The following is a 57494-nucleotide window of genomic DNA, read 5'->3' as shown; positions in this document are numbered from 1 at the left end:
AGTGCAGGGCGGTGGCCAGGCTGTTGTCTCATCCGGTGGCACTATGGATAACAGTGTGTTGTCCCTGGGCGGACAGGCACGGATTCAGTCTGGCGGCACGGCATCACAGCTGACAGCCATAGGTAATGGCTGGTGGGGTACTGGCGCTGGTGCCGTTTTGGTAGGGTCTGGTGGCACTGCGCTCAACACTGTCTTGTCGGGTGCCTATCAGGCGGTTCAGGGGCAGGGCGCCTATACGGAGAATACGCTGGTCACGAATAGTGGCTGGCAGGATGTCGGCCTCAATTCATTTGATGGATTGTATGGCGGAGGTATCGCCTCAGGCTCTGTCCTTGTGAGCGGAGGTAAGCAGTTTGTCAGTGGCGGTACGGCCCTGACAACCATGATCTCTGCAGGTGGCACCCAGACGGTCATGTATGGTGGTGTTGTGTCAGGTTCTGTCGTGGCCTCAGCAGGCTTCATGACAGTTCTCTCAGGAGGGACTGGTTACAACGCTAGTGCGCTTTCGGGTGGGCGTGTGGTTGTAGCGAGTGGGGGCACTCTTTCTGGCGGTATCATAGCATCGGGAGCAACTCTGAGCGGCTCCGCAGGTGCTCTTTGGGGAGGTAATCTCAGGGTTGGCGGATCTATCTCCGGAGGCAGCATTGTCTCAAAGGGGGTCGTAGAAATCTCGTCGGGGGGAACAGCGCGTGATTTGTTCGTTGCGTCCGGTGGATCGCTTCAGGTCGACGCCGGGGGGACGCTGACTGGTCTCGCCAATCTTGCCGCCGGTGGGATTGCAACACTCGACGCGAGTGCTGGGGGAACAGTCAATCTTGGCGGAAACGGATTCAGTCGTCTCACACTGACTGGAACGACTAGCCCGTCTTCGATTATTTCGGGCTTCAACGGTACGTCGCCCGGCTCTTCGGACCAGATCGTACTACGCGATGTGCCCAAGTCGGATATACTCGGGGTAACGTATCCTGACGCCGATCATGTCAAATTTCTCCTGACGGGTAATCGCTCCCTTGTCCTGAATATTCCAGGCGTGAAAAGTTTTGGGTTCGATCTCTCAGAAGGAACCGGAAATTCGACTGTTTTTTCCGTATGCTTCCTGTCTGGCACGATGATTCGTACCCCTGATGGAGAACGCGCGATTGAGACGTTGTCCGCAGGTGATGCCGTTCACGTTTATCATAGAGGCTGCGTCGAAACCCAGAACGTCATTTGGGTGGGGTATCGTTCGATCACGGAAGAAGATAGCGCCAGCTACGACATTACGGACTACCCGGTGCGTATTGAGGCTGAAGCGTTTGGGGGCGGGATGCCTTACAAGGACCTGCTGGTAACCCCAGAGCATTGCGTTTTCCTAGCTGGCAACCTTGTTCCGGTTCGTATGCTCGTGAACGGCCGGAGCATACGTCACGATACGAGCCTGAAATCTTATAGTTATTATCACATCGAAACAGACTGCCATTCAGTAGTCATGGCTGATGGGCTGCTCTGTGAAAGTTATCTGGACTCGGGAAACCGGCATGATCTCGCAGCTCGATCATGGGTGGAGGCGCCGCTGCCCGTCGTTTCCGGCATGTCGGGAAAACATCGGATGGCTGCACCGCTCTGCGTATCACGAGCCTTCGTCGAGCCGATCTGGAAAGGGCTGGCTCGTCGCGCCGGACAAGTCTGCGACAGGAGAGACATAAGGCACATCGATCCGATGTTCCATCTGTCTACGGAAGATGGTCATATCATGGAGCCTCTCCGTGTGGCTGGTGATCGTTATATCTTCCAGATTCCAGGGCATTATGGAGCTGTTTATCTTTGCTCTCGAGCTGCGCGTCCGAGTGATGCGGTCGGACCCTATATTGATGATCGTCGGCAGCTAGGCGTCCTGATTGGGGCAGTAACGCTCTACGATCCCTCCTCGACCCAAGAAATCGACGTCCGTGATTTCCTTCATGCAGCGCGGGGGTGGCATGCCGCGGAAAACGGTCAGTTAAGATGGACGAGCGGCAGGGCGTTTTTGCCGCTGGACACGCTCAAGGATGCGGGGATGCGTATCCTGGCTGTACAGATCGTTGCGGGTGGTCCTTACCATTCTGCCACTCACTGAGAAGCGCCATCTCAGGATCGCGGAAAGCTGAAACGGCCTCAGCTTTTGCATTCTGGCTGAGGTCTGCTGCTGGACCGGCAGTATTTCTCTCGGACTGCGCATTCATGCTTGGCGCATGCATTTGGAATGATGCCGCTTTGGCGAGTGGCTTGGCGCCGTGTTGCGCGCGGCAGCCAGAAAGATGCTACGCGACCCAATCGGTAAATATGCACCTGATATATTAATTATAATTTCGTTGGATCGACCTCGTTATGAAGCATGATCGTTGCCAAAACCAAATCAGGCTACGGGCGTCAAAGAGGGTCGACATGAATATAGAAGGTTTTGACATCGAGCCGCATAGTGCGATGAAAAACATGAAGTTGAGATACTTCCGTGTTATTGAAGAGATATTCAATGCTCAGTCTCTTGTTGGCGCTTCATCGAAACTGAATCTTACACCTACGGCTGTCTCAAAAGCTTGTCTGGAAGTGGAGAATATACTGGGTGTAAAGCTTTTTACGCGTTCCAATTCAGGCATGATGCCGACTGAAATCTGCCAATCAATCGTTGAAACCAGTCGTATTATAAAGGCCGAACTTGAGAAGCTCGCCCACAAGGTCAATGAATTCAAAGAGATCAGGACTGGGACCGTGAATATTGGTTTCCAGGCTCCGGCTTTGGAGAAGCGCATAATGAGTGGGATTGCGCAACTCAAGACAAAAGATGCGGCACTCAAGATACGGATTGTCTATCGTGAAAGACCCTATCTTCTGGATATGTTGGAAAGCGGTGAGCTTGATTTTGCTTTTGTTGATTTTTTTCAGCTCAATCAGAATAAAAGCTTGGATATGAGTGTTATGCATCGCGATAACTGCTTTGCAGCATCACGTGAATCTTCAATGTCTATCCCCGAATTGCTTGAGGGCTGGGAAGAAAACAGGAAAAAACTCTGGATACTGCCAGTAAGAGGTGTGGCTTTGAGAGAGCGTTTTGATGCGACCCTATCCGCCCGCGATCTGCAGCCGCCCAATAATATTATCGAATATAATTCATCTGTCGGATTGGAGGATTTATTTGTTTGCACGAACGGATGGGGTATTTTGCCTCTTTATGCCGTACCAGTAATAGAAAAATACATAATATTGAATGATCATTACGATATGTTGGAAGAAATGAGGCTGGAGAGTGGTCTTGTGTGGATGAAAAACCATACGCGCACGCCTCACATCGAAGAGGCAATTGGAATGTTTCTGAATGACCATCCGGATCAGTAGATGCATTGTCATGATAACAATGATCTAGTCTTCTTACCTCAAACAGACTCTTTTTTTTCTCGGCAAAAATCAGAGCAGTAACGCACATTTCCCCAGTCTCGCTCCCATTTTTTTCGCCAGGAAAAGGGTCGTCTACAGACCGGGCATATCTTCGACGGAAGGTTGGCCTTGTCCGGCCTTGACGGCACTGGTCCCTTGCCTCGACTCATCATGTGTCCTTTCGGTGCTGCAGTTTTCCTGACAACGCAACACGCCGGTCGTGTTTCATTCCCTCATGCAGAAGGAACCCCGCTTCGCTTCACGCGCTTGCCAAAGGATTTCTGATCCGGTCACGCAATCGCGAGGAATGCGCCATGCCCCATATTACCGCCAGCGACGGAACGAAGCTCTATTACGAGGAAAAGGGGCAGGGTCGCCCGTTAGTCATGATCCATGGCTGGACTTTTTCGGGGCGGTTCTTCCATCGCAACGTGCCGGTTCTGGCCGAAAAGGCTCGTGTCATCACGCTCGATCTGCGCGGGCATGGAGAGTCTGGCAAGCCCGATCATTCCTATCGCATCCCGCGTCTGGCCGCAGATCTGCGTGACCTGATGGAGGCGCTCTCGCTTGAGGATGTGACCGTGCTCGGCTGGTCGATCGGCTGCCCGATCATCTGGTCCTATCTCGAACTTTTCGGCAAGACGCGGCTGCGTAATGCCATTTTCGTCCAGCAGACGCCCAGACAGTATTTCTCATCAGAATGGAAATATGGCCATGCGGCCTGTTACGATCAGGCCGGGCTGGCAGAAACCATCCAGAAGCTGACCCTGACTCCTGAGGCATTCGACGAGCAGAACCTGACTGATTGCGTTGCGACTGAGCTTGGGGATGATGAGCGCAGCATGCTGCTTGCTGAAATGGCGAAGAGCCCGGCCCATGCCCGTGCAGCCATGATGTCTGATCATACTGTGCATGACTGGCGCGACGTGCTGCCTCATTTCGATCTGCCCGCTCTGATGATGATTGCCGAAAAAGACGCCGTGCTGGTGCCTGAAGGGCCGTCTTGGGTGGCCGAGCACATGCCGCATTGCGATGCCGTGCGCTTCACCCAAAGCTCGCACATGCTGTTCATCGACGAGGCCGAGAAGTTCAATCAGGCAGTCCTGGAGTTTCTCGCAAGATGACCGATTTCCCGTTCCGCTTTGGCGTCAATCAGTTCACGACCCAGCCCTGGTCTTTCAAAGAGGATGTGGCGCGTTATGCAGCCCTCGAGGTTGACGCCATAGAAATATGCGAGGCCAAGCTCGACCCGGCTCACGCAGGGCAGCAGATGCTGGCTGCCAGGGAGGCCGGGCTGTCGATCAGCGCCGTTCAGCCCAAAATCAGAACGTTTTTCGGCAGCAAGATGGCCCCGCAGCCCGAGAGCGTCGAAGAGCGTGTCGCGGCCTTCGCCCAAAGTCTGAAAACGCTGGCGCCTCACGCAGAAGGTGCGTCTTTTGTCATGAATACGGGCGCGCCTCCCGATGGCAACATGCAGCGTTGTCTTGATGAAACGGTGCATCATCTACGCCGTCTCGCGCCGCTTGCGGCCGATCTGGGCGTCACGATTGCCATGGAACCGCTCAACCCGACCTCGATCAATGTCGAGACAGCAATCTGGACAGTCGATCAGGCCCTCGATCTGCTTGACGCAGTAGGACATGCGTCCTGCGGTCTGTGCCTGGATTACTGGAATATCTGGCAACAGCCTGATTGTGCCGCTTCTATCCGCCGTGCGGGCGAGCGTATTTTCGTATTGCAGGCCAGTGACTGGCGCACACCCTGTTCCGGCATGGATCGCCTCGTTCCCGGGTCGGGGTCCATTCCGCTTGGGGCCTTGCTTCACGCAACCTATGACGCTGGCTATCGCGGTGTCTGTACGCTGGAGATCTTCTCATCAGGCGTGCCTGACAGTCTCTACGATCAGGATCTGTCAGAGGTCGTGCATCACGGGCGTCTGGGGTTGATGCGTGCCTGGAGCGGATACGGGAAACAGCGCTGACCCTTCTTAGGAGGGTTTGCTGCGCAGAGACGTGTGGCGCTATCAGGCGCCACCATGATGTCAGGGGCGGTATATTACTCCGCCCCTGACGTTTATCGGCCAATCAGCCGTTGATGATCGTGCCGCCATTGACGTGCAACGTCTGCCCCGTCACGAAAGACCCGTCTTCGCTGGCCAGATAGACATAGGCCGGGCCGAGTTCGGCAGGGTCGCCGCAGCGATCCATCGGCACGGAATTGGCGAGTTCCGAAACCTGTTCCGGGTCGATCGGCCCCCAGCTGGCAGGCTGCAAAGGTGTCCAGACCGGCCCAGGGGCGACAGCATTGACGCGAATACCCTTCGAAACCAGCTCGAGTGCCAGAGCGCGGGTGAACCCCATCTCAGCGGCTTTGGTTGTCGAATAGGCCAGCAGCCCCGCACTGCCCCGATACGCGTTGATCGAAGAGGTATTGATAATCGCGCTGCCTTTGCCGAGATGCGCGAGCGCTGCACGGGTCAGGTAGAAATAGCCATTGATATTCGTGTCCATATGACGCTGCCATTCGTCATCGGTAATGGTGGCGCTGTCCTGATTGACCACCTGCCAGCCAGCATTATTGACCAGAATATCGAGGCCACCAAAGGCTTCGACCACCTCGGCAGCGGCCTTGTTGCAGAACGCGCTTGATCGTACGTCGCCAGCAATGGCCAGCGCCTTGCGCCCCTCTTTTTCGATCAGACGCACCGTTTCCTGAGCGTCTTCATGTTCTTCCAAGTAAAGAATGGCGACATCGGCGCCTTCACGGGCGAAATGCAGGGCCGCTGCCCGACCGATACCGCTATCGGCGCCGGTGATGAGCGCCTTGCGCCCTTCAAGCTTGCCGCTTCCGCGATAGCTCTCGCGAATATGGATCGCGGCGGGGCGCATCGGCGCCTCGACACCCGGCTGATGGGATTGCGACTGGGGAGGAATCTGGTCGGGCATGAATGACGCTCCTGCTGTGCTGCCCGTCAGGGGCAGCTTTCACGGATATGTGAGAAAGCCCTCCCAGCCACGTATGTTCCGGTCTGATATAATGCTCAAGGTTTTGTGAACGATGGCGTGCTGCCCGGCGCGGTCACAGCTGGGCGTGTGAGCACTCTTCCACAAGCCCTTGATCAGTCTTTTTCTGAAGCTGTTCCCCGCAGGGCCGGGCGTGGTTTTTTCAGCTGTGCCCTGCGCCGGGCGCGTCTCTTGCGGTCCCAGATCAGCACTCCGGTAACGGATAGAAGGGCAGTCACAACACCGCTTGCACAGACAAGAATACGCCCCGTCATCCCTGCAAGGCGCCCGCTATGGAAAGGGTCCTGAAGTTGCAGGATCAGATCGCCCAGTTTTCCCTCAGGCGGTACGCTGGCCTGCACCGTTGCGCCGGTGTCGAGGGCGATTGTGATGAGGGGGCTGCCAAAACCGGCCGGTATCTGCCCTGTATCGCTGAAGAGATAGAAAAGCGCGCGTTCCGGCGTGTGGGTCAGCATCACGGCGGCGGGCCGCGCCTGCCAGCCCCGCTCCTGTGCGTCTCGTCCGGCCAGGGCTTCGGCCTCGTCCGGTTTCAATATGTGAGGGCCACCTGGAAGGGGAATTTCTGACGCGGGCGGCGCAACCGGGAAAAGCGTGCGTACAACCGGCTGAAAGATCTGCGGACCCAACGCCAGTGCAACACCGCTGATCGCCATGCCAAGCAGCAGGATCCAGAGCCATAGCCCGAAAGCCCGGTGCAGATCGAAAAACAGACGCAGGGCGTTTTTGGGGGAAGCAATCTGCCAGGCAGGTTCCCAGCCGCGCCAGAAACCCTTGCGCCAGGGAGGTGTGACGGGCGGCAGCGTCAACAGCAGCCCGTTGAGGCAATCGAGTGTCCAGATCAGGGCCGTGATGCCGACAATCCACAAGCCCGTGGTGCCAGCAGCGAGTGAGAAATGCAGCCTGTAGATGAAGGGTATCAGGACGCGCCGGTTAAGGCAGCATCCTTCGGCGACACGACCGCCCAGCTCATGGGCATCGCCGGGGTCGAGAAAGATCTCGTCAGGTCTGGACTGACCTGAGGGCGTGAGTGCGGGAGTGAGATAGGCATGAAGCGTGCCACCGGGGGCAGGCCGGTATTCGAGCGCGATCAGGGGCTGATCGGGATGGGCTTTCGCGATGGCTGCGGTCAGGACCGAAAGCGGCAGATGCCGGTTCGGACTTTGCGTGGTCCAGAGATCCGGGTTGAGCATCCGGTCGAGTTCGGTGCGAAAAACGCTGATGCTGCCCGTCAGCCCGATGACCACCAGAAGGGGCGCCAGAACCAGACCGATATAGCGATGTAACGCCACCATCGCGCCACGCGACTGACGCAGCGGCCAGAAGGGACTCCCCCCTTTCGGGCCGGATTTCGGGCGCGGCACGGCGCGTTCTGATCTGTTGAGGATTGGCGCACTCCATCGACGCAAGCCTGTGCTCCGACCCCATGGGATCGGCACTCGCTCTAAAGACCGCGCAACTGAGAGTCAATCGCAACCTTTGGTTGTGACGGGGGGAGCGGGGGCCATGCCTGGCTGGAGGTGGGTGTCGAAAGGGAAGGCGCTTTTGCGCGCTCTAAAACAAAAACCCCGCCAAGAGAGGCGGGGTTCTGTCGATCTTCCCTCAGGCGCATGGCGCCTTTGAGGGGTGATGAGGCGACGTATCAGACGTCAAAGCCATTGGGCAGCAACACCAGATCGCGCACCACCGTGCCCTTGCGGCGCGTGAGCATGAAGATCAGTGCTTCGGCCACGTCGGAAGGCTGCATCATGCCGCCGCCTTCGAGAGCAGCCTTGCGGCGCTCGGGATCCCAGTCATTGATCAGCGGCGTGACAACCGGGCCGGGCTGGATCGCACCGACGCGAACGCCATGCGGTGCCAGCTGGCGGCGGCAGGTATGGGTGAAAGCCTGCACAGCGTATTTGGAGCCAGTGTAGATCGGCTCGGCCACGATCGGCACAACGCCTGCCACAGAGCTGGTGATGATGATATCGCCGCTGCCCTGCTTGATCATGGGCACCATGGCGACGCGCGCCGAATGGAAAGCCGCATTGATGTTGAGGTTCAGCATGCGATCCCACACATCCGGGTCGCCTTCCCAGGCGTTGCCACCGACATAGGAGCCAGCGTTGGCAAACATGATGTCGAGGCGGCCCTGCTCGGCCAGAACCGTATCTACGGCCTGCTGGATGCTGGCATGACGGAAGAGATCGACCTCGACGCCGTGCAGCTTGTCGCCAAGCTCCTCACGGGCCTTTTCCATCGCCGCCTTGTCACGGTCGAGGATATAGACAATGGCGCCAGCCTTGATGAGGTGACGAACGCATTCCAGACCGATGCCGGAAGCTCCGCCCGTTACGGCGGCGATCTTGTCCTGAAGCGGAAGCGACATGCTTGCATACCTTCTTGTGTATAGGCGCCGCCCATAAGGAGGGCACCGGAGGCCCGCCATTCAGGTCGTGCCTCACTATACGGGTATAGTCGCATGAACCTTGTCAGGGTCTAAATAACGATGTTGTCAATAAGACGCACAGATTCGAGAGCCGCCGCGACCAGTAATCGCAGTCCGACATTGTCATGTTTTGTCGTGAATACAGTCGTCACGGGTGTCAGACTCTCTGCCTCGCAGCAGGCGAGATAGTCGATCGGGCCGAAACCCGCGGCCACAAGCGCGGCTCTTCCTTTATCGAGCGCCTCTGCGATGGGGTGGCCCTGCCTGATGGCCGTGGCTGTCTGCTGCAGAATGGCATGCAGGGCTGGCGCGCTCTTTCTGCCCTCCGGTGACAGACGTCTGTTGCGCGAGGAAAGCGCCAGACCGTCGGATTCGCGCAGCGTAGGGCAGGCCATGATGTCGATCGGCAGATTGAGGTCCTGCACGAAGCGTCGGACGATCTGCAATTGCTGCCAGTCTTTCTCGCCGAAAAACGCGCTATCGGCTTCGGTCAGAGAGAAGAGCTTCGTGACGACGGTCGCCATGCCGTCGAAATGACCCGGCCTGTGTGCGCCCTCAAGTATCCCGGCCATCGCGCTGACCCTGACCGTGCTGCTGAACCCTGCGGGATACATGGTTTCGGCAGCCGGAATGAAGATGGCGTCCACGTGGCCCAGAAGCGCGATATCCTGGGCTTCGGTACGCGGGTAGGTGGCGAGATCGGTCGGGTTATTGAACTGGGTCGGGTTGACGAAAATCGATACGATAACGCGTTGTGCCTGGGCACGCGCCTGTGTGACGAGGCTGAGATGGCCCTCGTGAAGCGCCCCCATGGTCGGGACGAATCCGATCGTTTCGCCCGCCTGTTTCCAGCCTCTGATTGTCTGCTTCAGTGTCGCGATATCACGGATGATCATGTCCGCTCTCCAAAGCTGTGTTCGGGGCCGGGAAAGGCGCGACTGCGGACATCCTGTGCATAGGATGCAAGCGCCTGTTCGGCCTGTTCGGCGAGATTGGCGTAACGCTTGACGAATTTCGGTCTGAAATCGGCAAAAAGCCCGAGCATGTCGTCAATCACGAGAATCTGCCCGTCGCATTCCGGTCCGGCACCGATGCCGATGGTCGGAATGCCAAGCCGGTTCGTGATGTCAGCACCAAGGCTGCGCGGCAGTTTTTCCAGCACGATCGCGAAGGCACCGGCCTCTTCGACCGCACGGGCGTCGGCTAGCACGCGCTGGGCGTCTTCATTGCGCCCCTGCACCTTGTAGCCACCAAGCACATTCACCGCCTGCGGGGTCAGTCCGATATGGCCCATCACAGGCACGCCGCGTGCGACCAGAAAGGCGATGGTCTCTTTCATGGAAACGCCGCCTTCGAGCTTCACCGCTGCCGCACCTGTCTCGGCCAGCAGGCGCGACGCGTTGCGAAAGGCCTGTGCAGGGCTTTCCTCATAGCTGCCGAACGGCATGTCCACCACGCAAAGCGCCTTGCCTATGCCACGCATCACCGCATTGCCGTGCAGAATCATCATGTCCATCGTCACGCCCAGCGTCGATGGCAGGCCATGCAGCACCATGCCCACACTGTCTCCCACCAGCACGACATCGCAGGCTGCATCGGCGAGCCGGGCGATCGGGGTGGTGTAGGCCGTCAGACAGACGATGGGTTCCTTGCCCTTGCGAGCCTGTATGGCCATGGGTGTCAGGGTCTGGATGGGGGTCGATGCGCTCATGAAGGCCCTCTCAAATCTTTCTGTCCGCCGCGTGATCGCAGAGCTTCAGGTCTTCGCCAAGGCACTCGCTTATCGAAAAAACCTGCCATCACGATGCAGTCAGGCACTGGGCGCGTTCTTCTCTCTCCCTTTCAAAGGGTGTCAAGATGCAGCGAACGGGATAGAGTGCCGTCACAATTGACCAGAAGATGGAACAGACCATGGTTTCCGAAAGCGCTGCGCTGCAATTCACCATCGAGCCCACGAGCAACCCGACCCCTGCGGATCATCGTGCCGAGCTTATCGCCAACCCCGCTTTCGGCCGCGTATTCACCGATCATATGGCCATCGTGAAATACAGCGAGAGCCGTGGCTGGCACGACGCGAAAATCACCGCGCGCAAGCCGATCTCGCTCGATCCGGCAGCCTCCGTCCTGCATTACGCGCAGGAGATTTTCGAGGGCATGAAGGCCTATCGTACCGAAAGCGGTGGTATCGCTGCCTTTCGTCCGGAAGAGAACGCCAGACGTTTTCGTGCTTCTGCCGACCGTATGGCCATGGCCGATCTGCCGCAGGAAATCTTCATGCAGGCCGTCGACGAACTGGTGAAGATCGATCGCGACTGGGTGCCGGAAGGCGAGGGCAAGAGCCTCTATCTGCGCCCCTTCATGATTGCGACCGAGGTTTTCCTCGGTGTGAAGCCCGCTTCCGAATATCTCTTCATGGTCATTGCCTGCCCTGTCGGTGCCTATTTCGGCTCTGGCTGCGTGTCGGTCTGGGTGTCTGAGGATTATACGCGCGCAGCCCCCGGTGGCACGGGCGCGGCCAAGTGTGGTGGCAATTACGCGGCAAGCCTTGTGGCGCAGCGCGATTCCAAGTCGCATGGCTGCGATCAGGTCCTGTTCCTCGATAGCCGCGAACAGCGCTTTGTCGAGGAAATGGGCGGCATGAATGTCATGTTCCTGCGTGATGACAACACGCTGGTCACCCCGCCTCTGACGGGCACCATCCTGCCCGGTATCACGCGTGACGCCATTCTTCAGCTTGCCAGGGATCGCGGTCTGAAAATCGAGCAGGCCCCGCTCGAAATCGACGAGATCTTCGCGGGCGCCGCGTCAGGTCGTTACAAGGAGGCCTTCGCCTGTGGCACGGCCGCGGTGATCAGCCCCATCGGCACGCTGCGTCGCACGGGTAGTGAAGCGGTCTTCGGCGACGGCAAGACGCCGGGCGAGGTATCGCTCGGGCTGAAAAAGGCGCTGACCGATATCCAGGCGGGCAAGACGAATGATGCCCATGGGTGGATTCACGCGATCGTCTGATCCGATGCCAGATGGCGGGTTCGCCGCGCACCCGCCATCAGCAATGAAAGCCCTTGCGCCGCTTCAGAAGTTCGAGCGCAGGGTCAGCATGTAGCTGCGCGGCTCGCCACCAACACTCCAGCCATTCCTGTGGGCGCCGCGATAAGGCTCAAAGCGATAATGGGTCCAGAGCTTCCAGAGATGGCGCGGTGAGTCGCTCGCATAGGTCAGCCCGGCCTGGGTCGCATTGCCGTTATTGACGATCCGGTTGTCATTGTAGGTGTAGCTCGCATTGATGTCCCAGCCTTGGGCGGGGCGTCCAATCAGTTCGGCCTCAGCGCCCTGACTTCTGGTCTTGCCCGCAGAGACATAGCAATCCGACACGCCACTCAGGCCGCACACAGCCTCTATGGCACCATGAAGGACGTCCGATAAACGGCGCGTCCCTGCATGGTCGAAATCTGCTTCCCGTCCCGCCTCATGTCAGAAACCGTCTGCGGCTTCCGTGGTATTCGGGCGGGGGCAGTGCCTTCAGTAGCTTTCGTCGATTGCCTCGGGTGGTGGGCCATGACGCTCTGGTGTCATCGTGCGGCTCATGGCCGCGACTTCCTCATCATTCGAAGCGGGCTGGGGCGTGAAGCCCGGGTGCTCGCTGCGTCGTTCAAGAAGTACGCTTTCGAGCGCCGAAGGATCGGCCGCTTCCGCCTGACGGAAAAGCTGTTCTGCCTTTTCCTGTTCGCCTTCCTCCTCGGCGCGGAACGCTGCCTCGGCAAGGGCGCGGGCGCTCTGGTGCTTGTTATCTTCACCGTCGAAAATGGGGGTGTCGAACTGGTCGTTGGCCATGATGCGTCTCCTTCTTGCCGGTTCAAACAGCCATGGACGGGCGCGGTTCGTTTTTCTGGACCTGCCTGCTCCCATACTTTAAGAGCGTGTTTCTCTCAGTCCCGACGTGAATGGATGTTATGGAAGCGGCCGGTCCCGCGGTGCAGAAGGCTCAGTGGCAGGGCAGGCGCGATGCGCTCGTCGCGGCGATACAGGGCGCGCATGGGGCCTACGCCCCTCTTGTCATGGGCATTGTCAACGCGACGCCCGACTCATTCTCCGATGGGGGGCGGCATGATGCGCCCTATCAGGCCATTGCCCATGCCCGCCATCTTGTCGCCGAAGGGGCGTCGCTGATCGATATCGGCGGAGAATCGACCCGGCCCGGTGCCGATTTCGTGCCTGCGTCCGAAGAAATTGCCCGTACGCGCCCGGTCATCGGCGCTCTGAGGGATGGCCCTGCCTTTCTCTCGATCGATACCTATAAAGCCAGTGTCGCGCGTGAGGCCGTGCGTGCGGGGGCGGTCATGATCAACGATGTCTGGGGGATGCAACGCGATCCTGCCATGGCGTCGGTGATGGCCGAAACGGGTGCGGTGGCCGTGCTGATGCATAATCGCGAGACGATCGATCCGGCCCTTGATCTGCATGATGAATTCCGGCGCTTTTTCGATGCCATTCTGGCTCAGGCCGGGCGGGCAGGTATCCGGCGCGAGCATATCGTGCTCGACCCCGGTGTGGGCTTTGGCAAGACAGATCCGCAAAACCTCGACAGTATCCGGCTGATCGGCTCCCTGCGCGAGGAATATGGCGTGCCGGTCCTGCTTGGCCTGTCGCGCAAATCGCTTTTTGGCCGTCTGCTTGGCCGCACGGTGGATGAGCGTCTGGCCGGAACACTGGCGGCCAATCTCTGCGGCCAGTTGCAGGGGGCTGCCATTTTGCGTGTTCATGACGTCGCACCCCATGTCGATGCCGTGCGCATCACTGGCCTGCTTGCCACGAAGGCGGTGCCAGCAACAGGGAGTTCGCGGTCATGACCCAGTCGATCATCCGCCTTGACGGGATTCATGTGTTCGGTCGGCATGGCGTCCTGCCGGAAGAGACACGGCTCGGGCAGAAATTCCTGATCGATCTGGTGGTCACGGTCGATACGGCCCGGGCCACGAGAGGCGACGATTATCTTTTTGCGGTCTGTTATGCGTCCCTGTGCGACAGGGTGGTGGCGCTTGCCGCAGGCGAGCCCGTGCGTCTGATCGAAACGCTGGCCGACCGGATAGCCGAAGACCTTCTGGCGCATTTTTCGACCATCACGCGCCTTACGGTGCGGGTCAGCAAGCCGGGCGCGCCCATCGCTCATCCATTCGGTATGGTCAGCGTCGAGACCACGAAAGAGCGCCATCTGCCGGTCGGTTTTTCGCTCGGGTGCAATATGGGCGATCGCAAAAGCGCTCTGGACCTTGCCGTGACCTGGCTCGGCCTGACGCCGGGCTTGGAGATCGACGCGGTCTCGAGCCTGTATCGCACCGCCCCATGGGGCGGGGTGGAACAGCCCGATTTCTACAATCTCTGTGTCACGGGGTGGACCAACCTCGATGCCATGGCGCTTTTGCGCGTGTGCAAGGAAATCGAGACCCGTCTCGGTCGCGTGCCTTCCGTACGCTGGGGGCAGAGGGCAATGGATGTCGATCTGCTTTATCTTGGCGCGCAGGAAATGAGCAATGCCGTGCTCACCTTGCCACATCCGGGCATTGCGCAGCGGGCTTTTGTGCTCGTTCCCCTTGCAGAAATCGCTCCCGAACAGAAAATCAGTGGACTTTCCGTTTCGGACATGTTGGACAGGCTCCCCCGCGAGGCTGATGACGTTGTCCCCTGCGCGGAAGACCCGTCTTGCATTGCCGAGGACCAGAAATGACCAAACCGACTGCCGATCTCGTGGCGCTGGATGCCGCTCGCCACAAGGGGCAGGGTGGGGAGCGCCCCATCGCACCGATCGCAAAACCCGAAGATGCCGAAACGCGCATTGCCGGTGCGGTGCGTGAAATCCTTCAGGCGCTGGGTGAAGACCCCGACCGCGAAGGGCTTTTCGAGACGCCGGGCCGCGTGGCACGTATGTATCTCGACGTGCTGGGCGGGCTGCATGAAGACCCGCGTGAGCATCTGCACAAGCAGTTTCTGGCTGACCAGCATGAAGGCGCCGTGATCGTGCGCGATATCGGCTTTCATTCGATGTGCGAACATCATCTGCTGCCGTTTTTCGGCAAGGCGCATGTGGCCTATCTGCCCGAGGGCGGCCGTCTGACCGGGCTGAGCAAGATCGCCCGCACCGTCAACGTGCTGGCGCGCCGTCCGCAGCTGCAGGAACGCCTGACGGATCAGATCGCCGCTTCCATCATCGAGGTGCTGGAACCCAAGGCCGTCATGGTTCTGGTCGAGGCCGAGCATATGTGCATGGCCATGCGCGGCATCCGCAATGTCGGCAGCCGTACGGTTACGACAGTTGTGCGTGGCACCTGGCAGCGTGATGCTGCGTTACGTGCCGAGATCATGTCCTTGCTCAAGGGCTGAGCCTCACGCCGCTGTGGTTTGACGCATAAGCCCCGATCTCTTTCATGATGGACAGGAAGAGGGAAAATGAAAATGCGTCTGGCCCTTTATGCCCTGATGACATCGGCGGCACTTGCAGTTTCCTCTCCGGCGCTCTCATGGGCGGATGAGAGTGGGCTGGCCCCTGATGGGGGGGACAGTGTCGATCAGGGTTATGCGCCTTCGGGCAATGTCGAGATTATCGGGCGCTTTCACGAGGCACAGCCTTCCGGCATTGCCATTCTCTCCGATCACCGGCTCGTGCTGGGTTTTCCGCGCAGCCTGCATGATCATGACGGGCCAAGGCTCGCCTTGTTCGACCATGGCAAACTGACGCCCTTTCCCGACGCTCAGAGCCAGGGGCGTTTTGTTTCGCCTCTTGGCATGACGGTTGATTCCAGCGGTCAGCTCTGGGTGCTCGATGAAGGCATTCTGGCCGATAAGGGCACGGTGCCGGGTGCGGCAAGACTGATCCATATCGACCCGGCTTCAGCGCGCATCATCGAGGAAATTCCGCTCACGGCGCCAGCGCTTCGGTCGGACAGCCATCCGAACGATCTGCGTATCGACCTGACCCATGGTGATCGCGGCACGGCCTTCATCACCGATTCTTCGCTCACCGTGCATCCGGCGCTTATTGTGGTGGATATCGCGACCGGCACGCAGCGCCGTCTTCTGGCCGATACCGAGCCGGTGATGCCGCGTCATGGTTTTCTGGCCGTGCTCGATGGTCAGGCCTCTCGTTATGACCCCGAACATCCGACCATGGCGCAGGCCGGGGCGAATGGAATCGGGCTGAGTGCTGACCAGCAGACGCTGTTCTGGCAGCCGCTGACAAGCCGCGAGCTTTATTCGGCGCCGACCGCCGTGCTGGCTGACCCCAAGGCAAGCGAGACCGAAATCGAATTCAGCGTGAAAGATGAAGGCGAGGCCGGTATGGGCGATGGCATGGCCACCGCACCCGATGGTCGTCTGTTTCTGACCGATATCGAGCGGCACGGTATTCTTGCCCGTGCGCCTGATGGCCGGATCTCGGTCATCGCGCATGACCCGCGGCTGATCGCGCCCGATGGTCTGGCCTATAGCGATAATGTGCTCTACGCCACGATCGGCCAATGGTCGCGTCAGCCTGCCTTTCATGGCGGCGTGAACAAGGAGCAGGGGCCTTGGCTTCTGGTCAGGATCGGGCTGCCTGCTGCTCCGGCCCCCTGAGGCCTGTGCGAAGGATCAGGTGTCGGCGTTGAGTGAAAGCGACGCCGCCATCACGCGGCTGTCCTGCATCAGGGCCGAGATCAGTGCTTCGAGTGCGCCCGGCCCGTTTGAGGAGACCATAAGGCTGACATTGATGGCGGCCTGTTCGTTTTCTTCCTCGTTCAGAGACAGCTTGCCGATCGTGTAATCGGCTTCCTCCAGCTGCTCCTTGAGCAGGGCAGTCATTTCCAGCACCGACTGACGGCAGGTCAGGACCCGCAGCCCATAACCGGCTTCCATCGATTTTGCCTGAAGGGGAATGCGGTCGATGGCTCGCACGATGGGCCGCAGCAGCGTGTTGCCTGCGATGATGAAGAAGGTGAGCAGAAACCCTTCGGCCAGCATGTCGCTACCGACACAGGCACCGACTGCCGCCGAGCACCAGAGCGTCGCGGCAGTATTCATGCCGCGCACTGTGGCGCCCTCCTTGATGATCGCGCCAGCGCCGAGAAAGCCGATGCCTGACACGACATACGCAATGACACGCAGCGATTCGACATCGCCCGCAATACGCTGCGCAAGGTCGACGAAGGCTGCGCCACCAAGGGCGACGAGGGCATTGGTGCGTACCCCCGCCGTGCGTTGTCGATATTGCCTCTCGGCCCCGATCAGCGTGCCGAAGACGAAGGCGGCGAGCAGGCTGATGCTCGAATCCGTGAAGGAATGGAGGTCGAATGTTTCGATGAACCGCACGGGAGCTCCAGTCTGTTGCAAGAGGGCTGGCCCCGCTGGTCTAGTCGGTTTTGTCGCCTGCGCCCACCCGGCAGAAGGTGGATGAGGATGAGGCCCGACCGGCGTTGCAACATTAAGTCACGTGAATGTGAGGTGGTGCCCGGTCCAGAGTGCCGCGCGTTACGGGGCGCCCCCCGCAAGGAATGATTTCAGGAGGGACGACGATGGACAGGAGAGGCTCAGGCCTGTCAGCCGCGCTGTTCGCGCATCTGACTGTCATGGTTCTGTGCGGACTGGCTGCGTCTATGGCCGATGAGGCCCATGCGGTGACAACCGTCACAGCGCAAAGCCAGACGACCCCGGCGCAGATTCCTCACGGAAAGTCCGTGCCGCTCGCCGGTGAGGCGCGTCCAGACAGTGTGGCGCGGCGCAAGGCAGCGCGCGCCCGTCCCTCGAGCCCTGTCGCGCCTGTGCGTCAGCCTGTATCCCAGAGCTTCTGGAGCGGCATCAAGACGCATATGACCATTGAGGGTGGCATTGCGGCCAATCCCTGGACGCGATCGGGGCGCAATTTTGGCCAGTTCTTTCTTGATCGCGCGAATACCGCCACGCTCAACCAGATCCTGGGCTCCGTCTCGCATGACATGGCCGAGATAGGTGGAGGTTATGGCATCGGCTTTGTGGCAGAGGCGATGTACGGCTCTGACTCCCGCTTCGATGTGACGGTGGGTATGGGCGACCGCGCTCTGAGTGGCATGTATCAATGGGCGCCTACCCAAGCGCATATCGACCTGCATACACCCTGGATATTCGGCAAGGGGATCGATTTCCAGATCGGTCAATCCTACGGGCTCATGGGGTCGGAAGGCCCGGCGGCACTGTCGCGCCCCTTTTACAGCTATAATTACAGCTCCGATTTCATCGTGCCGTTTCAGACGGTCGGCATTATCGCCACCGCGCATCTCAGCCCTCATGTCGATGGTATTCTCGGCATTGATGCGGGTAATTCCACCACTTTCGGACAGAGCGGCAACAACAACAGGCCCAAGGGCTATCTGGGTGTGTCCTTTACCCATCTGATAGAAGGCCGGCTTGACGGGCATCTGATCGGGCGCGCCGGGCCGCAGGGCCATGACGGAGACCCCCGTATCTCGCCTGATGGCTGGATCAGTGCCGGAATTGGTGATCAGGCAGCGCATCGCATGCAGTACAATGCCGATCTGCTGCTGACCTATCATGCCAGCAAGACGCTCAGCGTCACCTTTGCGAGCACCTGGCTTCATGACGAGATCCCTGATGACGATCTCTATGGCAGCACAGCCTATCTCGCCTGGACGCTCACGCCGTCATTACAGCTCAATCTGCGCGGCGAGGTGTTTCGTGACAATACAGGGGTGATGATTGCGGCCTATCCCGGTACGACGTCCTTCGGCAAACAGCTGCGTAACGAGCCTTATCCGTTCTATGCGGCACCGCCCACGACCTATGGCGATCTGACGCTCGGGCTGCATTACGAGCCCGCTTTCATCAACAGGCATATGCCGCTTGGCCGCTTTGTTCTTCGGCCCGAGATACGGGTTGATCACAGCCTGAACGGGACAAGACCCTTCAATCGCGAAGCACCAGCGAGCGATCCGATCGTACGCAATGGAGATTCGACCATGTTCTGGTTCTCCTGCGATGTGGTCTGGACGTTCTGATTGCCTGCCGCAGGAGCGGGGCCTAACCAGGCACTGCAGCGGAGCCTGCAAGCAAGCCGCCATCGATCGAGAATTCGGAGCCGGTGATATAGGTCGCCTCGTCAGAGGCCAGCATGATGCAGATCGCGGCGACCTCATCGACCGTGCCGAAGCGTTTGAGAGGTGTGTCGGCGACGAGGGCCTTCATGCGTGTTTCACGATCAGGCCCGTCGCCGAGCATGGCTTCCCACATGGGCGTGAGAATGGCCGCCGGGTGAATGGAATTGCAGCGAATGCCCCAGCCTTTCTGGGCGGCATAGAGCGCAACGCTTTTGGTGTGATTGCGAATGGCAGCCTTTGATGATGCATAGGCGGCCGCACCCGGTATGCCGACAAGCCCTGAGCGCGAGGAGATATTGATGATCGACCCGGTGCCGCGTGGTCCCATGCCGCGCAACGCGTAACGACAGCCAAGAAACGTGCCGTCCAGATTGGTGCGATGCACCGCGTGCCAGTCCGCCAGGGTCGCATGTTCAGGATCATGGGCGACAACGCCGTTCTCAAATCCGGTAATTCCGGCATTATTGACGACAATATCAGGCGACGGACAAAATGAGGTCAGGGCCTCCCAGTCCTTTTCGGAGCGCACGTCCAGTGAGAGAAAACGGCATGAAAGCGCCTCGGCCTTGCGCTGGCCATTCTCTGTATCGATATCGGTCAGAATGACGTTGCAGCCCTCATCGCGAAAATGGCGTGCAATCGCGAGCCCTATCCCGCGCGCTGCGCCTGTAATGACGGCAGTTTTGTCAGAGAGGCGCATGCTCGAATGATCCTGATTACGGAATAAGAAGACGCGGCAATCTACCCGGTTTTATTCCCCTGCTTCCCATCATTTGTTCGAGATGGTCTGGCAGCCTACGCCCTGCCCGGGAGTGACAATCAGCGGGAAATGAAAGCGCGGCCAAGTGTCATGCGTCAGTTTGTGCCGCTCGTAACTCACAGATCACGCTCTCATCGATCGTATCTGCTACGCCGCGCTTAACCTAACGATGCATTTTGTTTTGATAATTTAAGGCTTCATTCCGTGAAGCCTTAAATTGTGAGTGGTATTTAAAAAGTGGCGTTTGTTATTATTATTCTATTATATTTATGAGGTCGAAAAACACTCTGTTATTTTCCGAGTGTCTCTCCCGGATATTTTCTGCCTGTAAACGTCTGCGGATCAAGGCAGAGCGCTCACGATAGGTCTCGTAGATTTTTTCGAGCACCTGCATCATCCCGGGCAGGCTCTTGAGTTTCTCCAGTTCCGAGAGGAAAGGCGCACGGCGGCCAGCCATCCACTGGTCTTCTCCGGCACGCCTGTCTTCAGCGAGCTGGGACATGAAATTACCGGTCCAGCCATCAACGAAATTACGAAGATCGAGTCCCTGCTTCGAGGGGTTGTCACCGCGGTTACGGGATGATTTCCACATCCACTCTTCCGGAGACTTGTAGAAATAATGATAAATTCCGATTTTTTCGAAAACGACGTGGTTCGAGAAGGCCGCGCTCTGGGGTTGTCCTTTTGGCGGTGCGTGCCAAGTATGGGGTGTCCCGTCCGAGAGGCAAATTGTCGTCGCATATCGGTATGACGCAAGAGGATAATGCGCATGCGACTGGATGACCTGTGCTGGTCGGAACATTGATTTGACGAGACGGCTGCCTGCATCGCCAATGATGTCATATCGCACGAAACGCGAGTTCCGCATCGTGAGAGGATCACGGAACAGGGTCTCCTCTCCTTCCGCGAGAGGTTCGGAGGCGACAAACCGCCAGTTCAGCGAGATCGCGTCAACCGGGTGTGTTTCAGTCCAGACAAGATAGTCCTGAAGATTTGAAAAACGCTGCGGATCGAGGGCAATGAATTCATCCCCGTCCAAAACCTGGACCCAGCTGAAGTCGAGAATATCGGGAACAACGCTCAGGGCGTGGCCGTATGCTTTATGCTGGGCGGCTTTTCCAGGTTTTATAGGATTGTCAACCCAGGTGATAATGCCCTGTTCGGAAAGGGTCCGCAGGATATCATCGGACTGGTCGTCATTATCGTTGCTGTAGAGGAAGAACCATTCGATGCCGATTGCACGGTGGTAGGCGATCCATTCGAGAAGGTAGATTCCTTCATTGCGGACGCATGCCAGGATGGCAGGGCCTCGGGTCGGAGTAACCTTGCGGCGCATGGCATGAATGCAGGCATGGGTAAAGCTGGCGATATCCTTATGAAGTCCTGTAACCCCAAGCACAGTGTAATTTATGGAACACTCATAACGTGGAGCCGGGACGGTCTCCCCATAGATCTCACGTTCTGAAATCCAGCGCTGCAGAAGCGGGATGCCTTCTGCTGCCCATGGATCTTCTGGCATTTGCCGTGCCAGAGCGCCGCAGAGGGCTTCGTCCTGCAGCAGCAACGTCGCAATTTTATCCAGGTTGAGAGTTGAAATAAACGGCAACGCCGCATCCAGTAGTTCCGGAGTTCCGAAAAGGGCTTCAGAGCGAATTGTTTCCAGAAGCTCGTCTACGGTGATTTCATGGGAAAACAGATGATCGAGACGTTCAGCGAGCAATTCCAGGCGCGGTGTTATCTCTTCTTCTGCCAGGGATTCCAGTTGGAATAACTCCCATCCTGAAGCGCTGCGACGATTGCCTTCAATGCGTGCATACCCGTTCTGTTCTCTTGGGGGTATTGCAGACAAGTATTGATCGAGTGTCGGATGCAGAAAAGCCAGACGATTATGTTCGGAATGATACTCGAGACGAAGTGGAATGATATGCCCGGAAAGATCCGAAAGGGAGACTCTCAGCGGGGCTGGATGCGTCGCACCTACCAGGAAAATGTACGATGGCATGGAGGTAATGGCGATGGCGACAACCGGGGAGCATGCTATCGCCTGTTCATGTTCCCCAACGATCAGATTGCCTAGTTCACCATGATTTTCCTCGCTCACAATGAGTGCATTGTGGAAGGTTATTACTTTGTAGAACTCTGCCATTGCCGGTAATATCCTATGCTTTGAACATTATTTTTCGCTTGTTCCGATTTTTATACCGCAATAGATTTTTTTTCGATAGGTGAGACGAGGTCACGTTAATTGGCGTGAGATAATCAATGGCCGATTGAGAAATTGGCAGGCAGCAAGATCGGTTTTTCAGACCCTTGTGGAGGGGGATGCCCTATTGAGAGACGTGTTTTGCGTTTGGCGGCGTCTCCACGAGATTCTAGTCTTTCGGCGCTTATGCGCGAGCCTTGCCGTCGCAGGCGGTGGATGAAGGAACGCCTTTCTACTTCGTTACTCCAAAGGGCTTTCTGGATCTTTACTTCGATAGGCCCGTTCCAGCGCATTGCTCGTGACAGCCAGTGAAGATGGTCACCGAAAACCATTTGCGTCTCCTTTAGGTGCAGAAGATCTCTATGCTGGTCCCGCTTGCGACGTCACGAACGGGCTTGGCTCGCACCGAGTCTCAGGCTCCGCCGTTTGATTTTCTTTTGAGGCACCATGACCTCCGCTCGATCTGCACGATCTTCATGAGACGAAAGCTCAGCGGAAAGCGACGATACAACCATGCAGTATGGAAGATCGGCCCACACGGAAATTGGTGACGTTTGTCCTCTACGGACGATGCTCTTATGGCCCGCATCTATCACTCTACGGTTACTATGACGGCGTTTCGCTCGTCGTAGGATGAGTCGGGGTTGGAAACTCCTCCGTCCCATGAGTGGTCTGATCTGGCGGCGCCTGCTTGCAAGAGTGGCGCATTACGCCACGAAACAAGGCGCTTATTGATTGATATTTTAATACTATAGAAATAGTTTCATTAAAATGACGTTATTTGACGGTCATGGGCGTGTTCTAGACATCATCCGATAGATTTTTTATGAAAAATGATTGTCCAGTTCTCATCTATCAGTGAGATCGGCCCTTTCGATAAAAACCGCTTTTTTCGAAAAATAAATAATTGAATCGCCGTATCCCCTTGTGTTTCAGGGGTTGTCACATTGCGATACGATGCAATATCACGGTTCCGTGTTCACGGGCGGTGGCGAGCCGTTCCTTGTGGAAAAGTAATCAGAAATAGAAATTAAAAATCATAAGTATTGAGGTGGGCTTGTCCATTTTCTTCCAAAGACGTAATGTTACAGTTACGAATGGCTCGACCCGTTATGTTCCCGCAGGGCGGGTAACATCGGGTGACGTTGTCTATGGATTGAATGGCGGCACGGACTGCCCATCGGTAGATCTGGCGTCGGGAGGAACCATCTCCGGGGCCACGGCTCTGTCAGGTGGCGTCGTGGCTGCAGCGGCCAATGGGACCACTTTTGGCGGGACTGCACTTGAAAGTGGTTCTTTTGCCGCCCTGAATCAGGGTGTGGTCGTAAGCGCGACGATCACCGCCCGTGCCGGTCTGGCAGTGGGCAATCTCTCTGGCTATCAGGGTACGCCGGCCTTGGCGATCGCTCCGCATGTCATGAGCGACGGTCATGCTTTGGTCGGCGGCGGCTTCACGGTCAAGGGGCAGAGCTTTTCTGGCTCCGGGGTGATTTCAGGTGGCACTTTCGATGTCGGCTCCACTGAAAATCTGGCTAGTGGTGGAACCGATGACAGCAGCTTTTTCGGCGGTACCCAGATTGTTTCCGCAGGTGCGCTGGCGCTCAAAGGCATTTTCAGCGCCGGGGTGCAACTGATCAATGGCGGGTCTGCCTCCAGCTCGGTCGTGTCGGCGGGTGGCACCGTTGTCGTGGGGCAGGGTGGACGTGCTTCAACGGTGACAGTCGGCAGTGGTGGGACGGCGGTCGTGAATGCTGGCGGCGTCTCGATCAACCAGAATGTTCTCGCCCGGGGGGTATCAATCGTTTCCGCTGGCGGTACGCTTAGCGGGGCGACAATTGCCTCGGGGGGCTCCGGTGTTGTCCAGTCCGGTGGCGTCGTCAGCGGCGCAACGATCCTTTCCGGAGGCACGCAGAATGTGCGGGCCGGTGCGACCGTCCAGAGCGCCGTTGTCGCGGCTGGAGGCTCCATGATCCTCGCTTCGGGCGCGACGGTCGCCAATCTTCAGGTAGCTGCGGCACCATCTGCTTCTGAAAAGGGCGGCAAGCTGGTGGTCACGCCCGGTGCCGTGATGAGCAATGTCAGTGTTGGCTGGCGCGGCGCCATCGATATCGAGGGCCTCGCCTACAAACCGGGCGGCTCGGTCTCGTTCGAGAACGGCATACTCAAGGTTACCTACGCAGACGGATCGACCTGGTCGACTCCGCTGAGCGGTTCCTACAGGAAAAACGATTTCCACCTCGAATCCGATGGCGATGGCAGCACGATCGTCATGTATGACAAGTGCTTTCTCGCAGGTACGATGATCCGCACGCCGTTTGGCGAATGTCCGGTCGAGACGCTCGTCGTGGGCGATCTTGTCTCGACAGCCACTGATTTGCCCGGGGCCACCAGTCGGATCACCTGGATCGGTTCGGCGGAAATCATCATCGATCCCTCAAGGAGCGACGATCACGCGGGTTATCCTGTGTGTTTCAGGGCAGGGGCTATCGGCCCTCATTCTCCTGACCGCGATCTTTTCATCACGCCCGAGCACTGCGTATTCATGAATGGTGGTCTTGTGCCTGCGCGTATGCTCGTCAACGGGACTAGCATCGATTACGACCGCAGCCGCACGCGTTTCACGATCTATCATTTCAGAACAGAGGCCCATGCGGTGGTGTGGTCCAACAACATGGCCACCGAGACCCTTCTGGATGATGGAGAACTGCATGGGCTGGAGCCCGATGCGGCCTCGCGTCATGTGCAGCCTGCCTCTCTGCCTCAGGGTCGCGTTGCGCCGTTGCGGGTTGAGCGGACATTCGTCGAGCCTCTGCATCGTGCCCTGATGGCGCGGGGCAAGGCGCATCTTGAGGCATTGCAGGCGAAGACCTCCGATGCAGAGGGCGAGGGTATCGCCCCCTCCGCGCTTCATGACCCTGACCTGCATATCGTCTCGAATGAAGGACATATCGTTCGCCCGACGCGCAGTACAGAGGATATGGTCATTTTCCATGTGCCCGCCGAATGGGAAGAGGTGCGTATCCGGTCGCGGGCAGCGCGACCCTTCGATGCGGAAGGGCCTTTCATTGACGATCGGCGGTCTCTCGGGGTGCTGATTGGTGATATTCATCTCTGGGACAGTCACAGTTCGACCCGGCTCGACACCCATCTCAGCGATGCCGCTCTGGAGGGATGGAACAATATCGAGCCTGTGCCGATGCGGTGGACCACCGGCGATGCGCGACTGCCGCTCGGCAGGCGCCGTGTCGGGGCGCCCGGTGTGCTGGGCATCAAGGTCAGGGCAACGGCTGTGTACGCTTCTGTTGCCTGCTGAACGGTCTGTAGCTTTGCAAAAGACCCAATGCTTCTCAAGATCAGGGGAAGAGCTGCTCCTGTCGGCTCATATCCCTGCCTGAGCGCAGGGCGGCGCCACGGCGCACATGTCTGGCCTGGGTCAGTCTGATAAGTTCATCCGGCGGCGCAAGAGCGAGCTGTCGTTGCAGGATATGCGCGGTTACATAGGCATCTGGCCCCGCTCTGTGGGCGGGCGCGGCAAGGCTGCGATCAAGGTCGAGTCTCAGCCAGTAGCGCAAAATCTGGTTTGTGTGACGCGGCGCCTCCGGCCAGAGCTTCTGTCCGATGCGCAATGTGCACAGCCATGGCAGGCCGCCCGTAATGGCGTCGGTCAGGAAATGCCGTTCGAACGCAATATGATGGGCGGCCAGCATGTCGGGGCAGGGGCTGTGCTGAACCAGTGCGCCAAGGGCATCGGGCGTTGCATGGGGCAGATCGGCGGCAAAATCTTCCTCCATCAGGTGATGAACCGCCTGGGTCTCTGGTGTGAGCGGCGCGGCGGGGCGAAAGAGCTGGGTTCGCGGGGGCTCGATCTGCCAGGCGCCGTCGATTAGAACCAGATCGACCGAGCCGAACTCGATGACTTCAGAAGAGGCGGGATGATTTCCCGAGGTTTCGAGATCAATAACACGCAGGCGCATCGAGTCGACGGGTTCCGGTTGCAGGGCACAAGATGAGTCTTGATTTGCCCGTTTCTTTGGTGAAAAGCGCAGTTACAAGAAACGGTTCGTGTCGATGGTTTTTCCGTCTGAACTTTTCACGGCATGTGACGTTTTGTTAATGTGGAACGCAAAAGCCGTCATGCGCCTCATTGTTTCATAACGATGCCAGATTGACGCCATGTTCCCTTGATGTCCTGAAATAAAGGAGAAGGCCATGAGCAAGAATTCGACTTCGCACCGAAATGATGTTCCCGCCCTCGACACTGACGTCAAGGCGGCTCCTCAGAGCTCGAGAGACGTCAAGACAGACGACCATGGCGCTTTTCGTGTCCATGTTCAGCTGCTTGGTCAGGAATGGTCACAGACACATTGATTGCTGCGCCTACGGCGGAAAGTGATCGGTTACTGCGCGCCTAGCTTAGAGCGTCACCCTGACGTCTGAAATGGTCGGGTCGGCACGGTGCCACCAGTAATCTGTCGCTTCGCCATCCATGAGCGGCAGATAAGGATCAGGGGCACCCGTCAGCCTGACCGTATTGGTTGGCGTCTCCTCAAGCGTGAGGCTGGTGCAGCAGAGCACATCGCCTTCCGCACGCAGGAAAGCCTCGAGCTTGGCGTAGAGCAGGGCAGCCATCAATTCGGTGGTGGGGTCGCCGGGTGTCACGACAATCCGGTCGACACGTGCGGGTTCGTTCGCAAGAAACCACCCAAGCAGCGGGTCTGACGACGAGATCTGGAAAGCGTGGTCGAGGCGGGTATCGATGAAATCGTGCCAGCGTGCTTTTGCCTCGGCAAAAGGCACGACCATGTTGCGCGCGCCATCCAGGCGCGATGGAGTACGCGCCTGCAGCGTGACAGTGACGAACTCGTTATGCCCGTGCGGAATGGCACAACGCTCGGAACTGCCTGCAATCAGGCGATGCCCCATGCTGAAGCGCCGGGTAAAGCTGAGTTCAAGCGCCGACATAGCTTGACCATCCCTTGGCGCGCAGTTCGCAGGCGGGGCAGGTGCCGCAGCCAAAGCCCCAGTCGTGCTGATGCGCGCGGTCGCCCAGATAGCAGCTATGGCTGTCGCGGTTGATCGCCGACACCATGGCCTTGCCGCCCAGCGTTTCGGCGAGGCGCCAGGTTTCCGCCTTGTCCAGCCACATGAGTGGCGTGTGCAGCACGAAGCGCGTCTCCATGCCAAGATTGAGCGCCACCTGCAGCGCCTTGATGGTGTCGTCACGACAATCGGGATAGCCGGAATAGTCGGTCTCGCACACACCGGTAACGATATGGCGGGCGTTGCGTCTGACGGCCAGTGTTGCGGCAAAACTCAGAAAAAGCAGGTTGCGGCCCGGGACAAAAGTCGAGGGCAGGCCGTTCTCGTTCATCTCGATGGCCGCCTCACGCGTCAGTGCGGTCTCGGAAATCTGGCCAAGAACAGAGAGGTCGAGCGTATGATCCTCGCCCAGTCGATCCCGCCATTCCGGTCTGGCGTCGATCATGGAAACACGCAGCCTATCGCGGCACTCCAGTTCAACGGCATGGCGCTGGCCATAGGCAAAACCCAGGGTCTCGACATGCGCAAAACGATCAAGCGCCCATGCCAGACAGGTGGCGGAATCCTGCCCACCTGAGAAAAGAACGATCGCCGTGTCATTGGAGAGCATCAGGGAATCCCGATCAGCTTGTGGGTTTGCAGCGACAGGCGCCAGCGCGGGTTTTTCAGGCAGTAGGCAACGGCTTTCTGCGTGTTTTCGATGCGATCGGGTCCATCCATCGGCTGCAGCCAGAAATGGGTAAAATCCCAGGTCTCGAACAGTTCGGGGGGGAGCGCCTCCTGCGGGAAGACCAGCTTCAGTTCCTGTCCCGAGCGCTGCACGAGAGTGCTGGCTGGTTTGGGACTGATGCAGACCCAGTCAATTCCTTCCGGTGCCCTGATCGTGCCATTGCTTTCGATGGCAATCTCGAACCCCGCTTCATGCACCGCTGCGACGAGAGCGTCATCAATCTGCAGCAGGGGCTCTCCCCCCGTGAAGACGACATAACGGCGTTCTGGCTCGGACGATGCCTGATCCCAGCAGGTGACCAGAGCCTGAGCTAGGTCTTCTGCTGTGGCAAAACGACCGCCACCCTCGCCATCGGTGCCGATGAAATCGGTATCGCAGAACTGGCAGGCGGCTTTATGGCGGTCTTCTTCACGGCCAGACCAGAGATTGCATCCGGCAAAACGACAGAACACGGAGGCGCGCCCTGTATGGGCACCTTCTCCCTGAAGTGTCGCGAAGAGTTCCTTTACGGCGTATGGCATGCCTCGCATGTCGGCGAGCCGGGCGCGCGATGCAAGTGAAAAATGGGTCTTTTTCGCAGCAGATCTTATTTGGCGGCAGTTCCTGGGGCTGCGGAGGAAGGCTGCGGCTGATCTTCGTCAGGCGGTATCTCGGATATATGCTGCACGTACATCGTGTGCTGCGTCGTGATCCAGACGCGGTGATGACGCAGGAAATCAGCGCCGAACAGGGCGTGATCGAGCGTATCATTATTCATGATGATCACTTCAGGATTATGGATCGTGAAATCGCCAAGTGTCATCGCCCTGAAATGGTGATGATAGGCAGTGACCCTGTCGCTGCCAACGGCCTCGAAATCGATCGAGGCTCGGTCTTTTTTCAGCATCTCATCAGTGACACCCAGTTCATGTGCCATGCGAAGTGGGATGACGGTGCGTGAGGCGCCCGTATCGAAAATGGCTTGTATCGGTTTACCCTCATCGAGTGTGAACTGCAGATGGAGTTGCATCTGATCGAGATCGCGCTCGATTGGTACGGTATGCATCATCCCCTTCCACAATGGCGCCGGATAGGGGCAGCGCTTCATGTCGAGCAGTTGCATCTGATGATGCGGCATATCGATGACCAGGTCGGTTGCGAGCAGGATCTCGGCGCCCAGAAGCCCCACCAGCGGCGGCTGAGGGGGTTTGGTGGCACCGAAGGATTGTGTGGTCATGGCAAAGGCATGGTTTGTGTTCGTGGCGCCACCAAGCCCGATATCGTCCACCTGCACGATACGCTGGAGTTCCGTGCCTTTGACCCCGGTCGTTCTCACCATGCCGGTGGAATAGGTCAGATCGAGCATGTCTGCGTATTTTTCACTCAGCACGCTGTTGAAAGCCCCTGAATCGACAGTGAACAGGACGGGATGCTTATTGATCGTAGCCCGTACCACTGGCGTATTCTTGTACGAATCAAGCGGCAGGCGCCCGATCGTACCAATGACGCAGGAGCCGTCTTTTGCAGGCGTATCGCAGCCGGCCAGCAAACACATGGCAAGCAGGAAAAGCGGGCATGAAATCGATCGCGCAATCGGTCCTGATCTGACGCTTTGCATGGTGGTTCCACGATTCTTTCTTTGAGCTTCAGTGGTATTATTTGTAATTGCAACGACACTGTAACAACCTTGGCTTTCTCGCAAGCAGGTCGTCCCCTGATCCCTGGCCGCACCATCCCGTGTGTCGGGTTTGCGCGTTCACCTTGTCTCAGCCGGATGATGCCGATACCTGCTCGTTAACGGCCTCAAAGACAGGGAGGCGGGGAGTGAGTTGCATGCGTGCCAGGTTCAGACAGATTGCTCTTATCGGCGGGTTTATGGCTGCTATGCTCTTCCCCGGTGAGTTGGCACGGGCCAAAGGCTTTGACGTAACGGTACTCGGTGCACATGGCGGGCTCGAGGACGGTAATCTGAGTGCTTATCTCGTGCGCGAGCAGGGGGCGGATGTCGGCGTTCTTCTGGATGCCGGTACGGTCATGAATGGCATCGAAAAAGCGGATGCCGCCCATGATTTCGATCATCTTGCCCTGCCGGATGATCCGAAATCCTCGCGTACCGGTCTGCTGATCCATCATGTCATTCAGGGCTATCTGCTCAGCCACGCGCATCTGGACCATGTGGCGGGGCTGCTGGCTGTGTCCCCCGATGATCGGGGCAAGCCCATCTATGCCCTGCCGTCGGTCCTGTCGGTAATGCAAGATGACCTTTTCAATCATCGCGTCTGGCCCAATCTGGCCGATCGTGGGGCAAAGCCTGCCTTGGGGCTGTATCATTATCATGATCTGCTTCCCGAGCGGATCGTACCGCTCTCAGGCACGGAACTGAGCGTCATCGCCTATCCATTGAGCCATGGTGCTGTTGAATCGACGGCATTCCTGCTGCGCTCCGGGTCTGATGCGCTGCTCTATCTCGGCGACACCGGGCCGGATGCTCTGGAAAAGGGAGACAGGCTTGCCGCACTCTGGAAAGCTGTTGCCCCTTTGATCCGTGCTCACCAGCTTCGTGGCCTGATCATCGAGTGTTCCTATGACAACAGCAGGCCCGACTCACAACTATACGGCCATCTGACCCCCGCCTGGCTACTGCACGAGCTTGCTGCATTGAAGGCTGAGGCTGGTATGTCGATGAAGGGCTTCCCGGTGCTTGTTGCCCATATCAAGCCTCTCCTTACCAGTGGGACGTCGGCAGAGGATCTTATCGCAGCCCAACTTCAGGCAGGTAATGTCGAGGGGTTTCGTTTTCTGATCGCCCGACAGGGGCTTGCCGTCTCGTTTTGAAGGAATGACGCCGTCATGCCTGTGTGTGGCGGTTTCTCTAGTCGTCGGAAGAATTGAACAGGTCCGACTTGTTGATCCGGTGAATCAGAAGCCCGGCCATAAGCGGGCCGATCGCGTAGCCGGCGAAAACAAAACAGATCATGAAATAATCGGCATTGGTCATTTCTGCTGAAAGGCCTCGAGCTCTGCTTCGTGATCATAGACCAGACGCGTCCTGCAATCCATCTTGCGCAAGGTAGCCGTTGGTTTTTGCTTCGACGAGAGCCGGCTGAGAGCACGGACCCTTGGAGCGGCGCGTCTGAAAGGCTAGAGCTTCTGCTCTGGTCAAGCAAAGAGCGAGAAGCATGAACACGACTCAGCCAAGGGCAGGCGACAGGGAAACGATACTTGATCTGTTTCCCCTGTCAGGATGGGGGCGATTCAAGGCGGCATTCGTCGATCTGCGTGAGGGCTTTCGTCTTCTGCCTCTGGCTATGACCCTGGGGTGGCTCGATATCAAGATGCGCTATCGCGGGTCGGTTCTTGGGCCGTTCTGGCTGACAATCACGACGGCTGTCATGGTGATCGCGCTGGGGTTTCTTTATGCCGAGCTGTTCGGCATCGTGCTGAAAACCTATCTGCCTTTTCTGGCGCTTTCTCTTGTTCTCTGGGGATATATCTCGACTCTCATTACAGAGAGCACGACCGTCTTTTCGCAGGAAACGCGCCTGATTCAGTCTGCCCGCAGACCGTTCAGCGTCTTCGCGATTCAGGCCATTATCCGTAACCTGCTGGTTCTGGCACATAATGCCGTCGTCGTTCTGGTCGTCTTTCTCATTTTCGATATCGTACCCCTGAAAATCTGGCTGATCCTGCCTGCGCTCGGGCTCTGGATTATCGATAGTCTTGCCATCGCGCTGTGCCTCGGGCTTTTCGGCGCGCGTTTTCGCGATATCCCGCCAATCGTGGGCTCCCTGCTTCAGGTATTCTTCTTTGTCACGCCGGTGATCTGGAAGCCTGAACTTGTTGGCACCCTTGGAGGTTGGCTGTTGATCGATCCGTTCTATCCCCTCCTGGCCATCATTCGTGCACCGCTTCTGGGGGAGACTCTTCCGCTCGTCATCTGGGAGGCGGCTCTTGCCCATAGCGCCGTTCTGATTGTCCTTGCGGCTGTCTTCTTCGCCCGTTTCCGTGCCCGCATCGCTTACTGGGTTTGATCATGACCAGAGTTCTCGTTGACCGTCTGTGCCTGCACTTTCCGGTCTATCATTCTGAAAACAGCACCCTGAAGCGTTCCATGGCCGGTGCCGTCAGCAATCGCAGCGGGCAACGGGCCGGTAGCGCCCTGGTGGAAGATGTACGTCATCGCGTGACGATCGACGTGCTGAAGGATATCAGCTTCACGCTGGACAAGGGTGAGCGTCTGGGCCTCATTGGGGGGAATGGTGCGGGCAAGACGACGCTTCTGCGCGCTCTGGCCGGTATCTACGAGCCGGTTTCAGGGCGCGTGCGTGTCCGTGGGTCGATCGGCACATTGCTCGACACGCAGCTTGGAATGAACATGGAACTGACAGGTCTGGAGAATATCCGCCTGCGCTGCCTGTTCCATGGGTTCGGGCAGGCCCAGGCCGGGTCGATCGCGCAGAATGTTGCCGAGTTTGCAGAGCTGGGTGATTTTCTGGCTCTGCCGGTCAAGACCTATAGCAGCGGCATGCTGGTGCGCCTTGCCTTCGGTCTGGCAACGGCCATTACGCCTGATGTGCTGCTGATGGATGAATGGCTCATGGCAGGCGATATCACCTTTCTGGAAAAGGCGAAAAAGCGCATCGAGAGCCTCGTGCAGGATTCCGATACGCTTGTCATGTCGTCTCATCAGCCCGAGATCATCCGACGCTGGTGCACGCGCCTGATCTGGCTCGAGAACGGTCAGATTCGCATGGACGGCCCAACGGATGCGGTTCTGGACACTTATCTGGCGGCTTGAGGGCCGCACTTTTCTCCATAAGACGTCTGCTTCCGCTTTCTGCTCCGGCAGAAAGCACGCACACGGAAAACCGGCGCTTGATTAAGCAGGTTTACTGGATTTTCTGATCGAGTTTTCGGAGAAAATGGCGCGAGTGACGGGGCTCGAACCCGCGACCTCCGGCGTGACAGGCCGGCGCTCTAACCAACTGAGCTACACCCGCATGAAGCTTTTCAGCTTCAGCAACCGCTTCGGAGGAGGCCGTAACGTCCTCGTCTTCGGTGAAGGGGGAACTACCAGTCCCAATTTCTTTTGGCAACAGGGGGTAGCGATTTTTTTTCATTTTTCTTCTTCTCCTCGCCGTTGGATCGGGGAGGGACGCTAGGCGGGAAGTCAGCATGGAGCTGGTTCTCGATGCCCGTCTGGCAAGGATACAGGCGCGTTCAACGGGCTCTGTGGGGCTGCACGCTGGTGGCGAGAGGGAGAACAGTGATTCTGGCTCTCTCGAAGGCGGGTTGGCAGGTCGTATGAGCGCCCCTGATCACTGAGAGAGCAGGAATCGAACGCGCCCGTCTGGTGGGCGCGGCTATTTCTCTGCTCACAGGGCGGCGTTCAGTCTCGCAGAAGCGCCGGGCGTGTTATCGGCAGAAAGCCTTCGGTCGAGACTCAAGACTTCCAGGTGGCACCGAGTCGATCATGGGAGCAGGGGCAGGCTTCCCGGCAGTCGAGAGGGACGCCTGACTCTTTCAGGGTTCGAGCGCGTTGCTGCGGCATGAAGCCGGAGCATTGACCGGGTTGCAGCGTGCGACCAGATTCGGGCCGAAACTGACCGCGTAATCATGCCACGGCGCTGGTTCGAAACCGGGATAATCGGTGCTGATGAGATGCGCGCCGGAATAGAAAGCGACATTGCGACGTTCGAGATCGTTTTGCCGCGCTTCGATCGTATTGGCATCGGCGCGGGTACGCACGAGATAGCCCTGTTTCACCAGATCCGGGATGACACGCGCAGCTGCGGCGTTGTCGACAGCCTCGCTGCCATTGCCCTTGGCGCCGATGAAGCCCTCATTGATTTCTGTAAAAGCACAGTCAGGGTCGCCGGGTTTGGCATTGGTAAAGACGATACGGTTGCGCAGGGCCGGGTGGCCTTGGGTATAGCGCGCTGTGTCATGAGGCCGGTCGAACAGGAAAACGACCTTGCCACGCGTCTGTGACAGGCTGGGCCAGCCATGTTCATGCACGGCGCTGTCGAGCGTCTCTGCCGAGCCGCGCACCTGGTCGGGGGTAACGATTCCGTCCTGTCCGAAAACCGAGATCAATTCGGCATCGAGCCTGTCATAGGTGGCAGGGGTAAACACTTCCGGTGGCGTGAAATCGAGCTTGCCGCCTCCGAAGGGAATATCCTGCTTGGTTTCAAGGTCGATGAAGACAGGCACATGGTTCGGATGCGCGTCCGACCAGGCCTTGATTTCGGACAGACAAACGCGGAGCGGCTGGCAGTTCGATCTCTGGTCGATATCGACGATATGCATGACCTTGAAGTCTGTGCCCTGCATTGCATGCGGCGGAGTCGGGTCGCGATCGGGCGTCAGCCCCGCCTTGCGCTCCCATTCAGGGCCCTTTGGATGGGCATAGCGGCCACCCTTGCTGTCAGCATAGATGTCGATTTCAAGCTGGCGCACGCCGTGATCGAGCTGTGACGTTAGTGTGTCATGATGATAATCGAGCGCAATCGCTGCCTGAGGCGAGAGCTTTGTCAGCCATTTCAGCGTGGTGGGCGAGATGTCGCGCCGGTAGCTGTTATGGGTGCCGATCACCTGTATCTGGTTGAGATGGACCGTCTCATCCATCGGCCCGGCATGGGCAACGCCCATCACGGCCGTAAGGAGAGTCAGGGGCAAGGCAGAGCGAAGGCGCATCGACAGATCCTGAAAGCGGGCCCTGAAATCGGGCCAGGGAGCCGCGATAAGGACATGGCTTTGAGGGGGCTGGAAGACGCCAAGGGGCGCGTCATGAAATCTTCATCGGGCCTATAAAAAAATGCCACAGAGGATTCATGGTCGACGCTCAGGTTTCGAGAGCAGAAACCAACCCTCTGTCGTGATCAGACTTCTTTCTCGAGCAGTAATACTGGACGTTACTCGAATTTTCAGCCGGGCCTGGCGTTGCACCATGCAGAAATGTGTGACGGTTCAACGCGGGCGCTGCCCTATACTGCCCGTCTCTCAAGGAGGAGGCAGCATGGGCGATGGCCGCGTTTGTTGGGATGAAGTCTATTCGGGCAAGGCAGCGACACACCCATCACACGCCCGGCGGCGCGCGCCAGAATTTCCAGAGCGTGCTTTTCCAGTGAGAAGGTCTGTCCCTCAGTGTACCCCTGACAGCAGCAGGAGGCGAAGCGTCACATGATCGAAATCCGGGTCGATGATCTTGCAGGGGCAGAAACCCGTGCCCTGCTGGCCCTTCATCTGGCGGGCATGGCGGAGGATACGCCTTCAGCCAGCCGGTTTGCCCTTGATCTTTCGGGTTTGCAGGTGCCTGAAGTCACGCTCTGGTCAGCGCGGATTGATGGGCGTGTGGCAGCGATCGGGGCGTTGAAAACGCTTGGGGAAGGACTGGCTGAGGTCAAATCGATGCGTACCCATCCCGATTTTCTGCGACGCGGGGCCGGGGCGAAAATTCTGGCGGTCATCATCGCCACGGCGCGAGAGCGCGGCCTGAAACGCCTGAGTCTGGAGACCGGTACCACCCCGGCATTCGCCTCAGCGATCGCGCTATATCGCAAGAGCGGTTTTGTCAGCGGGCCAGCTTTCAGCATCTATCAGGCGAGCGCGTATAACCAGTTCTTTCATCTTGATCTGTGAGAACCGGCAGCCAGGGCGCGCGCCCTGGCTGGTTTTCGGATGGTGCCGTGAAGGGCACCTTACCGGCTGATCATGATTTCGATCAGATTGGTGGTCCCACTCGCAATGCCGGCCTCAATGGCCGGAGCGATATCCTGTGCGCGTGTCAGGCGACGCGCCGGAACCCCCATCGAGGTGGCAAGTGCCTGATAATCGATGGTCGGATTGACGAGATCCATGGCGATGAAGCGACCGGTCTGGGCTGCCGTATAGTTTGCCTGACCGCGCATGAAGTTCTTGAGCACGTTATATTCGCAGTTATTCATCACCACGAAAGTGACAGGCAGTTTCTCATGCGCGGCGGTCCAGAGCGCCTGCGGTGAATAAAGGGCGGCGCCATCGCCTACCAGGCACACGACGGGCTCGCGTTTGAGGCCGAGCGAGCAGCCAATGGCGGCAGGCATGCCCCAGCCAAGGGCGCCCCCACGCAGAAAGGAATACTGCGCCGGGTCATTACTCTCGAGAAAACTGCGCACGAAAGTCGATGTCGCGATGGCTTCGTCGACGATGGGTGTGTGTGGCCCGATGGCACGCACCGCCTCGCGGGCAGCGAGGATGGGCGGAATGCGCTCGGCATCGAAGCCTGCATCGGCGCGTGCATGCAGGGCACGACGCTCTTCCTGCCTTCTGTCTCGGGCGGCGCTGCCGAGTGCCGCATAGTGAAGTGCATTTTCGGCGCTCGCTGTCGAGAGAAGGGGCAGCAAGGCCGTAAGAGACGGTTTGAGCGCGCCACAGCTCGAGAGAAGGGTCGGGTAGGTACGGCCCAGATCGGTCACATCCGACGAAAGCTGGTACACTGCGCAGCCCTCAGGCACGGCAGAGCCTTCGGTATAAAGAATGGTGATGAGCGATTTGCCACCAATGGCAAAAATGGCATCGTAATCCGAGAGGATCTCGGCAATGCCGCGCGCCGTGGTCGGCAGATTGCCCCGCCAGAGAGGATGCGCGGTGGGGAAAGGCACGCGAGACGGCCAGGATGAGCCATAGACAGGTGCCCCGAGCATTTCCGCCACGGCAACAGCCTCCGAGGCAGCCTTGCTGGCGTGAATCTCATCCCCCGCAATCAGGGCCAGGCGCCCCGGTGCGATGGCTGAGAGTGCCTGGGCCAGTTCTGGCAGACCTCCGGCAATGGAATCGCGATTGATGCGTGAGGGGGCGCCGCTTCCGATGGTGCTCATCTCTTCCATGATATCCATGGGAAGCGAAAGAAAGACCGGGCCGGACGGCGCTGCGTCGGCGTCGTGAAAGGCGCGTCGCACGAGGGTCGGCAGCTGGTCGACAGAGGCGACCTCCTTGCCCCATTTCACGGCAGGCTCTGCAATCTTGAGCAGATCGCCGAAAAGCAGCGGATCGGTGACGGCGTGACGCAGATCCTGCTGTCCGGCGGTCACGACGAGCGGCGTTTGCGACACATGGGCGTTGAGCAAATTGCCCATACCATGGCCCAGACCGCCTGCCGTATGCAGGTTGAGAAAGCCGGGGCGTCCTGATGATTGTGCGTAACCATCGGCCATGGCGACGGCGCTGGCTTCCTGCAGGGCCAGAATATAGCGGATATCGGGCTTGCGCAGCAGGCTGTCCATCAAGGGCAGCTCGGTCGTGCCGGGATTGCCGAAAATATACTCCACTTTCTCGCTGGCAAGAATTTCGAGCAGGATATCGGCGCCGCTCCGGGCATTGAGCGTGCTGGTTCTGGCAAGGCTTGCTGTCATGGTCTCGATCCTGAAGAAAGATGCGAAAAACAGGATCGCAAGCCGGAAAGGCAGCGATCGTCTGACGAGACGATATCACGCTCTTTTCTGATAAAAATTGCGTTTTTCAATGCGTTTCAGCTATTGAAAAGAAAAAACAATTCGGATTTACGGCAATATGGAGCATAAAAATTGCTTGAGGAACTCGATGCGATTGATCGGCACCTGCTGGTCCTGCTGCAACAGGATGCATCGCGTTCCACAGCCGAGCTGGCCGATCTGGTTGGCCTTTCCCAGGCGCCCTGCTGGCGGCGCATCCAGCGTCTGAAGGATGCGGGCATTCTGCAAAAGCAGGTCTATCTGGTTGATCGGCGCAAGATCGGGCTGAACGCCCAGCTCTATGCGCTGGTCAAGCTGACGGCGCATGCGCGCGGCAATCTCGCCGCTTTCGAGGAAGCGATACGCGATTTTCCCGAGGTGCAGGATTGTTATGTGCTTCTGGGGTCGACGGATTTCATTCTGCGCATCGTGACGCGCGATATCGAATCCTATGAGCAGTTCTTCCTGAAAAGACTGGCAAGCGTGCCCGGTATTCAGGAAGTCAACTCGATGGTGGCGCTTTCGGAAATCAAGCACACGCTCGAATTGCCGATAGAGCGCCTGACCTCCTGAAAAGCGGTGTCAAAGGGGCCAATGCCCCTTTGCAGATGTCAGGGCATCCCTCTGACGGGCATTACCAGCAGCAGAAGCCACCATCGACCAGCAGATCGACACCCGTGCAGAAAGACGCAGCGCGGGAAGAAAGGAAAATAGCCGGTCCGACCATTTCGCGCGGCAGGGCGATGCGGTTCATCGGAGTGTCGTTTTCGAATACTTTCACGCGCTCGGCCCATTCGGGGCGGGTGTTCATGGGGGTGGCGGTATAGCCGGGACTGATGGTGTTCACGCGAACGCCACGGGTTGCCCATTCCATGGCCAGGCTCTTGCTAAGATGGATCACGGCAGCTTTCGAGGCGTTGTAATGCGCCTGCATGAGCCCACGATTGACGATCACGCCCGACATCGAGGCGATGTTGACGATCGACCCGCGGCCATTGGCGAGCATGGCGCGACCCTCGGCCTGAGACGAGAGAAACACGCCAGTAGTGTTGATATCGAGCACACGCTGCCACTGATCACGGCCCATTTCCTCTGCCGGAGCCGCATTGGCGATACCTGCGGCATTGACCGCGACAGAAAGCAGACCCAGCTCGGTCTGGGTGGCGGCAATGGCATCGGCGAGGCTCACCTCATCCGTGGCGTCGCCTGTGCAGACCAGAACAGAGCGCTTGAGCCCGCGAATGCGGTCAGCGGTTTCATCGAGTCCCTTGCGTGAACCCGGCAGGTCGAAACAGGCCACCGAGGCGCCTGCTTCTGCAAGACCAATGGCAATCTGCTGGCCAATTCCGCTGCCAGCGCCGGTTACGAAAGCGATGTCGCCCGAGAGGTCGAAAAGATCCATGAGGGTAATCCAGTGTTCCGGTGTCAGAAAAGGGGGCGGCCCGCATGGGCCGCCCTGAAAGCAGAGAAATCAGTGGGTCTTGCGGCTTTTGATGCGGGTCAGAACCGCCTCGGCGCGGGTCACGACATTGTCGACAGTGAAGCCGAAATGGCGGAACAGATCCTGCGCAGGGCCGGATTCACCAAAGCCGGTCATGCCCACCACATCGCCATCAAGCCCGACATAACGAGCCCAGTAGAGGGTGCTGGCGGCTTCAATGGCCAGGCGTGCCCTTACGGCATCGGGAAGCACGCTTTCACGATAGGCGGCATCCTGCGCATCGAATGTTTCGGGCGAGGGGAGCGAAACCACACGGACGGCCACGCCCCTGGCGCGCAGGGACTCGGCGGAGTCGAGGGCCAGGGTCATTTCAGAGCCCGTGGCAATCACGATCAGATCGGGTGTGCCGGTGCTGTCTGAAAGCACATAACCGCCGCGCCATGCATCGCGCAGTTGAGCCTCGCTGCGGTTATGCTGTTTCAGGGGCAGGCGAGAGAGCGAGAATGCTGTCGGCCCATCCAGACGTTCAAGCGCGCTGACCCAGGCGATGGCGGCCTCGACCTGATCGCAGGGGCGCCAGGTGACCATGTTCGGGGTCTGACGCAGGCTGGCCAGCTGTTCGACCGGCTGATGTGTCGGCCCGTCTTCGCCCAGACCGATGGAATCATGCGTATAGACCAGAATCTGACGCTGTTTCATCAGGGCGGCCATACGCACGGCGTTGCGCGCATATTCCATGAACATCAGGAACGTCGCGGTATAGGGAATGAGCCCGCCATGCAGCGCAATACCGTTGGCCATGGCGACCATGCCGAACTCGCGCACGCCATAATCGACGTAATTGCCTGCAGGATCGAAGCAGACCGAAGAAGAGCCCGACCAGCGTGTCAGGCAACTCGGGGTAATATCGGCACAGCCACCGAACATTTCCGGCAGATGCGGCGCAAAGGCCTCGATGGCATTCTGCGAGGCCTTGCGTGAGGGAATGTCCTTGGGGGCGTCCTGAAGGCTGCGGACGAAGTCGCGAGACAGGCTTTGCCAGTTTGCCGGAAAGCCCTTGTTCTGACGACGCGTGAATTCGGCCGCAAGCTCCGGATGCGCCGCCTCATAGCGGGCGAAGAGGGCGTTCCAGGACGATTCCGCCTCGCGGCCAGCCGGTCGATGGTCCCAGTCGCGATAGATTGCGTCAGGGATTTCAAAAGCCGGATGAGCCCAGTCCAGACGGGTCCGTATCTTCGCGATCTCATCGGCAGGCAGGACGCCTCCATGCACCTTGTGGGTGCCGGCATAGCCTTCGGAGCAGCCCTGACCGATGGTGGTGCGGCAGATGATCAGGCTTGGGCGGCCCGTTTCGGCACGAGCCTTTGTCAAGGCATCCAGAACGGCCTCGGGGTCGTGCCCGTCGATCTCGCCGATGACCTGCCAGTCATAAGCCTCGAAGCGCTTGCGGGTGTCGTCGGTATAGACGCCGTCGATCGGTCCGTCATTGGTGACCATGTTGCGGTCATAGATCGTGATCAGCTTGCCCAGACCGAGCGTGCCTGCAAGGGCACAGGCCTCGTGCGAGATGCCTTCCATCAGGCAGCCCTCGCCGACATAGGCATAAGTATGGTGATCGATGATCGGCAGTCCGGGGCGGTTGAACTGTGCCGCCAGGGTTTTTTCAGCAAGGGCCATGCCGACGGCATTGGCGATTCCCTGGCCAAGTGGGCCGGTTGTGGTCTCGATGCCCGGTGCGTAGCCGAACTCAGGGTGGCCCGGTGTCCTGGAATGAAGCTGACGGAACTGCCTGATATCGTCGATGCTCAGGTCGAAGCCGGAGAGATGCAGCAATGCATAAAGCAGCATCGAGCCATGGCCGTTGGAATAAACGAAGCGGTCGCGATTGCACCAGGCCGGATTGGCGGGGTTGTAGCGCATGACGTCACGCCAGAGCACTTCCGAGATGTCGGCCATCCCCATTGGTGTGCCGGGATGGCCTGACTGTGCCTTGAAAATGGCATCGATGGCGAGAATGCGAATGGCGTTGGCGCGCTGGGTGCGTGTGGTCATGGAAAGACTCTTGTCTGGCCCCATGGTGGCGGGCGGTGAATGTTAGAATTCCGAATGAAATGATATGTATTAAACTCTGTTCATGATCATGGTTTGACAGAAAGAAAACCTGCCTCGTTTCATGTGAGATGAAAGAGACCGGTTTTTCATTTATGATCGAACTAAATGTCAAATATGACCTATTCCAGTAATATATAAATCATAAAAATGTGATGAATGGCTTTAATTTGCATTTGTATGGAGAAGGCTGGAAAACGCTTATTTATCTAATAATGAGAAGGTTTCATTCAAAAATACGTCATAATGTACGATATATTTCCTTTGAGTTCATGTATCGTTCTTGAATGAACCCATTAAAAAACGTTTATCATATCAAAGCTGTCAGAGTGAACGTCTCATACGAACATATGATCTGGTATCTATAACTCTTTTTTGTGATTTGCCGGACCCCGCCAACCCGCGCAAAGGAGGACGGGCCAGGCACGCTGCCCAGCAGCTAGAGGCCTTTTGTAAGACTCAGGAGACACACGATGGCAGGCGGGACATTCGTCGGGGGGGCACGGTCCGCAACCGGCACTCTGCAAGACATCGAACCAAAAACGGCTTTCGAACGCTTCGTATCATGGGCAGGTATTCCGCCGGTCATGATCTGGGGTTTCATCGGCACGCTGCTCTTCATGATCGGCGATGGCGTGGAAAGCGGCTATCTTTCACCCTATCTCGTCTCGCTCGGCTTTCAGGAGCATGACGTCGCCGGTCTCTTCACCATCTACGGTCTGACCGCTGCCATTTCCGCATGGGCCTCGGGCGCGCTTTCGGACATGTGGGGCAGCCGCAAGGTCATGCTGGTCGGTCTGGCAATCTGGATCCTCTTCCAGATCGGTTTTCTCGGCTTTGCCCTGCCGTCCAAATCCTGGGCGCTGATCACGCTGTTCTACGGCCTGCGCGGTTTCGGTTATCCGCTTTTCGCTTTCGGCTTCCTCGTCTGGGTTGTCAGCACGGCCCCCGTGCAGAAACTCGGCTCGGCTGTGGGCTGGTTCTGGTTCTGCTTCACGGCAGGTCTGCCAACGCTGGGCACGACCATTGCGGGTGTCCTTCTGCCGATCATTGGCGGGTATTCCACTCTGTGGGTCGCGCTGAGCTTCGTTATCTTCGGCGGTGGTCTGGCTCTTCTGGGCATGCAGCGCGTGCCGCGTGTCGAGACAGGGAACAAGGGTGCTATCAAGACCCTGTTCATGTCGCTCGCCATTGGCTGGCAGCGTCCGAAAGTGGGTATTGGCTGCATCGTGCGCGCCATCAACACGTCTGCCGAGTTCGGCTTCCTGGTGTTCATGCCGCTCTATTTCACCCATACGCTCGGCTTCACCATGGGCCAGTGGCTGGCAGTTCTTCAGGCTATCTTCATCAGCAACATCTTCTTCAACCTGTTCCTGGGCATCATCAGTGACAAGCTGAGCTGGAGATATACGGTTCTGATCATGGGTGGCGTTGGCTCCACGCTGAGCACCATGGCCCTGTATTTCGCACCGACCCTGCTCGGCCCTGACCATCTCTTCATCGTCATGATCGCCGGTGCCTTCTATGGCATGACCCTGGCTGGTTATGTGCCGCTCTCTGCCCTGATGCCCTATCTGGCTCCCGAGAACAAAGCTGCCGCCATGTCGCTGCTCAATCTCGGTGCTGGTGCCAGCGTCTGGATTGGCCCGGCCATCGTCTACATCTTCGAGCCTGCCTTCGGCGTGTTCGGTGTGATGGTTGTCTACTCCATCATCTACTGCATCAGTGCGATCCTGACCTACTTCCTGAAGCTCGACCCGGAGGTGGAAGCCCATCTCCACGCTACCCGAGCTTCAGCCAAGGGGCTGGCTCACTAATCTCCCGGAAGCATCTGTGAGACGGAAAAACGGCGGGGCCCATGGTCCCGCCTTTTTTGATTCGGGTAGTTTCTGATCATGCATCCCTGACCATACGTAATTAACGATTAGGATAGTGATTTCCATGCCGTAACGGTGTGTCGGTTGTGCCCGGGGCAAATGGAAAGATTGGCGATCATGGCATAACTTACTGATAAATAGAGATATTGTCTTAGAATGGTGGAGGGGCCCCAGTGTGACATTGTTGCACAAGGGTAGCCAAACTTTGTAATAAAATTGTAACCTGTCTTGCGAGCGTTAACGAACTCCCGTTACGAAATAGGAATGTTGTGACGATCTTTGTCGCAAAATAACCCATTTTGACGGAACGCCTGATGACGCCCCTCAATCGAGAGACGAATGAAGCTGCAGGGATCTGCAGCATGGTTGCCCCGTCACCCCGACGGAAACGAGGACTCGCTGCCGGACTGATGGGCGCGACCGCTTGTGTCGCCCTGTTGCATTTCGCAAGTGAGGCACAGGCACAAACTGTTTCATCGCCTGAAACATCCACGATTCCAGCGAACGCTGCCAAGACACCCGCCAAATCCAGGGTGACAGTGCCTGCGACCAGCGCTTCGGCGCGTGCGAAAGTCGTTTCGGCCCGCGTCTCCAACAGCTCTGCGGCCAATGCGTCGTCGGGCGCCGAGACCATCATGGTCACGGGTTCGCTGTTCCGCGACCCGAACACGACCAGCGCCTCGCCGATCACCCATATCACCATGAAGGATATGCAGCAGCGCGGCATCAAGACCGTTACCGATGCGCTGCAGCTCCTGTCCTCCAACGGTGCGGGCAATCTGACCAATGCCTGGTCGGCTGGTGGCGGTTTTGCTGCTGGCGCTTCTGCCCCATCGCTTCGTGGCCTGAGCACGGATTCGACCCTGGTGCTCATGGACGGTCAGCGTCTGTCCTATTATCCGCTGGCCGATGACGGCGAACGTAACTTCGTCGACACCAACTGGATGCCGCAATCCATCATGCAGAGCGTCGATGTGCTGCAGGATGGCGGCTCCGCCACTTATGGTGCCGATGCCGTTGCCGGCGTGGTCAACATGATCACCCGCAAGGAGATCAAGGGCTTTGAGGGCAATGCCGAGGGTGGTCTGACCCAGCGCGGCGATGCGGGCCATCAGCGTCTTTATGCCACCTGGGGTCATGGCGACCTGCATAAGGACGGCTATAACTTCTATATCAACTCGGAATATCAGCAGGACGACCCGCTCTATTACCGTCAGTTGAATGCGCCCTATAATAACGGCGACCTTACCGGTATTGGTGGCAGCAACGGTAACGCCAACATCGTTTCCGATGGGGCAATCACCAATTTCTCGCCTTCCACAACGGCTATCGTTCGCCCGGTTACGGCCACAGGCACTGGTACAGGCCCGTGGCAGCTCCTGAACCAGCAGGCAGGATGCCGCACCGGCACAGACGGTCTGGTGACAGGCACCGTCTCTGGCACGACAGGCGCCAGCCAGGCCTGCTCGTGGAACACACAGAAATATGCCCAGTTGGCGCCTGACCTGCGTCGCGTCAGTGCCACGGCGCATTTCACGGCCAATGTCACCGAGCGCTCTCAGCTGACCGCCATGTTTACCTGGTCACAGGCGCGTTCGATCAGCACCGGTACACCGGCTTCCACCTATGGTGGTTCGTCCTACAGCCAGGCCAAGCTGGCCACGGCGCAGAACACCTATCTACCTGTCTATCTCGCTGACGGTTCGCTCAACCCGAACAACCCCTACGCAGCGCTCGGTGAGCAGGCCCAGGTCAATTACCGTTTCGGCGATCTGCTGCCCACCACGACCGAGACCAGCCAGAATTTCCGTGGCTCGGTGCGTTATAATGGCTGGCATCCTTCGCGCTGGGGTTCTGACTGGAATTACGACGTCAATTTCGTCGGGATGAACACGCTTCTGAACCAGACCATCACAGGCGTACCCACGATTGCCGGTATCCAGAACGCGATCACGAGCGGCAGCTATAATTTTGTCGATCCGTCGCTCAATTCGCAGTCTGTGCTCAATTCGATTGCACCGCGTAATGTGATCAATGCGCGCACTCAGGAATATTCGGGCGAAGCGACTCTCAGCAAGGGCCTGTTCCGTCTGCCGGGTGGCATGGCCAAGCTCGCAATCGGTGGCAACATCCGATACGAGGCATTGAATGATCCCAATGCCAACCCGGTCGACACGCTGAATCCGGCCAATCAGTATACCGGCATCATCAACCCTGTGAACGCTCAGGGCAGCCGCTGGGTGGAATCGGGCTTCTTTGAAGCCAATGCGCCGATCGTGAAGATGCTCACCGCCGATGCATCGGGCCGTTACGATCATTATTCCGAAGGCTTCAGCCATTTCTCCCCAAAATTCGGTGTACAGTTCAAGCCGACCGAGAAGCTGACTCTGCGTGGCACCTTCGCCAAGGGCTTCCGCGTGCCGAGCTTTGCCGAAACGGGCGGGTCCAATGTGGGTTACACGACCTACACACCGACCAATGCCAATTTCATCAGCCAGCACCTGAACTCAAACGGCACGGCCAATAACTACGCGCAGACCTATTACATTGGCTCGAACACAGCCGGTAATCCGAATCTGCGCCCTGAAACCTCAACCAATTTCTCAGGCGGTCCGATTTTCCGTCCGACGCGTTGGCTGACGCTGAGCGCCGATTATTATTATATCCGCAAGAACCACTATATCGCCCCGAACCCGGTCGGGACGACGAACGTGGCTAATGCCTATCTCGCAGGTGAAGCTCTGCCGACAGGCGTAACCGTCACGCCGGATATTGCCGATCCGCAGAACCCGAGCGGCCAGCTCCGTCCGGGCATCATCAATCTGGGTTACGTCAATACGAACAAGCTCGTGACCGACGGTTTCGATCTGTCTTTCGAAGCCAATACGCAGCTTCCCGGCGTGTTCCACGAAGTTCATTGGTACAGCAAGGGCACGGCGACCTTTGTCCGTCGCATGAACCTGACCAATCCTGATGGTTCGGTTTATCGCTTTGCCGGCACGCTCGGTCCTTATGGCGCCGTTTCTGCATCGGGAACGCCTCGCTGGCGCGCCAACTGGTCCAACACGCTGTCATGGCGGAAGCTGGCTGTGACGCCGACGGTTTATTACACCAGCGGCTATCGCACGACGGCAGAAGACCAGACGGGTTCGAACACGGCAGGCAATTGCGCCGATGCGCTCACCATGAGCAGCTTCGTTCCGAGCGGGCAGTGCAAGGTCAAGGCTTTCTGGGATGTCGATCTGACGGTGAACTATCAGTTCAATCGCCGCTGGAGCGCCTATGCCAACGTCTACAACCTGCTTGGCTTCAAATCGCCTTACGATTTCGGAACCTATGGTGGCTATCTCTACAACTCGTCCTGGTCGCAGAACGGTGTCGTTCTCCGTTCCTTCCAGTTCGGTGTGAAGGTCGTTCTCTGATCTTCCTTAGCGTCTGACACGAAAAAACCCTCCGGGCTTTGCGGCCCGGAGGGTTTTTTATTGCCCCCGTTCCCCGCGCCGTGAGCAGGCTGAACGAAACGGGCAAAACCGGTGCGAGAGCAGCTTATGCAAGGCGGATCGAGAGAATGATCGGTGTTGACGATACCGTTCTCGCCTCTGAGTGAAGAAGAGAGGGGCTGCTATCAGTTCCTGTAATCGGGCTGTTCGCGGTCCAGCTTGCGGCGCAAGGCTTTCCAGATCATCTGGCCCTGATCGGGGTCGGTCTCGAACTGGGCACGAGCGCGCAGCACTTCGGCTTCGCTGGGGCAGTGGAGTGGCGCACCGGTCGATTGCGCGGCCAGTTGCACGCGGCAGGCCTGCTCAAGATAATACATACGATAAAAGGCCTGAGCGACGGAACTGCCTATGGTGAGCAAGCCGTGATTCTGCAGGATCAGCCCTATATTGTCGCCCAGATCGCGCACCAGACGTTCGCGCTCGCTCAGATTGTCATCTGCTGCGATGCCCTCATAGGGGTGAAATCCGATACGTCTGTAGAACTCCATATTGATCTGGTTGAGCGGCAGAATGCCGTCCTTCTGGGCAGCGATGGCCATGCCTGCCAGGGTATGGCTGTGCATCACACAGGCCGCATCGGGATGCGCACGATGGACGGCGGAATGAATGACAAACCCTGCCGGGTTGACCGGCCAGCTTGTTTCCTGCTGTGGGTGACCTTCTGAATCCACCACGACAAGCGAGCTTGCCGTGATTTCCTCGAACAGCAACCCGTAGGGATTGACCAGAAAGCGATGCCCTTCTCCCGGCAGGCGCACGGAGAGATGGGTATAGACCATGTCGGTCAGATCGAATTGCGCATAGAGGCGATAGGCCGCAGCCAGTTCCTCGCGCAGTTCCTGTTCGGTCTGAGCCGTCACGGTGTCACCCCTGTCTTGCTGAAATGGCCGAATGTATTGGTGCGTCGTGTGCCCTCGGGCAGGGCAATTTCGCCGCGCTCGCGTTTGGCGATAAGGTAGGAATAGGTCTGCATGGCCTGAGCCCACATATGATCGCCGATCTTGACGGCCTCATACTCCGTATCAGCTTTTTCGAAAGCGGGGAGAGGGCGGATTTCGTGATGGTAATCGCAGGCATAGAAAAGCGGGAAGGAATAACGCTCCTCTTTCACGCTGCGCACACGATGGGCAGTTGCCACAAAGGCGCCTGCCGTCATCATTTCAAGCATGTCCCCGATATTGACGACAAATGTGCCGGGAATGGGGGGCGCATCGATCCATTCGCCGTTGCCGTTCAGAACTTCCAGACCCGGCTTGTCGGCCAGAAGAATGGTGAAACATTCATAGTCGGTATGGGCGCCAATGCCCGGCGCATCCTGCGCCTCGCCATCATAGGGATAGTGGATCATGCGCAGCTTCGACGGGGGAAATTGCGCGACGTCATCGAAAGCGTTTTCATCGAGCCCAAGGGCGAGCGCGAAGCCGCGAAACAACACGCGCCCCAGATCGAACACCGCCGCATAATAGGCGCTGGCTTTTTCGCGAAATCCCGGAATTTCCGGCCAGTCATTCGGCCCGAGCAACGGGGTTCCTGACTGAACGAGTGGGTGATCAGCGGGCACCTCGAAGCCGATATCAAAGGCTTCCTTATGGTCGGGGCGGGATTTGTTGTAGATTTCCTCACCTTCCGGCACGAAACCCTTGTGAGAGGCCGAGGCGCCGATATAGCGCTCCATCTTCTTCTCAAAGGGCTGGGCAAAGAAATCCTTTGCCGCCTCACGCACATTCCCGATCAGTTCGGGGGCAACCCGATGCCCGGAAATATAGAAAAATCCGATCTTGCTGGCTGCGTGCTGCAGGGCTGCGGCCACTTTCTGACGCTCGGCCTTGTCATCGGCATACAGCCCGGCGATGTCGATCACCGGAATGGACGTGAACGTCTCTTCTGTCATGTCAGAAACTCCTTGTTGGAGATGGAGCAGGGAAACACCCTGCAAAAGACCCGCGTTGTGCATCGAGCAACCAGCGATTCATGGCATGCCGGTCTGCAACGGGCAGATTGGTGAAGGGCAGCGTATGCGTATAGCCGTCAGGCCCGCATTCGGGTGTCAGCGTGGTGCACGCATAGCCACGCCGGGCCTGATCCATCCAGATGGTGCGCCAGAAATCCTGATGGAAACGCAAGGCAGCAGCATGTTCGGGCGCACCGGGATGCGAGACCTGCGGTCCCTGGTCATAGCCCACGCGCGCCTGCACATGATGCACGCGCGCGATAAAGGCGCTGAAATCGTCGCAGGGGTCATCGAGCAGACGTTCGCAGCCGACCACCCAATGGCTGATATCGGCTGTGAACAAGGCATCAGGAACCTGGGCGACGACATCGAGTGCGACCCAGGGAGTGGCGCAGAGCCGGGCGCGATGGGTCTCGAAACTCAGAATCAGGTCGTGAGTGCGCCCGATCGCCATGGCGCGGGAGATAAATTCGGCTTGTTTGGCGGCAGGCCACCGGTCATTCCCGCCCAGAACATTGACAAAACGCGGAGCGAGCAGGGCGGCACGGGCCAGGTCGACGTCCAGATCGGCCAGATGATCCTCAAGCGAGGCTTCCTGACGGGGCACCACCCCGCCGCCGGTCATGGCGATGGCAATATAGGGAGCCCCGCTAGCGAGCAACGCCTCGCGACAGGTCGGGAGGTTCTGCAAATCCGGAATGCGCCCTTCGATCCCGTCAAACCCTTCTGCGCGGGCTTCGGCGATACTGTCGGCCCAGGGGCGGGTATCGCCCCAGAGCGTGCGATAGGTCTCAAGGCGCATCGCGGCTCCGTCAGAAATTATAGCGCAGGTCGCAGCCGACCCAGCGCGGGGTTTGCAGGAACTGCACACGGGAATTGTCAGACCCGGTGAAGGAATAGGTATTGCCGTGCTTGTTGAGCATGTTGTCGACATAGACAGCGGCTGTCCATTTGCCGGTTTTCGGCCCGACTTCCATGCGCATGCCGAAAGAGCTGATCTTGTCGGTCACGCCATTGGGGTCACCCAGCGCCACCAGCATATTGTCTTTCCAGGTGTAGCTGGTCTGGAGTGTCAGGCGATAGGCGCGTGGCAGATCGATGCCGTAGCGGGCGACCGCATTCCAGGAAAAGCGCGGAGCAAAAGGCAGCACCGAATGGGCACTGACCGTGGAAAGCAGCGGCAGGCCCCCGATATCGTTGACCGGGCTGATATTCTGCGCATCGAGATAGGCAAAGGAACCGCGCAGATCGAGATTCGGGATCAGGTCATGAAGCGTGCTCGACAGTTCGCCACCACGGGTGCGTGCCCGGGGAATGGGGCCGAGGCTGAGCGAGGTAATGTTCATGGGCATCTCGGCCACGAAAAGCGTCTGACGGTTGTGATATTCGTAATCGAACAACGCGCCTTCGATCTGCACATGATTATGCAGAAGGCTCGTCTTGGCGCCAATCTCGTAGGCGATCATGTTTTCAGGGCGCACATAATCCAGCGCCTGAGGCGCCGAGACAGGGGCTGCGAAATAGGCGCCTGCCTTGTAGCCGTTCGAAATAGTGCCATAAACGAGCGTACCGGGAACGATCGTATAGCGCAGCCCCACGCGCCCGGTCAGGCGGGCATAGGAATGGGTGGTGTCGAGGCGTGACAGATAGGCGCCTTTGGTGGTGAGCGCGCCCGCATCGTCGATCGTACCGCCATTGAAGCCGCGATCATCCCATGAGAAGCGGCCAGAAGCGATGAAATCGAGATTTTTCAGAACATTGGTGACTGTGCTGACATAAAGCCCGGTCGAGACATTCTGCTGCACGAAGCGGTCTGTCAGATTGCCGTTCGGCACGCCAAGCAGAAAGGAGCGATAGCTCGTATAGGCGCCGTTGATCTTGTCCCAAGATTCGTAAATGCCGACGGTGAGGTGGAAGCGCTTTGCCAGATCCATCTTGAGATGCATGTCATGCGACTGCGCAAGCGACGTGTCATTCCAGTGATAATCGCCGACACTGATCGATTCACCGTCGTAATTGTCGTAATCGCTGCGGCGGAATGCGTCGAACGCCGTGGTGGAAACGAATTGTCCCCAGTTGAAATCATGGGTGTAATTGATCGAAACCCCGCCGCCATTTTCATTGCGTCCCACGCGGTTCGATCCGACATTCACGGCCTTGTATGAGGCGTTCGGCCCGACGCCCACTGTGCCATTGGCAAAGCCGTTCACCGCATCGCCATCCACAGCCTGAGGCGACATCGAGATGCCCTTGTCGCGGGTATAATGGATGTTCAGCAGCAGGTTCGATCGGTCATCGATCAGAAATCGTGTCAGATTGCGCAGGCCAAGCTGGTCCTGAGACCCGTAGCGTTTGCTGGTGCGAATGTCGCGCTGCCAGCCCTCGCCATTGATATAGGAGAAGGCCGTCCGGTTCTGTATCCTGTCGCTGATGGGCACATTGATGGCAGCGCTCGCGGTGTTGGTGCCGTAGCTGCTATAGCCCCAGTTTACATACCCCCCGAATTTGCCATCGGGCTTGGTGGTCTCGACAGCAATATTGCCGCCCGTGCTGCTGCGGCCATAATCGAAGCCCTGCGGTCCTTTTTCGACGCTGACCATCTGGGTGTCGAACATCTGGCCGGTATAAAAGACGGGGTAGGGCGCAAACACGCCATCCTGATAGATGCCGATCCCGCCCATGTTGTTGCCGGTATAATCGTCAAGGCCGATGCCGCGGATCGAGAATACCGGCGTACTGCCTGAGGTTGCGTTGACCGCGGTCAGGCCGGGCATATAGGCGGCGAGATCCTTGGGGCTGGTGATATGCAGCGCCTGCAATTCCCGGCCGCTCAGCACATTCACCGTTGCGGCAGTCGTCAGAAAGCGCTGGGCGCGCGAGCCCGTTACCTGGATGGCCTCTGGTGCGGCATGCACGGGCTTGTGCCGCGCTGCTGTCTTGTGTCCCGCGCTGTGGCGTGTGGCCGCCTTCTGGGTTGCGGCCAGCGTCGCGTTCTGGGTGCCGAGAAGCACCAGCCCGGCTGAGAGCGAAAGGGCTGTGCCGGTAAGGCGGAGAAATCCTTTGGGCAGGCGCATCGTCATGAAAAGGACTCCCGTCAGTGGCTTCCTGCTCATTGAGAAGGCGAAACGACCTGTCTTTCGATTGAAAAAAACCAAACCTCACTTTGTCAGATCATTACCCATGATGGATCATCTGGTTCAGAAAATGACGCGCGCGCTCGGTCTGCGGGTTCGAAAAGAAGGATTTCGGTGTGGCGACCTCAAGGATCGTGCCCTTGTCCATAAAGACCACGCGATCGGCGATATGGCGCGCAAACCCCATTTCATGGGTCACGCAGATCGTGGTGATCCGCCGCTCCGAGAGCGCGTCTATGATGCCGATGACGCCCTTGATGGCCTCGGGGTCGAGCGCCGCTGTGGGCTCATCGAAGAGGATGATATCGGGCGCCATGCACAAGGCGCGGGCGATGGCCACACGCTGCTGCTGCCCTCCGGAAAGCTGGATCGGATATTTATCGGCCTGTTCAGCAATGCCGACCTGTTCGAGATAATGGCGGGCAAGGGAATCGGTTGCGTCGTAATGTGCCTTGCGCACCAGTCTGGGTGCCAGCATGCAGTTCTGCAGCACGGTGAGATGCGGGAAGAGATTGTAGTTCTGGAACACCATGCCCACGGCGCCACGCAGCAGAGGCAGGCTTGTCTTGTCGTCAATGATCTCGCCATCGATCATCAGCACACCGCTATCATGGGGCTCGATACGGTTGAGCGTGCGGATCAGGGTTGATTTGCCCGAGCCGGAAGGGCCAAGCACGACGATCTTCTCACCATGGCCGATATCGAGGCTGATCCGGTCCAGCGCCAGAAACTCGCCGTAGAATTTGCTCATCTTGCGCAGGCTGAGAGCGCAATCGGGATTGGGGGGCAGATTATGCAGCATGACGCGTCCCTCCTGCTTCGGGCAAGGCCGGGACGGATTTGCCGGCTTTTCTTGCGGCGCCATCACGGCTTGCCCAGACAAAGCGCGTTTCTATGCGTTTCTGCAGATGCAGGAAGGCAAAGACCATGGCCAGATAATAGACGAGCGCCGCCGCATAATATTCGGTGAATTCGAAGCTGCGTGCGACCTGAACCTGCGTGATGAAGAGCAGCTCCTGCAGCGAGATGACCGAGGCCAGAGAGGTCGTCTTCAGCAGGGAGATGAACTCATTGATCGTGGGCGGCAACGCCACACGCAAGGCCTGTGGAAAGATCACATGGCGATAGATCTGGGCCTGGCTCATGCCCAGCGCCTGTCCGCCTGCCAGTTGCCCCGGGTCGATGGCGCTGAGGGCGGCGCGATTGATCTCGACCTGATAGGCTGATTCATTGATCGACAAACAGATCCAGGTCGCCAGAAATGGTGAGAACCAGCTTTCGCGAAAAATCGGAAAGAATTGCGGCAGCGCATTCCAGATGAACAGAAGCTGGAGCAGCGTCGGCGCCCCACGAAACACGGCGACATAGGCACGCAGAAAGGGATGCCATAGCGAACGCGGGGTATTCAGCTTCAGGGCAATCGGGATGGAAAGCACGATGGCAGTGGCATGAGAGGCGATGGCGATGGCCAGCGTCATCCCCGCGCCCTTGAGAAAGGCCATCGAAAACAGGGCGGAAAAGAAGGTCGTTGTATTGAAGCGGGGCCTCTGTGTCGCAACACCAAGAGCCTTGCGCGCAGCACTGCCCACATTCCATTTTTTCTCCAGTGCTGCGATGTCGCCCTTCTGCCTCAGCGTGTCGAGCGCACTGGCCAGAAGGGCGCGGTCCTGACCGGCGCGGCGAAGATAGAGCGCGAACTCCGAATAGCCGGGCAGATGAGGGCTGTAGATGACATGCAGTTTTCCACCGAGCTGGGCCTCACGGTAAAAAAGCTCGACATCCTGGCTCAGGAAGTTCTGCACACGTCCGACCAGAACCTGCTGCACAACCTGATCTTCACTCGGGTATTGCTGCAGCGCGATGGGTGGCTTGCCACGTGCGGCGAGTTCCTGGTTGATTTCCTCGATGCGGGCGGCATAGCTCGTGCCCGATTCCACAGCGAGGCTCTGCCCGGCCAGCGCGTCGAAGCTGTTCACCGGCGCGATCTTTTCCGGCGCCACGATCACGGGGGAGGTTTCGAGATAGGCTACGGCATCGAACAGGCGCTCACGGGATGTCTGCTTCAGCACACCACTCATCACCAGCCCGCAACGCCCGGCGCTGAGGCTCGGGAACAGCCCGGTGAAGTCCATGGTTTCGAATTCGACCGGTACCTGCCAATAGGCGCCCAACGCGCGGGCGAGGGCGATATCGAAGCCGTCGAGCGCCGAAAGATCAGCCCCGTTGACAAAGGTCATGGGGGGCAGCGTCGGATTGGTGCAGACCCGCAGCACCCCGCCCTCAATGAAAGAAGGACGCTCCTGCGCCTGTGCCTTTGCGCCTATGAGGCAAAGAGCGATCAGGGCCAGAATATGAAAAAAACGCCGCATCAGCATGTCTCTTCGAGAATGGAGCGGAAGGTCTCGGCCATGAGGCCGTTTTCCGGGGTGGGGCGGATCAGGAAATAGAAATGATTGACCAGATGCAGGTCATTGAAGGCGATGTGACGCAGGCGGTCCTGCTGGATCATCTGGGTCACGAAGAGTTCGGGCAGGAACCCGATATACATGCCTGACAAGATCAGGAGCGCGCGGGAGTCGATATTGTCTGCTTTTGCGGTAAAATTCATGCTCGGGCGCAGTTCGTCCCATCTCGGCGAAGACGCGGCATCGCTGACGCTGATCATGCGCGCTTCGGCAAGTGAGGCGATATCGATTGTCTCTTCCGGACGGTCGAAAAGCGGATGGCGCGCGCCGCAATAGAGATTGGAGCGCTCACTGAACAGGGCCGTAGCCTGCATCTCGGGCTGCTGATGCGGATAAAGAGTGATCCCAGCGGTCGCTGTACCGTTGCGGACGGCAAATTCGACATCGCGTGTCGAGGCGGAACGTACATCCATTTCGACAGCTGGATAGCGGCTGGTGAAAATCTGGATGGCGCGCAGCAGCGCCGTTTCGCCATGAAACTGGATATTATCGGGCAGATAGAGGCAGAACCGGCCCGAGAGCGTGCCGCTCACATCGTTGATCCGCTGCTGGAACAGATCGATATCGTTAAAAAGCTTCGTGGTGGCTTCTAGCACACCTTCGCCCTCACGCGTGAGAGCAAACCCGGCCCGGCCGCGATGGCATAAAACCATGCTCAACCTGTCTTCAAGGGCGGCAATATCGATACTGATAGAGGATTTGCTTTTGCCCAGCGCCAGCTCTGCTGCTGCAAAGCCGCCATGCTGCGCCACACAGGCAAAGACACGCAGAAGCCGCAGATCGACCTCGGCGATACGCCCCTGAAACCCGCTGGCACGGGGCAGGCGTCGGGGAGTGGGTGCAGGGCGCAGACGGGACAAGAGCAATGATCCTGTTTCAGACAACATGCGATGATAGCTCTCCCTGCGACACGATCAACCGCTTGTACCGCTCCCGATACGCTTGACGTATCCGGCGAGTATGGAGGGCAGAGGGGGTATTTTTAATTTATGAAACGCCAAACCAAACTCCACCTCATTGTGATTGAGGAATGATCAGGCCCGTCCTAGCGTCTGGCCCAGCCCGGCAAGGGCGGCATGGCATCAAAATGGGAGAAGACGATGACCGTTGAGCGCTGGTTCATCGATAGTGAAACCGGAACCCTGTCGGATGTGCTGCTCTGCCCACCCGATTTCTATACCTGGAATCCGAGCAATGACATTGCCATCCGCACACTCGCCAGTGGTGCGCGGCCTGATCCGGCGCTGCTGAAACAGCAATTCGACGGTCTGGTGGCACTTCTCGAAAAAGCCGGGGTGAAATGCCATTTCCTGACCCCTGAAGAGGGGTTGCCCTATCAGGTCTATACGCGTGATTCGTCCCAGACCACGCCATGGGGCACGGTGGTGACGCGTCTCATGCGTCCCGAGCGCCAGCCTGAAGCGCGAAGCATCGAGGCATTCTATGGCGAAAGCGCCATCACGGCCCGTTGCACCGAAGGGTTCGTCGAAGGGGGTGATATCCATATCATCCGGCCCGGCCTTCTGGCCGTCGGGGTGAGCGGTGGTCGCACGACGATCGAGGGTGCGCAGGCTTTCATGAAGCCTTTCGAAGAGGCGGGGTGGACCTGCCGCATGATCCATTTCCCCGAGCATTTCCTTCATCTCGACGTGATCTTCACGATGGTGACGGACAGCCTCGCGATCGGCGTGGTCGATGTGCTTGAAGACGAGGATCTCGCCTGGTTCGAGGCGCAGAATATCCGCATCCTGCCCGTGACCTACAAGGAGGCCATGCGCGATATGGGGTGCAACGTGCTGGCGCTGGGCGAAGGGCGCGTGGTCAGTCCCTCGCATTCCCGGCGCATCAACGCCATGCTGCGCGACCACGGGTTGACGGTGCTCGATACGCCGCTTGACCAGTTCTCTCAGGGCGGTGGCAGCATTCACTGCATGACGATGCCGCTCAGACGTGCCAGTCTGAAAGGCTGATCCTTCTGTCTGGTCATCAGAAACAGGACGATCTCTGGAAACCGTAAAGGGGCAGTCGATGGCACCGCGTCTGATCATCAGCGCCGATGGCGCAGAGGCCTTCGAAGGCTGGCGCGACTCTTTCGCGCGCCATGCTCCCGATATCGGGGTCCTGTCCTGGTTTGACCCTGCTACCCGTCGTGAAGACGCCGATTATGCCCTGGTCTGGGAGGCGTCCGATGACGATCTGCGCGCGATGCACCATCTGCGCGGCATTCTCTGCACCGGGGCCGGTGTCAATCATCTGATTGCCAGCCCTGCATTCCCTCATCATGTAAGACTTGTGCGTATGGGCGGCGGAGAGACCGGCGCGCTCATGGCCGATTATGTGCTCTGGGCGCTGATAGGCCTTCTGCGCGATGCCCGCACATGGGCGCTGCAACAGGCACGCCATGTCTGGGCGCGTAATCTGGTGTCACGGACCTCGGATCAGACTCGCGTCACGGTTCTGGGCTACGGCCAGATCGGTGCCGTGGTGGCACAACGACTGGCCCGTTCGGGTTTTGCCGTGTCGGCCTGGCGTCGTGCTGGCGAGAGCGGGCAGGATGAGGGCGTTGCCGTGCATGTCGGGTGCGATGCCCTGCCTGACCTGCTGGGCAGCACGGATATGCTGGTCAATCTTCTGCCCAGCACGCCCCAGACGCGCTTTCTGCTTGATGAGGCCTTTCTGGCCGAGCTGAAACCGGGCGCGGGACTGGTCAATGTCGGGCGTGGGGATCATCTGGTGGAAGAGGCGTTGCTGACGCTTCTCGAAACCGGGCATCTTTCAGGTGCCGTGCTGGATGTTCAGTCACAGGAGCCCCTCGGATCGGACTCACCGCTTTGGGATCACCCCCGGATCACCCTGACACCGCATATCGCGTCAGAGGCGTCGAGAGAGGCGCAGGTGCTCTATCTGGCTGACGTCATTCGCCAGCTCGAACGCGGCGAAACCCCGGCGCTTCTTTATGACCGCGCCAAGGGGTATTGATCACAGCGCCAATCAGGGTGCTCTCCCTTTCTCCCTCACGAGCGGTATAAGATCATCCAGTGTGATCGGGCTGTTTGCCGCGAGGGAGAGCAAAAGACATGCGTCGCGTCGTGATCAATCGGGAAGTCGACAAGGAACGTCTTGCCTCGTTTTTCAGGTCGAACGGGCATGTCGGGCCAATCGAGCGCGTTACGGGCGTCGAGGGGCAGGCTGTCTCGCTCGATGATCTGGTCGGGCGCGGTGTGGCCGAAACCGGCCTGCGCTATACCCAGGGTGCGCTTGGTGCGGCCCTCTCCCATCTTGGCCTGTGGAGCCAGTCGGTGCAGCAAGGCGCCCCCTTGGCCATTTTCGAAGATGATGCCCTTCTCTGCCGGAATTTCGACACCGAAAGCGAGAGACTGATCGCAGACCTGCCCGAAGGGTGGGATGTTCTCCTGCTGGGTTATAATTTCAACGCACCGATCACGATCGACGCCTTGCCCGGTATTACCCGCGGTACCGTGACACTGGATGAAAAACAGATGCAGGGGAATGCAGGGCTCTTTGCAAATGAGGAGGTGGTGGCGCGGGCCTTTCGGTTGCAGCAGGCCTTTGGGCTATGTGCCTATGTAGTGTCGCCAAAGGGGGCACGTGCCCTGCTCGAACGGTGCCTGCCCCTGCGTGCGCAGGAATACCAGCAGCTCGGCCTGGAGCGCATGGTGCGCAATGTCGGCATCGACGTCGTGACATCCTATCACTACAGGCAGCTCGATGCTTTCGGGGCCTTTCCGCCACTGGCTATTTCGCCGAATGACAAATCGGGATCATCAACTAAAAGAGGAATATAGAGGAAAATACTACATATTTTACATAATGCAGATTATATAACTGATAATATTTTAAATATAATATTATATATTA

At 58.4% G+C, this 57494-nt stretch carries 51 protein-coding genes and 1 tRNA gene (1 of these 52 running past the window's edge); 23 read left to right on the top strand and 29 right to left on the bottom strand.

Annotated elements, in window-relative coordinates; translation table 11 throughout:
* Both AA105894_RS09610 and AA105894_RS09605 read left to right on the top strand, forming a co-directional pair.
* On the top strand, window positions 1–2095 hold the 3' portion of the coding sequence (locus AA105894_RS09610; RefSeq protein WP_267311532.1) for a Hint domain-containing protein. 1712 nt of this gene lie to the left of the window's left edge; only the last 2095 of its 3807 coding nucleotides appear in the window; its start codon lies off the left edge, out of view; its stop codon occupies window positions 2093–2095.
* A gap of 308 nt (window positions 2096–2403) precedes the next feature.
* Entirely contained in the window at window positions 2404–3351 is a 948-nt protein-coding gene (locus tag AA105894_RS09605; RefSeq protein ID WP_267311531.1) for a LysR family transcriptional regulator, read from the top strand.
* Between the two features lie 38 nt (window positions 3352–3389).
* Here AA105894_RS09605 and AA105894_RS09600 read toward each other — a convergent pair whose 3' ends face one another.
* Complete coding sequence (locus tag AA105894_RS09600) at window positions 3390–3560, bottom strand: DUF2256 domain-containing protein (RefSeq protein WP_267311530.1); 171 nt, start codon at window positions 3558–3560, stop codon at window positions 3390–3392.
* Between the two features lie 144 nt (window positions 3561–3704).
* Between AA105894_RS09600 and AA105894_RS09595 the strand changes: the two genes are divergently transcribed.
* Together AA105894_RS09595 and AA105894_RS09590 are read left to right on the top strand one after the other, a co-directional pair.
* Window positions 3705–4514, top strand: a complete 810-nt coding sequence (locus AA105894_RS09595) for an alpha/beta fold hydrolase (RefSeq protein WP_267311529.1) — start codon at window positions 3705–3707, stop codon at window positions 4512–4514.
* A complete protein-coding gene (locus AA105894_RS09590) occupies window positions 4511–5371 on the top strand; it encodes a sugar phosphate isomerase/epimerase family protein (protein WP_267311528.1) in 861 nt (286 codons plus the stop codon). Before AA105894_RS09595 ends, AA105894_RS09590 begins: the two co-directional genes overlap by 4 nt.
* A gap of 103 nt (window positions 5372–5474) precedes the next feature.
* Here AA105894_RS09590 and AA105894_RS09585 read toward each other — a convergent pair whose 3' ends face one another.
* The 5 genes from AA105894_RS09585 to panB form a co-directional block, all read right to left on the bottom strand.
* Window positions 5475–6335 carry a glucose 1-dehydrogenase gene (locus AA105894_RS09585; protein ID WP_267311527.1) on the bottom strand — a complete coding sequence of 287 codons (861 nt, stop codon included), beginning with the start codon at window positions 6333–6335 and terminating at the stop codon, window positions 5475–5477.
* Window positions 6336–6508: 173 nt separating this feature from the next.
* Window positions 6509–7774, bottom strand: coding sequence for a PepSY-associated TM helix domain-containing protein (locus AA105894_RS09580; RefSeq protein WP_267311526.1), 1266 nt, complete (start codon window positions 7772–7774; stop codon window positions 6509–6511).
* Between the two features lie 278 nt (window positions 7775–8052).
* A complete protein-coding gene (locus AA105894_RS09575; protein WP_188425594.1) occupies window positions 8053–8781 on the bottom strand; it encodes an SDR family oxidoreductase in 729 nt (242 codons plus the stop codon).
* 110 nt (window positions 8782–8891) lie between these two features.
* Window positions 8892–9737, bottom strand: a complete 846-nt coding sequence (gene panC, locus AA105894_RS09570; protein WP_267311525.1) for a pantoate--beta-alanine ligase — start codon at window positions 9735–9737, stop codon at window positions 8892–8894.
* Window positions 9734–10552 carry a 3-methyl-2-oxobutanoate hydroxymethyltransferase gene (gene panB / locus AA105894_RS09565; RefSeq protein WP_373316759.1) on the bottom strand — a complete coding sequence of 273 codons (819 nt, stop codon included), beginning with the start codon at window positions 10550–10552 and terminating at the stop codon, window positions 9734–9736. Before panB ends, panC begins: the two co-directional genes overlap by 4 nt.
* A 200-nt stretch (window positions 10553–10752) precedes the next feature.
* On the opposite strand from panB, the gene AA105894_RS09560 reads away from it, so the two are divergent.
* The gene (locus AA105894_RS09560; RefSeq protein WP_267311524.1) at window positions 10753–11850 is read left to right on the top strand and encodes a branched-chain amino acid aminotransferase; all 1098 of its coding nucleotides are present in this window, start codon (window positions 10753–10755) and stop codon (window positions 11848–11850) included.
* Between the two features lie 63 nt (window positions 11851–11913).
* On the opposite strand, the gene AA105894_RS09555 is transcribed toward AA105894_RS09560, so the two are convergent.
* Window positions 11914–12213 (bottom strand): TonB-dependent receptor domain-containing protein, encoded by a 300-nt coding sequence (locus AA105894_RS09555; protein WP_267311523.1) that lies wholly within the window; start codon window positions 12211–12213, stop codon window positions 11914–11916.
* A gap of 147 nt (window positions 12214–12360) precedes the next feature.
* Window positions 12361–12672, bottom strand: a complete 312-nt coding sequence (locus tag AA105894_RS09550) for a hypothetical protein (protein ID WP_267311522.1) — start codon at window positions 12670–12672, stop codon at window positions 12361–12363.
* A gap of 119 nt (window positions 12673–12791) precedes the next feature.
* On the opposite strand from AA105894_RS09550, the gene folP reads away from it, so the two are divergent.
* From folP to AA105894_RS09530, 4 genes are all read left to right on the top strand, one after another.
* Window positions 12792–13688, top strand: a complete 897-nt coding sequence (gene folP / locus AA105894_RS09545) for a dihydropteroate synthase (protein ID WP_267311521.1) — start codon at window positions 12792–12794, stop codon at window positions 13686–13688.
* Window positions 13685–14563, top strand: a complete 879-nt coding sequence (gene folK / locus AA105894_RS09540) for a 2-amino-4-hydroxy-6-hydroxymethyldihydropteridine diphosphokinase (protein WP_267311520.1) — start codon at window positions 13685–13687, stop codon at window positions 14561–14563. The genes folP and folK overlap by 4 nt, the downstream gene beginning before the upstream one ends.
* On the top strand, window positions 14560–15216 hold the full coding sequence (folE, locus tag AA105894_RS09535; protein ID WP_188425601.1) for a GTP cyclohydrolase I FolE: 657 nt from the start codon (window positions 14560–14562) through the stop codon (window positions 15214–15216). Before folK ends, folE begins: the two co-directional genes overlap by 4 nt.
* Before the next feature lie 66 nt (window positions 15217–15282).
* Window positions 15283–16446: an SMP-30/gluconolactonase/LRE family protein gene (locus AA105894_RS09530; RefSeq protein ID WP_267311519.1), complete on the top strand. Its 1164-nt coding sequence runs from the start codon at window positions 15283–15285 to the stop codon at window positions 16444–16446.
* Between the two features lie 15 nt (window positions 16447–16461).
* On the opposite strand, the gene AA105894_RS09525 is transcribed toward AA105894_RS09530, so the two are convergent.
* Window positions 16462–17178 (bottom strand): MgtC/SapB family protein, encoded by a 717-nt coding sequence (locus AA105894_RS09525; RefSeq protein WP_267311518.1) that lies wholly within the window; start codon window positions 17176–17178, stop codon window positions 16462–16464.
* Window positions 17179–17381: 203 nt separating this feature from the next.
* On the opposite strand from AA105894_RS09525, the gene AA105894_RS09520 reads away from it, so the two are divergent.
* A complete protein-coding gene (locus tag AA105894_RS09520) occupies window positions 17382–18857 on the top strand; it encodes a porin (RefSeq protein ID WP_267311517.1) in 1476 nt (491 codons plus the stop codon).
* A 22-nt stretch (window positions 18858–18879) separates the two neighbouring features.
* Here the strand turns inward: AA105894_RS09520 and AA105894_RS09515 are convergent, their stop codons facing one another.
* Window positions 18880–19656: an SDR family NAD(P)-dependent oxidoreductase gene (locus AA105894_RS09515; RefSeq protein ID WP_267311516.1), complete on the bottom strand. Its 777-nt coding sequence runs from the start codon at window positions 19654–19656 to the stop codon at window positions 18880–18882.
* A 313-nt stretch (window positions 19657–19969) separates the two neighbouring features.
* The gene (locus AA105894_RS09510) at window positions 19970–21862 is read right to left on the bottom strand and encodes a glycosyltransferase family 2 protein (RefSeq protein ID WP_267311515.1); all 1893 of its coding nucleotides are present in this window, start codon (window positions 21860–21862) and stop codon (window positions 19970–19972) included.
* Window positions 21863–22976: 1114 nt separating this feature from the next.
* Between AA105894_RS09510 and AA105894_RS09505 the strand changes: the two genes are divergently transcribed.
* Entirely contained in the window at window positions 22977–25232 is a 2256-nt protein-coding gene (locus AA105894_RS09505) for a Hint domain-containing protein (protein ID WP_267311514.1), read from the top strand.
* Window positions 25233–25272: 40 nt separating this feature from the next.
* Here the strand turns inward: AA105894_RS09505 and AA105894_RS09500 are convergent, their stop codons facing one another.
* Window positions 25273–25893, bottom strand: a complete 621-nt coding sequence (locus AA105894_RS09500) for a hypothetical protein (protein ID WP_267311513.1) — start codon at window positions 25891–25893, stop codon at window positions 25273–25275.
* Window positions 25894–26128: 235 nt separating this feature from the next.
* Between AA105894_RS09500 and AA105894_RS09495 the strand changes: the two genes are divergently transcribed.
* Window positions 26129–26287, top strand: a complete 159-nt coding sequence (locus tag AA105894_RS09495) for a hypothetical protein (protein WP_267311512.1) — start codon at window positions 26129–26131, stop codon at window positions 26285–26287.
* A 45-nt stretch (window positions 26288–26332) separates the two neighbouring features.
* Here the strand turns inward: AA105894_RS09495 and AA105894_RS09490 are convergent, their stop codons facing one another.
* The 4 genes from AA105894_RS09490 to AA105894_RS09475 form a co-directional block, all read right to left on the bottom strand.
* The gene (locus tag AA105894_RS09490) at window positions 26333–26881 is read right to left on the bottom strand and encodes a 6-pyruvoyl trahydropterin synthase family protein (RefSeq protein ID WP_267311511.1); all 549 of its coding nucleotides are present in this window, start codon (window positions 26879–26881) and stop codon (window positions 26333–26335) included.
* Window positions 26868–27569 carry a 7-cyano-7-deazaguanine synthase QueC gene (gene queC, locus AA105894_RS09485; RefSeq protein ID WP_267311510.1) on the bottom strand — a complete coding sequence of 234 codons (702 nt, stop codon included), beginning with the start codon at window positions 27567–27569 and terminating at the stop codon, window positions 26868–26870. The genes AA105894_RS09490 and queC overlap by 14 nt, the downstream gene beginning before the upstream one ends.
* A complete protein-coding gene (gene queE / locus AA105894_RS09480; protein WP_267311700.1) occupies window positions 27569–28210 on the bottom strand; it encodes a 7-carboxy-7-deazaguanine synthase in 642 nt (213 codons plus the stop codon). The genes queC and queE overlap by 1 nt, the downstream gene beginning before the upstream one ends.
* A 65-nt stretch (window positions 28211–28275) precedes the next feature.
* Window positions 28276–29286, bottom strand: a complete 1011-nt coding sequence (locus AA105894_RS09475; protein ID WP_267311509.1) for an aspartyl protease family protein — start codon at window positions 29284–29286, stop codon at window positions 28276–28278.
* A 215-nt stretch (window positions 29287–29501) separates the two neighbouring features.
* Between AA105894_RS09475 and AA105894_RS09470 the strand changes: the two genes are divergently transcribed.
* Entirely contained in the window at window positions 29502–30503 is a 1002-nt protein-coding gene (locus AA105894_RS09470) for an MBL fold metallo-hydrolase (protein WP_267311508.1), read from the top strand.
* Window positions 30504–30540: 37 nt separating this feature from the next.
* Here AA105894_RS09470 and AA105894_RS09465 read toward each other — a convergent pair whose 3' ends face one another.
* The gene (locus AA105894_RS09465) at window positions 30541–30666 is read right to left on the bottom strand and encodes a hypothetical protein (RefSeq protein ID WP_264784172.1); all 126 of its coding nucleotides are present in this window, start codon (window positions 30664–30666) and stop codon (window positions 30541–30543) included.
* A gap of 181 nt (window positions 30667–30847) precedes the next feature.
* Between AA105894_RS09465 and AA105894_RS09460 the strand changes: the two genes are divergently transcribed.
* Window positions 30848–31699 (top strand): ABC transporter permease, encoded by an 852-nt coding sequence (locus AA105894_RS09460; RefSeq protein WP_267311507.1) that lies wholly within the window; start codon window positions 30848–30850, stop codon window positions 31697–31699.
* A gap of 2 nt (window positions 31700–31701) precedes the next feature.
* On the top strand, window positions 31702–32466 hold the full coding sequence (locus AA105894_RS09455) for an ABC transporter ATP-binding protein (RefSeq protein WP_267311506.1): 765 nt from the start codon (window positions 31702–31704) through the stop codon (window positions 32464–32466).
* Between the two features lie 125 nt (window positions 32467–32591).
* Here the strand turns inward: AA105894_RS09455 and AA105894_RS09450 are convergent.
* Window positions 32592–32668: transfer RNA gene (locus tag AA105894_RS09450), tRNA-Asp, on the bottom strand.
* A 175-nt stretch (window positions 32669–32843) separates the two neighbouring features.
* Between AA105894_RS09450 and AA105894_RS09445 the strand changes: the two genes are divergently transcribed.
* Window positions 32844–32993 (top strand): hypothetical protein, encoded by a 150-nt coding sequence (locus AA105894_RS09445; protein WP_267311505.1) that lies wholly within the window; start codon window positions 32844–32846, stop codon window positions 32991–32993.
* A gap of 198 nt (window positions 32994–33191) precedes the next feature.
* Here AA105894_RS09445 and AA105894_RS09440 read toward each other — a convergent pair whose 3' ends face one another.
* Window positions 33192–34364, bottom strand: coding sequence for a phosphatidylinositol-specific phospholipase C1-like protein (locus AA105894_RS09440; RefSeq protein ID WP_267311504.1), 1173 nt, complete (start codon window positions 34362–34364; stop codon window positions 33192–33194).
* Window positions 34365–34850: 486 nt separating this feature from the next.
* Here AA105894_RS09440 and AA105894_RS09435 point away from each other — a divergent pair, with 486 nt between their 5' ends.
* A complete protein-coding gene (locus AA105894_RS09435; RefSeq protein ID WP_267311503.1) occupies window positions 34851–35309 on the top strand; it encodes a GNAT family N-acetyltransferase in 459 nt (152 codons plus the stop codon).
* Window positions 35310–35368: 59 nt separating this feature from the next.
* Here AA105894_RS09435 and AA105894_RS09430 read toward each other — a convergent pair whose 3' ends face one another.
* Window positions 35369–37060 (bottom strand): thiamine pyrophosphate-binding protein, encoded by a 1692-nt coding sequence (locus AA105894_RS09430; RefSeq protein ID WP_267311502.1) that lies wholly within the window; start codon window positions 37058–37060, stop codon window positions 35369–35371.
* Window positions 37061–37231: 171 nt separating this feature from the next.
* On the opposite strand from AA105894_RS09430, the gene AA105894_RS09425 reads away from it, so the two are divergent.
* Complete coding sequence (locus AA105894_RS09425; protein ID WP_188425617.1) at window positions 37232–37711, top strand: Lrp/AsnC family transcriptional regulator; 480 nt, start codon at window positions 37232–37234, stop codon at window positions 37709–37711.
* 61 nt (window positions 37712–37772) lie between these two features.
* On the opposite strand, the gene AA105894_RS09420 is transcribed toward AA105894_RS09425, so the two are convergent.
* Both AA105894_RS09420 and tkt read right to left on the bottom strand, forming a co-directional pair.
* Window positions 37773–38540 carry an SDR family oxidoreductase gene (locus AA105894_RS09420; RefSeq protein ID WP_267311501.1) on the bottom strand — a complete coding sequence of 256 codons (768 nt, stop codon included), beginning with the start codon at window positions 38538–38540 and terminating at the stop codon, window positions 37773–37775.
* Between the two features lie 69 nt (window positions 38541–38609).
* Entirely contained in the window at window positions 38610–40631 is a 2022-nt protein-coding gene (tkt, locus tag AA105894_RS09415; protein WP_267311500.1) for a transketolase, read from the bottom strand.
* Window positions 40632–41161: 530 nt separating this feature from the next.
* Here tkt and AA105894_RS09410 point away from each other — a divergent pair.
* Together AA105894_RS09410 and AA105894_RS09405 are read left to right on the top strand one after the other, a co-directional pair.
* Window positions 41162–42505, top strand: a complete 1344-nt coding sequence (locus tag AA105894_RS09410) for an MFS transporter (RefSeq protein ID WP_188425620.1) — start codon at window positions 41162–41164, stop codon at window positions 42503–42505.
* Window positions 42506–42975: 470 nt separating this feature from the next.
* Window positions 42976–45987, top strand: coding sequence for a TonB-dependent receptor plug domain-containing protein (locus AA105894_RS09405; protein WP_373316764.1), 3012 nt, complete (start codon window positions 42976–42978; stop codon window positions 45985–45987).
* A gap of 203 nt (window positions 45988–46190) precedes the next feature.
* Here AA105894_RS09405 and AA105894_RS09400 read toward each other — a convergent pair whose 3' ends face one another.
* The 7 genes from AA105894_RS09400 to AA105894_RS09370 form a co-directional block, all read right to left on the bottom strand.
* Complete coding sequence (locus tag AA105894_RS09400; RefSeq protein ID WP_267311498.1) at window positions 46191–46925, bottom strand: class II aldolase/adducin family protein; 735 nt, start codon at window positions 46923–46925, stop codon at window positions 46191–46193.
* Window positions 46922–47956: an isopenicillin N synthase family dioxygenase gene (locus AA105894_RS09395; RefSeq protein ID WP_267311497.1), complete on the bottom strand. Its 1035-nt coding sequence runs from the start codon at window positions 47954–47956 to the stop codon at window positions 46922–46924. Before AA105894_RS09395 ends, AA105894_RS09400 begins: the two co-directional genes overlap by 4 nt.
* Window position 47957: 1 nt before the next feature.
* Window positions 47958–48818 (bottom strand): sugar phosphate isomerase/epimerase family protein, encoded by an 861-nt coding sequence (locus AA105894_RS09390; protein WP_267311496.1) that lies wholly within the window; start codon window positions 48816–48818, stop codon window positions 47958–47960.
* A 10-nt stretch (window positions 48819–48828) separates the two neighbouring features.
* Window positions 48829–51096: a TonB-dependent receptor gene (locus tag AA105894_RS09385; RefSeq protein ID WP_267311495.1), complete on the bottom strand. Its 2268-nt coding sequence runs from the start codon at window positions 51094–51096 to the stop codon at window positions 48829–48831.
* A 94-nt stretch (window positions 51097–51190) separates the two neighbouring features.
* On the bottom strand, window positions 51191–51952 hold the full coding sequence (locus AA105894_RS09380; RefSeq protein ID WP_267311494.1) for an amino acid ABC transporter ATP-binding protein: 762 nt from the start codon (window positions 51950–51952) through the stop codon (window positions 51191–51193).
* Window positions 51942–53519 carry an ABC transporter substrate-binding protein/permease gene (locus AA105894_RS09375; RefSeq protein ID WP_267311493.1) on the bottom strand — a complete coding sequence of 526 codons (1578 nt, stop codon included), beginning with the start codon at window positions 53517–53519 and terminating at the stop codon, window positions 51942–51944. Before AA105894_RS09375 ends, AA105894_RS09380 begins: the two co-directional genes overlap by 11 nt.
* Entirely contained in the window at window positions 53519–54475 is a 957-nt protein-coding gene (locus AA105894_RS09370) for a LysR family transcriptional regulator (RefSeq protein WP_267311492.1), read from the bottom strand. Before AA105894_RS09370 ends, AA105894_RS09375 begins: the two co-directional genes overlap by 1 nt.
* A 240-nt stretch (window positions 54476–54715) precedes the next feature.
* Between AA105894_RS09370 and AA105894_RS09365 the strand changes: the two genes are divergently transcribed.
* From AA105894_RS09365 to AA105894_RS09355, 3 genes are all read left to right on the top strand, one after another.
* Entirely contained in the window at window positions 54716–55585 is an 870-nt protein-coding gene (locus AA105894_RS09365; RefSeq protein ID WP_267311491.1) for a dimethylarginine dimethylaminohydrolase family protein, read from the top strand.
* A 58-nt stretch (window positions 55586–55643) separates the two neighbouring features.
* Window positions 55644–56594 (top strand): 2-hydroxyacid dehydrogenase, encoded by a 951-nt coding sequence (locus tag AA105894_RS09360; protein WP_267311490.1) that lies wholly within the window; start codon window positions 55644–55646, stop codon window positions 56592–56594.
* Window positions 56595–56692: 98 nt separating this feature from the next.
* Window positions 56693–57421 carry a glycosyltransferase family 25 protein gene (locus AA105894_RS09355; RefSeq protein ID WP_267311489.1) on the top strand — a complete coding sequence of 243 codons (729 nt, stop codon included), beginning with the start codon at window positions 56693–56695 and terminating at the stop codon, window positions 57419–57421.
* The last annotated feature ends 73 nt before the right edge of the window (window positions 57422–57494 follow it).

Source organism: Asaia spathodeae NBRC 105894, assembly GCF_025994195.1.
In the GTDB taxonomy this organism is placed as follows: Bacteria; Pseudomonadota; Alphaproteobacteria; order Acetobacterales; family Acetobacteraceae; genus Asaia; species Asaia siamensis.
Note: the sequence above shows the minus strand (reverse complement) of the source record. Positions and strands in the feature narration are given on the sequence as shown.

Coding starts and splice junctions, on each gene's coding strand:
- AA105894_RS09605 (WP_267311531.1), top strand. CDS start 2,404: ATGAATATAGAAGGTTTTGACATCGAGCCGCATAGTGCGATGAAAAAC.
- AA105894_RS09600 (WP_267311530.1), bottom strand. CDS start 3,560: ATGAGTCGAGGCAAGGGACCAGTGCCGTCAAGGCCGGACAAGGCCAAC.
- AA105894_RS09595 (WP_267311529.1), top strand. CDS start 3,705: ATGCCCCATATTACCGCCAGCGACGGAACGAAGCTCTATTACGAGGAA.
- AA105894_RS09590 (WP_267311528.1), top strand. CDS start 4,511: ATGACCGATTTCCCGTTCCGCTTTGGCGTCAATCAGTTCACGACCCAG.
- AA105894_RS09585 (WP_267311527.1), bottom strand. CDS start 6,335: ATGCCCGACCAGATTCCTCCCCAGTCGCAATCCCATCAGCCGGGTGTC.
- AA105894_RS09575 (WP_188425594.1), bottom strand. CDS start 8,781: ATGTCGCTTCCGCTTCAGGACAAGATCGCCGCCGTAACGGGCGGAGCT.
- panC (WP_267311525.1), bottom strand. CDS start 9,737: ATGATCATCCGTGATATCGCGACACTGAAGCAGACAATCAGAGGCTGG.
- panB (WP_373316759.1), bottom strand. CDS start 10,552: ATGAGCGCATCGACCCCCATCCAGACCCTGACACCCATGGCCATACAG.
- AA105894_RS09560 (WP_267311524.1), top strand. CDS start 10,753: ATGGTTTCCGAAAGCGCTGCGCTGCAATTCACCATCGAGCCCACGAGC.
- AA105894_RS09550 (WP_267311522.1), bottom strand. CDS start 12,672: ATGGCCAACGACCAGTTCGACACCCCCATTTTCGACGGTGAAGATAAC.
- folP (WP_267311521.1), top strand. CDS start 12,792: ATGGAAGCGGCCGGTCCCGCGGTGCAGAAGGCTCAGTGGCAGGGCAGG.
- folK (WP_267311520.1), top strand. CDS start 13,685: ATGACCCAGTCGATCATCCGCCTTGACGGGATTCATGTGTTCGGTCGG.
- folE (WP_188425601.1), top strand. CDS start 14,560: ATGACCAAACCGACTGCCGATCTCGTGGCGCTGGATGCCGCTCGCCAC.
- AA105894_RS09530 (WP_267311519.1), top strand. CDS start 15,283: ATGAAAATGCGTCTGGCCCTTTATGCCCTGATGACATCGGCGGCACTT.
- AA105894_RS09520 (WP_267311517.1), top strand. CDS start 17,382: ATGGACAGGAGAGGCTCAGGCCTGTCAGCCGCGCTGTTCGCGCATCTG.
- AA105894_RS09515 (WP_267311516.1), bottom strand. CDS start 19,656: ATGCGCCTCTCTGACAAAACTGCCGTCATTACAGGCGCAGCGCGCGGG.
- AA105894_RS09510 (WP_267311515.1), bottom strand. CDS start 21,862: ATGGCAGAGTTCTACAAAGTAATAACCTTCCACAATGCACTCATTGTG.
- AA105894_RS09500 (WP_267311513.1), bottom strand. CDS start 25,893: ATGCGCCTGCGTGTTATTGATCTCGAAACCTCGGGAAATCATCCCGCC.
- AA105894_RS09495 (WP_267311512.1), top strand. CDS start 26,129: ATGAGCAAGAATTCGACTTCGCACCGAAATGATGTTCCCGCCCTCGAC.
- AA105894_RS09490 (WP_267311511.1), bottom strand. CDS start 26,881: ATGTCGGCGCTTGAACTCAGCTTTACCCGGCGCTTCAGCATGGGGCAT.
- queC (WP_267311510.1), bottom strand. CDS start 27,569: ATGCTCTCCAATGACACGGCGATCGTTCTTTTCTCAGGTGGGCAGGAT.
- queE (WP_267311700.1), bottom strand. CDS start 28,210: ATGCCATACGCCGTAAAGGAACTCTTCGCGACACTTCAGGGAGAAGGT.
- AA105894_RS09475 (WP_267311509.1), bottom strand. CDS start 29,286: ATGCAAAGCGTCAGATCAGGACCGATTGCGCGATCGATTTCATGCCCG.
- AA105894_RS09470 (WP_267311508.1), top strand. CDS start 29,502: ATGCGTGCCAGGTTCAGACAGATTGCTCTTATCGGCGGGTTTATGGCT.
- AA105894_RS09465 (WP_264784172.1), bottom strand. CDS start 30,666: ATGACCAATGCCGATTATTTCATGATCTGTTTTGTTTTCGCCGGCTAC.
- AA105894_RS09460 (WP_267311507.1), top strand. CDS start 30,848: ATGAACACGACTCAGCCAAGGGCAGGCGACAGGGAAACGATACTTGAT.
- AA105894_RS09455 (WP_267311506.1), top strand. CDS start 31,702: ATGACCAGAGTTCTCGTTGACCGTCTGTGCCTGCACTTTCCGGTCTAT.
- AA105894_RS09445 (WP_267311505.1), top strand. CDS start 32,844: ATGGAGCTGGTTCTCGATGCCCGTCTGGCAAGGATACAGGCGCGTTCA.
- AA105894_RS09440 (WP_267311504.1), bottom strand. CDS start 34,364: ATGCGCCTTCGCTCTGCCTTGCCCCTGACTCTCCTTACGGCCGTGATG.
- AA105894_RS09435 (WP_267311503.1), top strand. CDS start 34,851: ATGATCGAAATCCGGGTCGATGATCTTGCAGGGGCAGAAACCCGTGCC.
- AA105894_RS09430 (WP_267311502.1), bottom strand. CDS start 37,060: ATGACAGCAAGCCTTGCCAGAACCAGCACGCTCAATGCCCGGAGCGGC.
- AA105894_RS09420 (WP_267311501.1), bottom strand. CDS start 38,540: ATGGATCTTTTCGACCTCTCGGGCGACATCGCTTTCGTAACCGGCGCT.
- tkt (WP_267311500.1), bottom strand. CDS start 40,631: ATGACCACACGCACCCAGCGCGCCAACGCCATTCGCATTCTCGCCATC.
- AA105894_RS09410 (WP_188425620.1), top strand. CDS start 41,162: ATGGCAGGCGGGACATTCGTCGGGGGGGCACGGTCCGCAACCGGCACT.
- AA105894_RS09405 (WP_373316764.1), top strand. CDS start 42,976: ATGGGCGCGACCGCTTGTGTCGCCCTGTTGCATTTCGCAAGTGAGGCA.
- AA105894_RS09395 (WP_267311497.1), bottom strand. CDS start 47,956: ATGACAGAAGAGACGTTCACGTCCATTCCGGTGATCGACATCGCCGGG.
- AA105894_RS09390 (WP_267311496.1), bottom strand. CDS start 48,818: ATGCGCCTTGAGACCTATCGCACGCTCTGGGGCGATACCCGCCCCTGG.
- AA105894_RS09385 (WP_267311495.1), bottom strand. CDS start 51,096: ATGACGATGCGCCTGCCCAAAGGATTTCTCCGCCTTACCGGCACAGCC.
- AA105894_RS09380 (WP_267311494.1), bottom strand. CDS start 51,952: ATGCTGCATAATCTGCCCCCCAATCCCGATTGCGCTCTCAGCCTGCGC.
- AA105894_RS09375 (WP_267311493.1), bottom strand. CDS start 53,519: ATGCGGCGTTTTTTTCATATTCTGGCCCTGATCGCTCTTTGCCTCATA.
- AA105894_RS09365 (WP_267311491.1), top strand. CDS start 54,716: ATGACCGTTGAGCGCTGGTTCATCGATAGTGAAACCGGAACCCTGTCG.
- AA105894_RS09360 (WP_267311490.1), top strand. CDS start 55,644: ATGGCACCGCGTCTGATCATCAGCGCCGATGGCGCAGAGGCCTTCGAA.
- AA105894_RS09355 (WP_267311489.1), top strand. CDS start 56,693: ATGCGTCGCGTCGTGATCAATCGGGAAGTCGACAAGGAACGTCTTGCC.